Below are 57,671 nucleotides of genomic sequence, written 5' to 3'. Positions count from 1 at the left end.
GCATCATCCTTGCCTGGGTGCTGGTGCGCTACCGTTTCCCCGGCAAGCGCGTCATCGATGCCATGGTCGACCTGCCCTTCGCGCTGCCGACCGCCGTCGCCGGCATCGCATTGGCGGCGCTCTATGCGCCGAATGGCTGGGTCGGCCAGTTTCTGACGCCGCTCGGTATCAAGATCGCCTTTACGCCGGCCGGCATCGTCGTGGCGCTGATCTTCGTCGGCCTGCCCTTCGTGGTGCGCACCGTGCAGCCGGTCATGGAGGAAATCGACAAGGAAGTGGAGGAAGCCGCAGCAACGCTCGGCGCCAACCGCTTCCAGACGATTTTCCGCGTGTTGCTGCCGGGGCTGGCGCCTGCCGTGCTCACCGGCTTCGCGCTCGCCTTTGCCCGCGGCGTCGGCGAATACGGCTCGGTGATCTTCATCGCCGGCAACCTGCCGTTCAAATCGGAGATCGCGCCGCTGCTGATCATCATCAAACTCGAAGAGTATAATTACGCGGCAGCGACCGGCATTGCGGCAATCATGCTGGTGATCTCGTTCGCCATGCTGCTCGTCATCAACCTCATCCAGAGCTGGAGCAGGCGGAGGTACGGCTATGGCGCTTGATGCGACCGTTCAACCCGCGAAGCTGCGTTCGGTGACCACCGAAAACAGGATCGCGCGCTTCACCCTGATCGCCATCTCGCTGATCTTCCTGCTGCTGATCCTGCTTCTGCCGCTTGCAGCCGTCTTCGTCGAGGCCTTCCGCAAGGGGCCTGCCCCCTTCTTCCAGGCGCTCGCCGATACCGAGACCTTCTCGGCGATTCGCCTGACGCTGATCGTTGCCGGCGTCAGCGTGCCGCTCAACCTCATCTTCGGGGTTGCCGCCGCCTGGGCGATCGCCAAGTTCGAGTTCAAGGGCAAGGCCTTCCTGACGACGCTGATCGACCTGCCCTTCTCGGTGTCGCCCGTCATATCGGGTCTGGTCTTCGTTCTGCTGTTCGGGTCCAGCACCTGGCTTGGCCAGTGGTTCAGCGCGCACGACATCAAGATCCTATTTGCGGTGCCGGGATTGATCCTCGCGACGATGTTCGTCACCTTCCCCTTCGTCGCCCGCGAACTGATCCCGTTGATGCAGGAACAGGGAACTGCCGACGAGGAGGCAGCCCTTTCGCTCGGCGCCAGCGGCTGGCAGACCTTCTGGTACGTGACGCTACCGAATATCAAATGGGGCCTGCTCTACGGCGTGCTGCTCTGCAACGCCCGCGCCATGGGCGAATTCGGCGCCGTCTCGGTGGTGTCGGGCCACATCCGCGGCCAGACGAACACCATGCCGCTGCAGGTGGAGATTCTCTACAACGAGTATAATTTCACCGGTGCTTTTGCCGTCGCCACGCTTTTGGCCTTGCTCGCGCTCGTGACTCTTGTTTTGAAGACGCTGCTGGAAATGCGCTATAGCGCTGAAATCGCCGCCAGCCGGCGGCACTGAAGGATTTGGAATGGAAGTACGCGTTCAAAACATTCGCAAGGAATTCGATCGTTTTCCGGCGCTGCACGATGTCTCGCTCGACATCCGCTCCGGCGAGCTGATCGCACTGCTCGGCCCTTCGGGCTCCGGCAAGACGACATTGCTGCGCCTGATCGCCGGCCTGGAAAGCCCGACCGAGGGACTGATCTTCTTCGGCGACGAAGATGCCTCGAAGAAATCGGTGCAGCAGCGCAATATCGGCTTCGTCTTCCAGCATTACGCTCTGTTCCGCTACATGACGGTGCTCGAAAACGTCTCCTTCGGCCTGAAGGTCAGAAGCGGTGCGCGGCGACCGCCGAAGGCCGACATCCGCCGGCGGGCGCTGGAACTGCTCGAACTCGTGCAGCTTTCCGGCCTTGAGAAACGCTATCCGGCCCAGCTTTCCGGCGGCCAGCGCCAGCGCGTGGCGCTGGCCCGCGCCATGGCCGTCGAGCCGAACGTGCTGCTGCTCGACGAACCCTTCGGCGCGCTCGACGCCCAGGTGCGCAAGGACCTGCGCAAGTGGCTGCGCGAGATCCACGACCGCACCGGACACACCACCGTCTTCGTCACCCACGACCAGGACGAGGCGCTGGAGCTTGCCGACCGCGTCGTCGTCATGAGCCAGGGGGCGATCGAACAGGTCGGCACGCCGGACCAGGTCTACGACAATCCGAATTCTCCCTTCGTCTTCGGCTTCATCGGCCAGTCGAACTGCCTGCAGGTCGAGATATCGGACGGCGACATCCGCTTCGACGGCCGCTCGCTCGGCCTCAATGCCGAGGGCGAACCGGATGGCGCGGCGCAGCTCTACTTCCGCCCGCATGACGTCAGGCTCTGCGAATCAGCTGAAAACTGCATCGCCGGCCAGCCGGTCTCCAGCCGCCGCGTGGCCGGCACCCGCCATATCGAACTCGATATCGGCAACGACCGCCCGCATATCGAGATCGAGCTGCCGCCGAGCGAGGCGGAAAGACTCGACCGCAACCGCGTGGCCTTCAAGCCGACCCGCTGGAAGTTGTTCCGCAGTTGATGGAGATTATTCCGCGCGTCTTTTTAGGCCGCGCAAACGGCGCTGTAACCTTTTGAGTTGCTGCATAATTCCTTAATTTTCAGGAATTATGCAGCAGGCGGCATCAGGGCTCATCGCCGAAGTCGCACATGGCGAGAGTCCTTCAGGCTTTTTGTGATCTAAGGTTGTTTGTATTTCAGTCATATGACGAGTAAAAGATTTTGCGCGTTAATCATAAAGGGCTGGACTAATCCCGATAGGAGGCACCTGGCGTTGAGGGCGGAGATTTCCTTTGGAAAATCCCTGATCGGGATTTTGTTCGTAGGGCTGGCAGCCGCGGGCTGCACGACGACATCGAAACCGGCGGCAACGGCGGCGAAGACCACGACGAAGCAGGTTCAAACCGCAAAGGTCACCTTCAATTACACGGCCAAGGATCGCGAGTGCCTGCAGCGCGCCATGTATTTCGAATCGCAGCATTCCGATGAGGACGGCTACATGGCCGTCGGGACCGTTGTCATGAACAGGCTCACCTCAGGCGCCTATCCCACGTCCATCTGCGGTATCGTGGCCCAGAAAAGGCAGTTCGCGCCCGGCGTGATGACTCGCGAAGTCAAGCCGCAAGCGGAAACGGAGCTTGCCAGCGCGGCGGATGCGATCCTTATCAAGGGCGCGCGCCATCCTGCGGTGAAGGATGCGATGTTCTTCCACACCGAAGGGCTGAAATTCCCCTACGACAACATGCATTATGTGACGGTCGCCGGCGGCAACGCCTTCTACGAGAAGCGCGATTCCAACGGCATGCTTGAAACGCCGCCGCCGCTGCCCTCCTACGAGGTGGCAATGAATTATGTGCCTGGCGAAAGCATGCTGCCGCCGCAATTCGAGGCACTGATACCCTCGGCCGTTCCCGTTCCTCTCCCGGCTCCCGACCCCATGGCCACGGCGAGCACGGCATCGATGCAGATCACGGCGCCGGTGACTTCTCCGGCACCGGCGCCGGCACCGTCAATCGAGCCCGAGCCGGGAATGCCGATTGCGATCCCCATTCCCCGCCCGGCCTATGACAGCGTGATGCTGCGCGAAAGCCTGCCGGCGAATGTCGCTAAACCCGCCATTTGAGAACTGCCCATAGCGCCGTGCGTCCTTTCGGACGCACAAAGGACGCACTGACACTTTCACCGCTCGCATCGTGCTTTCAAAAATCGATTCCGATTTTCGCGCCGATGCGCTGGAGGCAAGAAGCTTTAGGCGCGCTCTTCCCAGACCTTCGCCAGTTCCACGATCGTCTTAACGGCCTTTTCCATGTCCTGCCGGCTCACCCATTCGAGCGGCGAGTGAAAAGCATGGCCGCCGGCGAAGATGTTCGGGCACGGCAATCCCATGAAGGAAAGGCGCGAGCCATCCGTGCCGCCGCGGATGCTGCCGCGCACCGGCGTCATGCCCGCCCGGCGCACCGCCTCGACAGCGTTGTCGACGATCTCCGGGTGACGGTCGAGCACCACCTTCATGTTGCGATACTGCTCCTTCACCTCGAACCGATAGGTCGAGCCCGGATAGGCTGACATCACGTCTTTGACGATGGCTTCGAGCATGGTTTCCTTTTCCACCAGCCCCTTGTCGGTGAAGTCGCGGATGATCAGACTGAGCGTCGCCTTCTCCATCGAGCCGGTCACCCCTGTGGGATGAATGAAGCCCTGCTTCCCCTCGGTGGTCTCAGGCGCGACATCCCTAGGCAGCCGGTCGATGATAGCGCCGGCGATCTTGATGGCGTTTTCCATGCGGTCCTTGGCGAAGCCGGGATGGATCGCCACGCCGGATATGCCGATCTCGACGCCATCGGCCGAGAAGGTCTCGTCCTCGATATGGCCTGATGTCTCGCCGTCCATCGTATAGGCGAAGTCGGCACCGAGCTTCTTCAGGTCGACCTTGTTGACGCCGCGCCCGACTTCCTCGTCTGGTGTGAACAGGATCTTGATCGTCCCGTGCCTGATATCGGGATTGTCGACGAGGATCTGGGCGGCGGCCATGATCTCCGCCAGTCCGGCCTTGTCGTCGGCGCCGAGCAATGTCGTGCCATCGGTGGTGACGATGTCGTTGCCGATCTGGTTCTTCAGTTCGGGATGATCGCTGACGCGGATCACCCGGCTGGTGTCGCCGGCAAGCCTGATATCCCCACCCGCATAATTTCTGACGATCTGCGGCTTGACGCCAGTGCCGCTGAAATCGGGCGCCGTATCCATATGCGAGCAGAAACAAATGACCGGAACCGTCTTGTCGCTATTGGCCGGGATGGTCGCATAGACATAGCCGTGTTCGTCGAGATGTGCGTCCGCAAGACCGATCTTCAGCAGCTCCTCGACCAGAACCCGTCCGAGGTCCTTCTGCTTGCCGGTGGTCGGCTGCGTCGACGAGGAAGGATCGGATTGCGTGTCGATGACGACATAGCGGAGAAAGCGGTCGAGAACAGTGTCGGTCATGGCATCCAATCCAGCAAGAGCACGCGAAGGATATAGCCCTCATGGGCGATGCGGCAAAAGATTTTTCCGCGCGGCACGTGAGGAATGACCATGCAATCCTTTCATACGCCCATGTCGGATGCCGGAACCGAGACCACGTGCGAAACCAACCTGCCGTCGCTGACCTCATGCATGAGAAAGGACGGAGCGTCGATCACCGAAAGATCGGGCCGGCCTTCCAGCAGAAGCGGATTGGGCGGGCAGAGGGAGCCGCAGGTCTGGACAGGGATCGATCCCAAAAGACCAAACGCGGGGCGGTGGACATGGCCGCAGAGAATCGCCAGCGGCAGCTTGTGCATCGTCTCGAGGCAGCCGAGAAGCGCACTGCCGTTCCTGCATCCGACCTGGTCCAGCGCCTCGATGCCAATCCTAAATGGCGGCTGATGCATGAACAGAAGGGAGGGCATCGTCACGTCGGCAAACACGCTCATCAGCCACGGCAGATGCGGCAGGACGTCGCCGTAGCTCTGACCGGCGACGGTCAGATCGACCCCGAAGAGAGTCAGGCCATCGACGGCTGTCCGGAAGTGCATCGGGCCCGTCGCGTTGATCCACGTGCCAACGGCAGCAAGTTCGGACCGCATCAATCGCACATCGTCACCGTTGCCCGGCAACAGGTGGACAGGGCAGTCCAGCGACCGCAGGCATTCGGCGACCAGGCGATAGCCTTGCCGCCATCCGTCGTCCACCAGATCTCCGGTGACAACAAGCGCATCCGGGCGGAACATCCTCAGCCAGCCGATTGCTCGCTCCAGCGTCTGGAGCGACGAAAGGTCCGGCCTGGCATGGATATCGGATATCTGCGCGACGAGCATATCGTGCCTCCCATCTCTGCCGGAGACAGCATGCCGAAACCGACAGCATCGGGCTACCGGCCTTAACCTTTCAATCGACGCGTTTTCCCTCGTCGTCGAACACATGCAGATATTGCGCCGGGAAGGCGACGTTGACCTTCGGGCCGGCCTTCAGCGCTTCGCGGTTCAGCGTGAAGATCTTGAACGGCAGGCCATGCAGGGAAAGGTGCAGGATGATGCCGAAGCCTGTGGGTTCGACGAGTTCCACATCCGTGGCAAGGCCCGCGCCGCCGTTGCTCATCACTACATGCTCCGGCCGGATGCCGAGCGTCACCTTTGCCCCGTCGGCAAGCGGCAAAGGCTTTGCAAGCGGCACGATCGTGCCGTCCTTCAGCCTCACGCCGCCGGCATCATAGGTGGCCTCGAGGAAGTTCATCCCCGGCGAACCGATGAAGCCGGCAACGAAGAGATTGGCGGGGCGGTCGTAGAGTTCGAGCGGACTGCCAACCTGCTGGACCACCCCGCCATGCATGGCGACGATCCGGTCCGCCAGGGTCATTGCCTCGATCTGGTCGTGGGTCACGTAGATCGAGGTCGCCTTCAGGTCGCCGTGCAGTTTCTTGATCTCGGCGCGCATCTGTTCGCGCAGGCGGGCATCGAGATTGGACAGCGGTTCGTCGAACAGGAAGGCCTTCGGCTGACGCACGATCGCGCGACCCATGGCGACGCGCTGGCGCTGGCCGCCGGAAAGCGCCTTCGGCCTTCGCTCGAGCAGCGGATCGAGGCCGAGCTTGGCGGCGGCCGCGGCCACGGCGCTGGTGATTTTCTCCTTCGCCACCTTCCGGAGCTTGAGGCTATAGCTCATATTGCCGGCGACGTTCATATGCGGATAAAGCGCATAGGACTGGAACACCATGGCGATGTCGCGATCCTTGGGATGCAGCTCGTTCACCCTGGTGCCGGCGATGCGGATCTCGCCTGATGTGACATCCTCCAGCCCGGCGATCATGCGCAGCAGCGTGGACTTGCCGCAGCCGGACGGGCCGACGAGCACGACGAATTCGCCATCCTGGATTTCGAGCTCGACGCCGTGCAGCACCTGCACGTGGCCATAGGCTTTGCGGATATTCCGGATATCGATCGATGCCATTTTGTTTAACCCTTGACCGCGCCGGCCGTCAGGCCCTGGACGAGATAGCGCTGGATGAGCAGGAAGAAGAGGCCGGCCGGAATGAGCGCCATGATGCCCGCCGCCATCATCTGCCCGAAATCCACCGAGAATTTCGAAACGAAGGTGAGCAGGCCGACGGGGAAGGTCGCCGCGTCATTGCCGTTGATCAGCATCAGCGCGAAGAGCAGTTCGCTCCAGGCGGCGGTGAAGACGAAGCCGAGCGTGGCGGCGATGCCCGGCAGCGTCAGCGGCAGGATGATCTGACGAAACGCCGTGAACTGCGTCGCCCCGTCGATCATCGCCGCCTCTTCGAGATCTCTCGGAATGCCGTCGAAGAAGGACTGCATCAGGAAGGTGGCGAAAGGCACGTTGAAGGCAGTGTAGACGATGACGAGCCCGGTCAGACTGTTGGTCAGATGCAAGGGCGACAGGATCTTGAAGATCGGCGCCACCAGCATGACCAGCGGGAACATCTGGGTCAGCAGCATCAGGGCGACGATCCAGTATTTTGCCCGGAAATTGAAGCGCGACAGCGCGTAGCCGGACAGCGAGGCGCAGATCGTCACGGTCACCGCCGTCGCGGTCGAGACGATCAAGCTGTTCTTGAAGAAGGTCGGAAAGGCGCTGTGCTCCAGCACGAAGGCATAGTGATCCCATGTCGTGCGCGACGGCCACATGCGCACACCTTCGGTATAGAGCAGGTCGTTCGGCGTCACCGAAACCTTGAGCAGCCAGAACAATGGAAAGAGCGCGAAGGCGATGTAGCAGAGGATCGCCAGGCGGTGTGCGATGGTCGGAATGACGGATCGTCTCATCATCTCAATCCTTGTTCAGCAGCGTCTGCCGAAGCAGGATGATCAGCATCGAATAGGCAAGCAGCAGCACGAGCAGCACCAGCGCGATCGCCGAGGCATAACCGAAATCGAGCCGCCGGAAGGCCGTGGTGAAGATGTAGCTGGCGACGATCTGTGTGCGATCCGCCGGCCCGCCATTGGTCATGACGACGATGAGATCGGCGAAATTGGAAATCCAGACGGTGCGCAGCAGTACGGTGATGGCGATCGTCGGCGCCAGAAACGGCAGGGTGATCGAGCGGAAGCGCTGGAACCAGCCGGCGCCGTCGATCGACGCCGCCTCATAGAGATCGCGCGGGATCGCCTGCAGGGCGGCAAGCAGCGTGATGGCGAAGAAGGGAATGCCCCACCAGACATTGGCGGCAATCGGCCCCCACATCGCATAATTGGGATCGGAGAGGATATTGCCCGGCTCATGCATCAGCCCAAGGGCGAAGAGCCAGTGCGGGATCGGCCCGATGACGGGATTGAACAGCCAGGCCCAGTTGAGGCCGGCGAGGAAGGACGGCACGGCCCAGGGCAGGAAGACCAATGCCTGCGCGATTGCCCGGCCCTTAAACGGCTTGTCGAGCAGCAGCGCCAGGATCAGCCCGAAGACGAACTGCAGGACGACGGAGGCGCCGGTCCACCAGAGCGTGTTCCGCAACGCCCCATAGAAGGCGGCATCCCCGGCAAGCTCGCGGAAATGATCGAGCCCGACGAAGCCGCCGGAAAACGGATTGAGCAGCTGGATATCGCGGAAGGCATAGGAAACACCGACCGTCAGCGGCACCAGCATCACCGCGATGATCAGGATCAGCGACGGCGCGCTGTAGAGATAGGGCTCCGAAGCATCGGCAACGCGACGCAGCCATGGCCTGCGGTCGCGACGCATGTTGAGCGTATCGGCGGAAATGGTCATCAGCCAAGGGTTCCCGTTCGCGGCGTTCTTGCGCCGTCTGCGTCATAAAAAGAAGCGGCGGCGGCCTGTTCTGCAGCCGCCGCCGTCGGTCCGTCGCTTACTTCTTAGCGAGGAACTTCTGCTGCGCCTTGGTGAGGTAGTCCGCCCACTGATCGGCCAGATCCTTCGCCGAGATATCGCCGAGCAAGGCCTGCTGCGAAGTCTTGATCGCCAGCGAATCCTTGAAGAAGGCGAACTCCTCGAGGTAGGTCGGCATGACTGTGGGCACCGTGTTCGGGTCCGCCAGTTCCTCGAACCAGCCCTTGAACTGGTCACCGGCATAGAAGGGATCCTTCTCGGCCGCGGTATAGGCCGGCAGGGCGCCGATGCGCTTGTTCCACTCGATATTGCCTTCCGGCCCTTCAAGGGTGGCGATCAGCTTCCAGGAGAGATCCTTGTTGCCGCTGGTTGAAAACATCGACCAGCCGCCATAGCCGATCGTCGGGAAGGACTTGCCGTCGGGACCCTTCGGCAGCGGCATGACGCCGAAATCTTCTTTTTTCATGCGTTCGGCAATGGCGATCAGCGCATCCGGATCCTGATCGAGGAACGCGCAGGTGCCGGAATAGAAACCGGCGACGACTTCGTTGAAGCCCCAGTTGACGCTATCCTTCGGCGCATAGCCCTTCTTGTAGAGATCGACCATCCATTCGATGCCCTTGGCCCAACCGGGGCTGTTCATCGTCGAGGTGCCGTCGTCGTTGAAGTACTTGTTCGAACCGGCCATCGTGGCGGCGAAGATCATCCAGCCGTTGAGACCGCCCGGTCCGCCGCGCATGCAGTAACCGTATTTGCCGGGGAGCTTGGAAACCTTTTCCGAAGCGGCGGTGAATTCTTCCAGCGTCTTCGGTGGCGCGGCCACACCGGCTTCCGAAAGCAGCTTCTTGTTGTAGAACATCGCCCTGAGATAGAAGCCGTAGGGCAGCATATAGGCGGTGTTCTTGACGTCGCGGCCGAGTTCGAGCGCGCGCGGCGTCAGCTCCTTGGTGTGCTCCCACTTTTCGAGGTAGGGCTCCAGGCTCTCGAGCATGCCGTTATTGGCATAGAGCGACAGCCAGGTATCGGGCATTTCCATCACATCGGGCACGTCGCCGGCCGATACCATGGTCGCGAACTTCTGGAACGCTTCGTTCCAGGGCAGCGAGATGATGTCGACCTTCGTGCCGGGATTGGCGGCTTCGAACTTGCCGACGATCGATTTCAGCGTTTCGGTGCGCTCCGGGCTGGTGATGACTTCGACAAGCTTCAGCGTCGTATCGGCAAAGGCCGTGCCCGCCATCATCGAAGCAAAGAGCGTTGAGATTATTAGTTTTTTCATGGCTCAGTTCCCCCTTGTTAGGTTTCTCTCAGGTTTCAGGATAATGAGGCGGCGGCGAGCGCCTCCTCGATGTCCCTCCACAGAGCCTCGGTTCCTTCGAGGCCGACATGGAGGCGTACGGATCGCGCATGGATGCCGAAGGCATGTGCGGAATTCGGCTGTGCCTTCTGCTGAAGCACCACCTCGCCCGGTACGATCAGGCTTTCATGTCCACCCCAGCTCACACCCAGTTTGAAGAGCTTGAGGTGATCGGCGAAGGCGCGGATATCGACGCCTTCGCGGAAGATGAACGAAAACAGGCCCGAGGTGCCGTTGAGGCCGGCGGGCAGACGGTTGGCGAGCCCGGGATGGCAGACCGTCTCCACCACATCGAGCTTCTGCAGGCGCCTGGCGATTTCAAGCGCCGATGCCTCGTGGGCCTTCATGCGCAGCGGCAGCGTGCGCAGGCCGCGGATCAATAGCCAGGCGTCGAACGGCGAAAGCTTGCCGCCGAGATAAGGATAGGCCTCGGCCTTGACGCGCGCAATCATCGCCTTCGAGCCGGCGATGACGCCCGCCACCACATCGCTGTGGCCGCCGAGATATTTGGAAGCCGAATGGATGACCAGATCGACGCCGAGCGTCAGCGGCCGCTGGAAGAACGGGCTCGCCCAGCTGTTATCGATCATCGAGACGACGCCGTGTTGCCTGGCGAGCGCGGCAAGCGCGCCGACATCATGCGCCTCCATCACCCAACTCGTCGGGCTTTCCAGATACAGGACCTTGGCGCCGGGCAGCGCCCTGGCGACGGCTTCCTCGTCGCGGCCGTCGACATAGGTCACCTCGATCTTCATCCGCTTCAGGATGGTGCCGAACAGACGGAAGGCATCGGGATAGACATGCTTGACGGCGACGATGCGGTCGCCCGGCTCGACGAAGCTCAGCACCGCCGACGAGATCGCCGCCATGCCGCTGGCAAAACCCAGCGCATCTTCCGCTCCTTCGAGCTTGGCCAGCATTTCCTCGAAAGCGCGCACCGTCGGATTCAGCCCGCGCGTATAGATCGGCCGCACCTTCTCGCCGCGATAGGAGGCGATCATCTCGTCATAATCGGCAAAGGTGAAAAGCGAGGTCTGGAAAATCGGCGGCACGACGGCTTCGGCGAAATTGCCTTCGTCGTGCGCCGTAATGAGGGAGGCAAGGTCGAACGGTTCTGCGCCGTTGCTCATTTGGACATTTCCTTGATGTCTTCTTCGACGATGTCGAGAATTTTCAATGTTTCCAGACGCGCCGCCTCGGGATCCCCGGCAGCGATCGCGTTGAAAAGCGTGCGGTGAAAGGGAAAGGACCGGCGGGCAAAATCCTGCCGGTCGAACGGATGTTCCCAGAAGCGCTCGAAGGTCTCGCGCATCTGCTCGAGCAGCTGGCGAAACAGCGGATTGTGGGTGGCGTCGTAAACGGCGAGGTGGAAGGCCAGATCCTCCGGCCCGGAGGTGCCTTTCTCCAAATGCACCCGCTCCATTTCATCGAGCTTTTCCTCGATAACGACGAGATCCCTTGCTGTGCGCCGCCGCGCCGCGACCATGCCCGCCTCGCATTCGATGCCGCGGCGGACCTCCAGCGTCTGCAGCAGCGCGTCGCGCAGATGCACCGCGTCGAACGACAGCGGCATATGGATCGTCGCCCGGGAAACCGGCTTCAACAGATAGGTGCCGCTGCCCTTGCGCGTCTCGATGACGCCGAGCGCCTGGAAATGGCGGATCGCCTCGCGAATGGTCGAACGGCCGACGGCAAGGGCTGCCATCAGCTCCCGCTCGGCCGGCAGACGGTCACCCGCCTGCAACCGTGCCTCCTCGACATAATCCGCCAGCGCATCAGTCACCTGACGCGCGCGGTCCATGACCGGAAGCGGCCGGATCACCGGCCTGTCGCTACGATTTGCCTTCATGGTTCCCCATTTTCTTATCAGGCAGTCAGCGCGTGAAATTGGTCTGACATCTTAGCATTTCTCAAAGAGCGAAAGACGTCAAGCAGTGATTTTCGGCAAAGAAGAACTGTCCAACTCTCCCGTGTGATCCCTCTTCAACAACCATCTGACATGGCCCTGACAATCGTCCGCTCTGACCTAGTTAGTCACCGACGGCCGGGGACGGCGGCCGTCGGGCTTTTGAAAAATCGAAATCAACGACAAGAGGAAAAGTTGATGAAAAGCATATTGTTACCTCGTTATGCTGTGCTGTTTGCGCTGTCGGCGATGACAGCTCCCATTGTCGGCGCGCCGGCTCTCGCCGAAGAGTTTGTTGCCTCGCAGAGCAAGACGGTCGTCGAAACCAACAAGGGCAATCTCGTCGGCGCACTCGATGATGGAATCTACAGTTATCTCGGCGTCCCCTATGCACGTGCCGACCGCTTCATGCCGGCCGAAGAGGTGGCGCCCTGGAAAGGCATCCGTCCGGCTGTCACCTACGGCGAGAACTGCTTCATCCCCCGAATGAAGGAAGTGGCGGGCGACGAACTCTTCAATCCGCACCGCTATCTGCCGATGAGCGAAGCCTGCCAGTTCCTGAACATCTGGACGCCAGCGATCAAGGACGGCAAAAAGCGGCCGGTCATGGTCTGGATTCATGGAGGCGGATTCACCAACGGCTCCGGTATCGAGCTGACCTCGTATGACGGCCACAATCTGAGCAAGGACGGCGATGTTGTCGTCGTCACCCTCAACCACCGGCTCAACGCGCTCGGCTTCCTCGATCTTTCCGCCTATGGCGAGAAGTACAAACGGTCGGGCAATGCCAGCATCACCGATCTCGTCGCTGCGCTGAAATGGGTCCACGACAACGCCGAAGCCTTTGGCGGCGATCCCGGCAATGTGACGATTTTCGGCCAGTCCGGCGGCGGCTACAAGGTGCGCGCCCTGATGGGGACGCCTTCGGCGAAGGGCCTCTTTCAGAAGGCGATCGTCCAGAGCGGCTCGCGGACCGATTCGGTCGTCGATCAGGCGTCCTCGCGGAAGGTGGCCGAACTGACGCTCGCCAACCTCGGTCTGAAGGCTGAGGAAATCGACAAGCTTGCCGACGTCGACTACTACGATCTCCTTGCCGCAGCCGACAAGGCCATCAAGGACGCGACCGCCCAGGGCGCGAAGGACGCCCGCTATGCGCCCGTTCAGGACGGCGACTACATTCCAGCGAATCCTGTCGGAACAGAGTGGGTCGATCAGGCCAAGGACATTCCGCTGATGGTCGGCAACACCCTCAATGAATTCGAGACGGTCATCACTCACAAGGCGGGCGAGCTGCTTGCCGACAATAAGAACGGCTGGGACGGTGCGAAGTCTGAGGCCAAGCTGAAGGAGCGCTTCGCCGATAAGGCCGAGGCGGTCGGCAAGGCATTCATGGCCGCCTACCCCGAAAAGAGGATCGCCGACGCCTATTTCCTGGATCTGCGCTTCCGGCCGGGCGCCATCCGTGATCTCGACCTGAAGGCGAAGCAGAACGGGGCTCCGGTCTACTCCTACATGTTCGCCTACGAGTCACCAGTCCTCGATGGGATTGCCATGGCCTGGCATTGTGCGGAACTGCCCTACGTGTTTGCCAACGCCGCCCTGGTCAAGACGTCGACCGGCGGTGGCAGCGACGCCCTCGCGCTGTCCAGGAAGGTGAGCCAGGCCTGGGTGAATTTCGCCCGCAACGGCAAGCCGAGCGCCGATGGTCTGCCCGACTGGCCGGCCTACACAACCGACAAGCCGGCGACCATGGTTCTCGACAACGAGTCCCGCGTGGCAGTCGATCTCGATCGCAAGCTGCTGCAGGCGGCGGGCGCTCTCTAGCGCCAATTGCACGACAGGACATACGGCGCCGGCTGACATCGACCGGCCGGCGCCAGCTCGCAACAAATGCGCCTTCGCCAACATCAGCCGTCTTCAGGCCGCCGATCCGGGACCTGACCCAGCGACCTCCCAGCCGCGGCCGATCGAAAATCGCAGACGCCATCCCTTTCGGTTCTGAATATTTTCAGATACGCGTGCTGACAGACGCTTGCGACGACACAAGCGTCCGTTGTGCCTTCGAGCATGCCGTGAGATGCTCCAGCGCGAGGCATACCCCTGGGACAAAGGCATGCGCGACTACCTGAAAAGCAGAGATTTTCACCGACATATGCGCTCGCTGCTGGCTCCGAGATTTCGGGAGTTCGGCTGGGAATCCCAGAACGCGGGCAGGTGCAGCTTTGCCCGGGACGGAAGGGTTTGCTGGCTGCAGGTATCCCAATATTCGAACAGCATTATGGGTGCCAAATTTACGATCAACATGACAGAGGGCTCCGGCCCAGCCGGTGACACAAGAATACTTGGTCGCCTCGACGAGGCGGATCGAAGAATTGGAAAAGCTCTGGAAGAAAGCATCATCGCGCGTCTTCCCAGGCCCGATCCCGACCCGGAGATCGAAGTCGTCGGAGGCAACGGCCAAATGATATTGGTCAAGCTCGGCGATCTGGCTCGAGCAAATCCACGACAATGGGAGGCCCCCTCCGACGTATGGCTGCCTTATTTCAGCAAAAGCGATCTTGACGATTGGGCTGCGTTTCTCTTGCCTCGCATTGAGCGATTGACCGCACCATCCTCATCGGAAAAGATCGATCCGCAATTGTGGGCTCAGCGGTTTCGCCGTCTCACGCGGCTGTTCCGCCCGAAGTGAGAGCACTCGGCGATCCATCGAGCCGCTCCGATGACGTCTCAGTCGATGGAGTTTTTAACCGCCCACCGGCTCCAGATCGATCAGCGCCTTGATCGGCAGGTGGTCGGAGGCGATGCGCGCCAGCGGCGTATCATGCGCTTCCACCTCTGAAATAATCCCCTTGCGGTTGGCGATGATGCGGTCGAGCGCCAGAAGCGGCAGACCGGCGGGAAAGCTCGGCACGGCCGGCGGCAGCTCTCCGAAGGCGGATTGAAAGGTGTTGAGCGAGGAGCGGTCGCCCAGTCGCCATTCGTTGAGGTCGCCGAGCAGGATGGTCGGCATTTCGTGCCTGTCATTGATAAGCTCGACCAGTGTGCGGGCCTGCTGGGCTCTGTTATGACGCAGCAGGCCGAAATGCGCGGCGATGATGCGCAGCACCCCGCCCTGCTCCAGCTCGATTTCGGCGACGAGGGCGCCGCGCGGCTCCAGCCCCGGCAGTTTGACCTGGTGCACGTCGTGCACCAACCCCTTCTTGAAGAGCACGACGTTGCCGTGCCAGCCATGCGCCTTGGCCATGCCGGCAACCGGCACCGGGATCAGTCCCGTCTCCCGCTCCAGCCGGCCGAGATCGAGAAGGCCGGTGCGCTCGCCGAAGCGCGTATCGGCCTCCTGCAGGGCGATCACGTCGGCGCCGATTTCATGGATCACCCGGCTGGTGCGCTCCGGATCGAAGCGCCGGTCGGTCCCGACGCATTTATGCACGTTGTAGGAGGCGATCAGCGTTCCCGCACTGCGCGGCCTTGCCTCCGTTTGGGCTGCGTCGAGCCGCTTTTTCCTGCTCCTGATCGAGGCGAGAATGCTGGCGGGAAGGCTATCTTTTCTGGCGTGCATCGGCAGGCGCACTTGTTCCGTTGATCAAAAGGCTACTCACTCCGCAGTATAGGCGGCCGAGCGGAACTTGCCATGTCCGATGACAAAAAAGCGCGTTGCGTCGACGATAATTCATGCGACGCGCCAGATTTTGATTTTATGCATGCCGTCCTCCCAAAACCGCCGCACAGTTTTGAGCGACATGCATTAGAGATAGGGCGAACCCAGCCATAGCACCTTTTCGAGCAGCCGCACCGCAAAGGGCCGCGCCTGCAGCCCCTCAAGCGTCACCAGCGTCGCCGATTTCAAGGTTTCCTCGATATGCTCGTCGATCTCGGCAGCGAAACCTTCGTTCAGCACTTCAAGATCGACCTCGAAATTCAGCCGCAGCGAGCGCGGGTCGAGATTGGAAGAGCCGACATAGGCCCAGGTGCCGTCGATCGTCAGCAGCTTCGAATGGCTGAAGCTGCCGGTCGAGCGCCAGATTCGGCAATAATTCTTGAGGATCTGATCGAATTGCGCCGTCATCGCCCGATCGACCAGCACGAGATTGTTGACCGCAGGCACGATGATATCGACTTCGACCCCGCGCCGCGCCGCCGTCACCAGCGCGCTGATGAGTTCGCGGTCCGGCAGGAAATAGGGCGACATGATGCGGATCGACTGGCGCGCCACGGAAAATGCGCCGGTCAGCATCTTGTGGTTGGTCTCGACGCTGCGGTCCGGGCCGGAGGCGACGACACGCATCAGGATGGGATCGCCGGGACTGCGCTCTGGCGGTTCGATGCGCCAGGGTTCGTCGTTCAACAGCTCCTGAGTCGAGAAGCGCCAGTCTTCGGCGGCGAGGTCGAAAAGGTCGGCGACAACAGGGCCGGTGACGCTGAAATGCGTATCGTGGGCGAAGCTCTCTCCCGTCGCCTCCTCGCTGAAACCCGCCCGGATGTTCATCCCGCCTGTCAGCGCAATTTTCCCGTCGACGATGAGGATCTTACGGTGGGTGCGCAGATTGGCATAGGGCAGCCGCAAACCCATGATGACGTTGCCGTTGAAGACGGCGACGGTGACGCCGCCCTCGCGGAGATGGCCGAGAATGCTCGGCACCGAATACCGCGCACCGACCGCGTCGATCAGCACCCGGACCTCCACGCCGCGACTGACCGCTGCAATCAGCGCGTCGGCGATCCGAAGGCCGATCACGTCGCGGTCGAAGATATAGGTTTCGAGCAGGATGCTGCGCGTCGCCTCGTCGATGCTGGTCTTCATCGCCGCATAGGCCTCGTCACCGGTCTCCAGCATGTCGATCGTATTGCCGGAGGTCAGCGGATTGCGCGTCACCCGGTCGCCGAGCCTCTGAAGCGCCGCGAAGCGGCGCCCGAACTGGCTGATCACCGTCTCGGCCTCGGCATCGAATGTCTCCAGCTCATCGAATTCGGCCGCAAGAAGCAGCGCGTCGCGGCGGATGCTCAGCGATTTGCGGCGGATGCGGTTGATGCCGGCAATCGCGTAGAGCAGCGCACCGATGATCGGAGACAGGATGATGACGCCGACCCAACCGATCGCGGCGCGCACTTCCTCCTTGGTCATGGCGGCATGGATCGCCGCCGCGGCCCCCATGGCGATCGAAACGACAAAGAGGATATGCGGCCAGTAGGTCGACAAGAGATAGAACATCGCTGGCAAATATAGCCGCGAAACGGCGACGTTCAATCGCAGGGCGGCTCTCCCATGACGCGAAATTTTTCGCCGTGATCGTTTGCCGGCCGGGAACCGATCGCGAAAGTCCCGGAATGGGTCAGCAGATTTGGAAAGCCCGCTCCCAATTCCCGAACGGGAACAATCCCGGCACAGATCGATTGATCTCGTCGAGATGAGGATCGCCATCATGAACATAGTTGCAAACGTCGGTCCCGCCCTGACACTCGAAGTCGCGGAGGCGACAGGCATTGCCGAACTCCGGCATCAGGCCGAAGGCTGCACCCGTTGTGATCTCTACAGGAATGCCACGCAAATCGTCTTCGGCGAAGGCCCCGGCAAAGCCGAGATCGCCCTGGTCGGCGAGCAGCCGGGCGATCAGGAGGATCTGACCGGCAGGCCCTTTGTCGGTCCCGCCGGCCGGCTGCTCGATCGCTGTCTTGATGAGGCCGGTCTCGACCGCCGGCGCTGCTATGTCACCAATGCCGTCAAGCACTTCAAGTTCACGCCGCGCGGCAAGCGGCGGCTGCATGCAAAACCGAATGCCGGCGAGATCAGGCGTTGCGCATGGTGGCTCGGCGCAGAGATCAACATCCTGCAGCCGAAGCTCGTCGTGACGCTCGGCGCAAGCGCGCTTTATGCGCTGCTCGGGCCGAAGGTGAAGCTGACACCGCAGCGCGGCCATATTCTGCAGCCGACAAATGGTCCGCCCGTTCTGGTCACCATCCACCCTTCCTATCTGTTGCGCATCCGCGACGAGGCGGACCAGCGCCGGCAGCACCTGGATTTCGTGTCAGATCTGCACAAGGCGGTGGAGTTTCAGTCCTCGTGAAGGCCGATTCTCAACCCTAATATGCTGCAACGCGAAATATTCCAGCGTGCAGAGCGATTTCGCTTGAAAGAGTTCCTCTCCTCTGGAACCATCTCAGCAGTATCGCGTTCGAACGACGGCATCATGTGACTGGAGATCAGCGATGGCAGAAACTCGAGACGAGTGGATCAAAAAACGTGCATACGCCCTCTGGGAAGAAGAGGGTTATCCGACAGGGCGAGATTCCATCCATTGGGAACAGGCACGCTACGAGCGCGAAGCGCTCGAGGGTTCTGCGGCGTCTTCCGACGGCAAGGAAGTCAAGCCCAAGGCGAAGCGCACGGTGGCGGGCAGCAAGACGAACGGCGTCGTGACACCGGCACCAAAACGGACTGCGAGCCGCAAGACGGCGTCCTGACCACTGGAATACCGAACATGTCGATTAGAAGAGGGCGTCGTCACGACGCCCTTGGACCCCTTTTGTCATATGCCTGAATTAGTTGTGCTTTATCGAATTTTAGAGGTGGCTTCCACGCGGGGGTGAACAGAGGCCGGATGACGCTGCAAGCTTTGAGGCTTTCAAGAAAATTGAGCGCTGGCCCCGATAATCGGGAACAACAACATAGAATGGCTGTTTATGGCGAAACCGGGGAAGTCGCCATGAATAACGGCCATATCGAAATCCTTTCCGTTCGGCTTTTGGCGGCCACCAGCCGCGCGTTCACCGCGATTGTGTGAGGGATGGAGATGTCGCTCCTCGTCATCGCCGCGCTGCTCTATCTCGGTGTCGCGCTGGGTTTCATCCTCGTCGTCGACAATCTCGTCGGACTGGTTTTCCGTGATCCGCGCGCGCCGGTGCAACTGGTCTCCGTCTATATCGGCCGCGCCTTCGCTGCATCGCAAAAACTCTACCGAAAATAACCGCTTGCAGGCCATGTCCGCAGACCGCTTACACTGTTGAACGCCCTGGCGCATCGCCCTTTGCGCGTCCGAAAGGACGCACGAAGCTCTGGGTTAAGGATATTTCGACCGCGCCCTTTCCCTCCTATCGCAAGCCTCTATGTTGAGGGTTTGGCAGGCTGAACCCCGAGGTGGCCAATCACTCCGGCGCAGCGGATGACAAGGAAACGATTTTGAATGGGAAGCGTCGGGAACGGCTGGCCGAGAGGCGGCGGCGAAATCGGCGAATTGTTGCGGCATCCAACCTTCCACGCCGTCGGTCTCGGTTCGGTCGAAAGCTGGCCTGCTTCTCTCAAACATATCGCCGAAATGGTGCTGAATTCCCGCCAGCCCAAATTCGTCGCCTGGGGTCCGGACCTCGCCTTTCTCTACAATGACGCCTATGTGCCGGTTTTCCCGGAACGGCATCCCGATGCACTCGGGAGACCCTTCCGCGAAGTCTGGGCGGATATCTGGGAACAGTTCGCCCCGATCGTCGCCAGCACGCTGGAAGGCGGTTCACAGCTCTTCAAGGAGCTGCTCATCCCGATGCGCCGGGACGGACGCACCGAGGAAACCTGGTTCACCTTCTCCTACACGCCGCTGCGCGACGATGACGGCACGGTCGCCGGCATCCTCTGTGCGGCGCTTGATGTCACCGACCAGGTGGCGGCCAAGCGCGGCGAAGAGATGGCGCTGGAAGAGCTGCGCGCCAAATCGGAGGCGCTTGCGGTCGTCAACCAGGCGGGTGCAGCGATTACCGCCGAGCCCAGTGTCGAACGCCTCACCCAGATCGTCGTCGATGCCGGCGTGACGCTGACCGGCGCGGAATTCGGCGCCTTCTTCTACAATGTCGACGATGGCGAGGGCGGCAGCTACATGCTCTATGCCCTCTCCGGTGTCGACCGGAAGAACTTCGAGAAATTCCCGATGCCGCGCAATACCAAGGTCTTCGCGCCGACCTTCGAAGGCGAAGGCATCGTGCGCTCCGACGACATCCTGCTCGACCCGCGCTACGGGCAGAATGCGCCGCATGCGGGCATGCCGAAGGGACATCTGCCGGTCAGGAGCTATCTCGCCGTGCCGGTGAAATCACGTGACGGCAGCGTCATCGGCGGCTTGTTCTTCGGCCACGGGCAGCCCGGCCGTTTTTCCCAGGCGGCCGAGGCAAGCCTCGTCAGCCTGGCCGGCCAATCAGCCGTCGCGATCGACAATATCCGGCTCTTCCGCGCCGCCAAAGTCGAAATCGACCAGCGCCGCGACATGGAAGATCAGCTGCGCAAACTCAATGAAATGCTCGAGGTCCGCGTCGCCGCCGAGATCGCCGAGCGCCAGCAGGCCGAAGCCGCACTCCAGCAGTCGCAGAAGATGGAATCGATCGGCAAGCTCACCGGCGGCGTTGCCCATGACTTCAACAATCTGCTGCAGGTGATCTCCGGCAATCTGCAGCTTCTCGGCAAGGACGTGGCCGAGAACGGCCGGGCCAAGGAACGCATTTCCAACGCGCTCGCCGCCGTCGAACGCGGCTCGCGGCTGGCAAGCCAGCTGCTCGCCTTCGGCCGCCGCCAACCGCTGGAACCGAAGGTCGTCAATATCGGCCGGCTCGTCACCGGCATGGACGACATGTTGCGCCGCGCGCTCGGCGAAGAGATCGAAGTCGAGACCATGGTCTCCGGCGGCCTCTGGAACACCTTCGCCGATCCGATCCAGATCGAGAACGCATTGCTCAACCTTGCGATCAACTCCCGGGACGCGATGGACGGCGCCGGTAAGCTGACGATCGAGGTCGGCAACGCCTTCCTCGACGATTCCTACAGCCGCATCCATCCCGAAGTCACCGCCGGCCAATATGTCGTGCTCGCCGTCACCGATACCGGCTCCGGCATGACGCAAGAGATCATGCAGCAGGCCTTCGAGCCCTTCTTCTCGACGAAACCGGAAGGCAAAGGCACCGGTCTCGGCCTGTCGATGGTCTATGGCTTCGCCAAGCAATCCGGCGGCCACGTGAAGATCTACAGCGAGATCGGCGAAGGCACGACCCTCAAGCTCTACCTGCCCCGCTCGCTCCAGAGCGAAGATCGCGTCACCACCACCGACGCCGTGCCGGCAACCGGAGGCACGGAAACCATCCTCGTCGCCGAGGATGACGAGGGCGTTCGCGCCACCGTCATCGAAATGCTGTCGGATCTCGGCTATCACGTGCTGAAGGCCAAGGATGCACAAAGCGCGCTCACCGTTATCGAAAGCGGCGCCCATATCGACCTGCTCTTTACCGATGTCGTCATGCCCGGCCCATTGAGGAGCCCGGAGCTGGCGCGTATGGCGCGCGAGCGTCTGCCTGATATCGCCGTGCTCTATACATCGGGCTACACCGAAAATTCGATCGTCCATGGCGGCAGGCTCGATCCCGGTCTCGAACTGCTCTCCAAGCCCTATACGCGCGAGGAACTCGCCCGCAAGATCCGCCACGTGCTTGCCAACCGGCCGCAACACCGCCAGGGGGCGGCAGATGCCGCGGTGCCTGTTGCCAAACATCCCGAGATCGCAGCTGAAAAGCTGAAGTTGTTGCTCGTGGAAGACGACGCCTTCATCCGCATGGACACGGCCGAGATCCTGCAGGATCTCGGCTATGAGGTCATCGAGGCCGATAGTGGCGAACGGGGCGTGGACATCCTCGGACACACCATTGTCGACATCATCGTCGCCGATATCGGCCTGCCCGGCATGTCGGGCCTGGTCTTCGCCGCCAGGGCGCGCGAGGCCTTTCCGTCGGTCGGCCTAGTCTTTGCCACCGGCAACAGCAGCTTGCCGATTGCAAACCGCTTCTCCGGCTCGGTGCTGCTGGCGAAACCTTTCAGCAGCACCGCGCTCGAGCGGGCGGTCAAGACCGCCGTCCAGCAGCGGCCCGTCGGCTAGCCCACGACGCCCTTTGCTGATTATTTACCCGGTGCCGTTGAACTCGGGATATTTGCGCATCCGATCCACCTCGCTGGTGCAGCTGTCGTCGCGCGCCGTCAGTTCGATCGAGATCGTGTCGGCAAGGTCGAGACGGCCGTTGCCGTGATGATTGCCATTGTCATGACGATTACCATCGTCATGACGGCTGGCGCCATCGTGATAAATGGGAATGCGCGCGCCGCTCTGGCTGACCAGCACGGCATCCCGCTCGAAACCTCGCTGCACCAGCCAGTCACGCGGCGCCATCAAGCGGATGTCGACCTCGTACGAATGCCCCTTCCCTTGCTTGAGACTGACGGTATAGGTGACCGGCGATACCTGGCCGTTCACGTCGATCGCGCCGTTTCCATCGGCTTTGACGATGTGTTTTTCCATGTTCTCGGCTCCTTCTTTGTGCGGGCCTGTGTCCAGGCTTTTCCCATCGGAAACCTGATAAAATCGGCTTTTGTTCCCGAAACCGGCCGTTGCAGACCATGGCGGGCGCCGGAACTTTTGGGCTCCGTACCGGTTCAATTCCTTTGAAAACCAGCAGGGCAAAACCAGAGGAGGTTGAGATGCCGAGAGGTGATAAATCCGACTATACCGACAAGCAGAAGCGCAAGGCCGAGCATATTGAGGAGAGCTACGAGGAGCGCGGCGTCTCCGATAAGGAGGCCGAACGGCGTGCCTGGGCAACCGTCAACAAGGAAAGCGGCGGCGGCAACAAATCCGGTTCCGGCCGCGGCAAGAAGGATACGCATGAATCCTCCGAAAAGGGCGGCCGCATCGGCGGCGCGGCATCCGCCGCACGCTCGAAGGAGGAGCGGTCCGCTTCTGCGAAGAAGGCCGCTGCGACACGCAAGCGCAATGAACATCACAGCCCCCACTAATGAGGGACAGGATGAGCGGTGGCTTGCCGCTGCCTGCATCCTGCACCCGCACCTGGTAAAGGATTTTCGCTATGGCCAAAGCGCAGAAGAAATGGTCGCAGGACGTCACCGAACACAGCGATGCGATGGACCTGAAGGAAGGCGTGTTCAAATCGGACGATCCGAAGAAGATTGCCCGCTCCGTCAAGCGCTCCGCCGAGAAGAGCGATCGCCGCAAGGCTAGCCCCTTCCGCGCGGCCATGTCGATGCTGACCTTCTACATCAACCGTGCCGGCGACCACCTGACGAAAAAGCGGCGCGGCACCCTTGAAAAAGCCAAGGACGAATTGCGAAAAGACTTCGGTCGCCAACCGAAGGATTGAGCAGTCATGGCATACGAGCTTTATTACTGGCACGGCATTCAAGGCCGCGGGGAATTCGTGCGGTTGGCGTTGGAGGAAGCCGGCGCCGACTATATCGACATCACCCGCCAATCCGGCCGCGGGCGCGGGACCGGCGCCATGTTCGAGATCATGGAGAGCCAAAGCGAAGCGCATATTCCCTTCGCGCCGCCCTTCCTGAAGGATGGCGACCTCATCATCCCGCATGTCGCCAACATCCTGTTTTACCTCGGCCCGAAGCTCGGCCTCGCGCCCGAGGACGAAGGCCTTCGCCATGTCGTCAACGGCCTGCAGCTGACCGTCACCGATTTCGTCGCCGAAGTGCACGATACGCATCACCCGATCGACACGTCGCTCTACTACGAGGACCAGAAGCCGGAAGCCAAAGCCCGCTCAGCCGCCTTCATCCGCGAGCGCATTCCGAAATTCCTCGGCTATTTCGAGCGTGTGCTGCGGCAGAACCCAAAAGGCTCGGGCCATATGGTCGGCGATACGCTGACCTATGTCGACCTCTCGCTCTTCCAGGTGATCGAGGGCCTCTCCTATGCCTTCCCGAAAGCCATGGCGAGCCGCAAGACTGATTACCCCGGCCTGCTGGCGCTGCACGACGCGGTGGCGAAGCGTCCGAATATCGCCCGCTATCTCGCCTCTCCCCGTCGCCTCGCCTTCAACGAGGAAGGGATTTTTCGGCACTATCCCGAGCTCGACAGCGCGGGATGAGGCAAGAGCCGTTTAGGCGAGCGGCACGGCCGCAGCGAAGAAATTTTCCCAAGGATCCTTCGGCCGGGTCTCCAGTTGCTGCGGTACGTTGCCGAGCGTGAAAGCGGCCGGACCTCTCACCACGTTCAAATCCGGCCAATCGATCGGCATCGAAACCGGCGCGCCTACTCGTGCTCGCGTCGAATAGGCCGCGACCGCCGTATTGCCGCGGCCGTTGCGGAGATAATCGATGTAGATATGCCCCCCGCGTTTCGCCTTCGTCGCGGTTGCCAGATACTTCTCCGGCGCGTCGGCCGACATGCTTTCGGCAAGCGAATGGGCGAAATCCTTCACCTCGGCCCAGCCGGCCTTCGGCGCAAGCGGCGTCACCACATGCAGCCCCTTGCCACCCGATGTCTTGACGAAGGCGGCTAGGCCACGCGCCTCCAGCCGCGTCTTCAATTCTAGCGCTGCTGTGATGACCGCGCACCAGGCCACGTCCTCGCCGGGGTCGAGGTCCATGGTGATCATGTCGGGTTTTTCCCAATTGTCGGTGGTGACGCCCCAGGGATGAATTTCGAGCACGGCCGATTGCACCAGCGCCACGAGACCGTTGAAATCGCCGATGCGCAGCAGCTTTTCGCCGTCCGGATCCTCCGGGTCGGCGATCTCCTCGATATGCGGATTCATGCCTTTCCAGGCATGTTTCTGGAAAAATCGTTGGTGGCTTTTTATCCCATCCGGCAAACGCAGCAGCGCCAGTGGCCGGTTGACGACATAGGGCGCCATGAACGGCCAGACCGCCGCGTAATAATCCGCGAGCGCCTGCTTCGTCACGCCCTCATCCGGCCAGTAGAGCCGGTCGGGATGGGTCAGCGAGACGTCAGATGCTGGCGGATGTCTGGGGTTCATTCTTCGATCTCGCGTGTGAGGAAATCAAGTAGCCTGTTTTCCTCGGCCCGCAAGCCCCGCAGCGGCTCGTTACCGCTCTCGACCAGAGGATGGTCGTTGCCGGCGAGTGCGATGATCGCCGGATGGATATAACTCGAACGCGAGATCGCCGGCGTGTTGTGCAGTGCCTCGGCCGCGGCTTCCGACATCTGCTTGACCGTCGGCCGGCCGCCTCCGGTAATCGCCTCGCGCGCCGCGCCGAAAGCCGCCAGCGAGCCGGCCCAGGTGCGAAAGGTTTTCGCCGAGATGGGAATGCCCGATATCTCGGCGAGATAGGCGTTCAACCGGCCGGAATCGATCGGCTTCAGCGCCCCGCTTTCATCCTTCCAGACGAAGAGCTGGCGCCCGGGTAGGTCGGCTATTTCCTCCAGGATCTTCTGCAGCCTGGGATGTTTGAGACTGCGCTGGACGCGTTTGCCGCCCTTGGCGCGGAATTTCAATTCGATCCGCCCGTCGACGATCTTCAGGTGGCGCTTCAGCAGCGTCGTTGCGCCATAGGTGCCGTTCTCCCTGACATAGGCCTGGTTGCCGACGCGCAAATGCGCCTCGTCGAGCAGGGTCGTCAAAGCCGCAAGCACACCGTTGACGTCCTCCGCGCCGGTGTCGAGATGGCGCAGCACGGTGCGGCGTATCTTCGGCAGCGCCCGGCCGAATTCGATCAGCTGATGGAATTTTCCCGCACTGCGGAAGGATTGCCATTCCTTGTGGTAACGGTATTGCTTGCGCCCGCGCGCATCGATGCCAGTCGCCTGCAGATGGCCGTTATCATAGAGGCAGATCCACACATTCTCATAGGCCGGCGGCAGACCGAGCGCACCGATGCGTGCCCGCTGTAATTCGTCAGCGAGCGTCGTGCCGTCGGGCATCACATAGCTGAAGCCCTTGCCTTTCCTGCGTCTTCGGATGCCTGGTTCGGTATCGCTGACATAGACGAGACCAAGTTCGGTGATGGCTTCGGCATTCATCTTCGCTGCGACCTGTTACCTGCTCCTGCGGCCGAACTGGAACCACCGCCGACGCTCGGCTTTTGTCGCATCCTTCGGCGGCTCGGTCTGGCCCTTCGGCGCGAAGACCGCCACGCTCTGGGCATAGACGATGACCGGATTCTGCGGCTCGTGCACCTTGAAGGCGTCCGTCTCCGCGCCCGTGTCGAGAACCCTCGACCACTGTTTCAGCCCATTCACGACAGGCAGGTGAACCTCGCAATCGCCACCGGCATTGAAGATGAGGAAGAGGTCGTCCATCGTCTCGGTGTCTGGCGCATTCACGCTCCTCGAGACATAGACCCCGAACACCTGCAATCCGTCGTCGTTCCAAGCCCCATCGTCCATGAAGTTGCCGTCCGGCTTGTACCAGGCGATCTCGATGCGGCCATCCTCGGCGGTCTCGCCGGTCAGGAACCGCTCCTGCCGCAAGACGGGATGGGCCTTGCGGAAGGCGACGGCCTGCCGGCAGAAATCGAGGAAAGGGTCGTCGAGCCCCGCCCAATCCGTCCAGCCGATCTCGTTGTCCTGGCAATAGGCGTTGTTATTGCCGCCCTGGCTGTTGCCCACCTCATCGCCGGCAAGGATCATCGGAACGCCCTGGGAGAGCATCAGCGTCGCCATCATGTTGCGGCGCCGCCGCGTCCGAAGGCTGTTGATGTCGTCGTTATCCGTCACTCCTTCGGCACCCATATTGTCCGAATGATTGTCCGAATGTCCGTCCCTGTTATCCTCGCCGTTCGCGTCATTGTGCTTGTCGTTGAAGGAAACAGTATCCATCAGCGTGAAGCCGTCATGGGCTGACAGCAGATTGATCGATGATGTCGCACCGCGATCCGAGTGGTTGAACTGTACCGCCGAGCCGGTGATGCGCTGCGAGATCTCCGACACCATGCCGCCGTCGCCCTTCCAAAAGCGGCGCACGTCGTCACGAAACTTGTCGTTCCACTCACGGAAGGGGTGCGGGAAGCCGCCGACCTGATAGCCGCCGTCGCCCACGTCCCAGGGCTCGGCGATCAGCTTGACACCGGCGAGGATCGGATCCTGGCGGATGGCTCCGAAAAACAGGCCCTGCCTGTCGAATTCCATATCCTGGCGGCCGAGCGTGCTGGCAAGGTCGAAGCGGAACCCGTCGATATGCATGACGCCGACCCAATAGCGCAGACTGTCGAGCACCATGCGCATCACCATAGGATTGGCGGCATTCAGGGTGTTGCCGGTCCCTGTTGTATCGAAGGTGTGGCGAGGATCGTCGGGTGAGAGGGTATAATAGCTGGCATTATCGAGCCCGCGGAAGGAGAGCGTCGGGCCTTTCTCGCTGCCTTCAGCAGTGTGATTGTAGACGACGTCCATGATGACTTCGATGCCGACGGCATGGAACTTCTTCACCATGGTCTTGATCTCGGTGATCTTGTCGCCGGACATGTAGCGCGATTGCGGCGCGAAGAAGCCGAGCGTCTGGTAGCCCCAATAATTGCGCAGGTTGTTTTCCAGGAGATAACGATCGTCGAGGAAATACTGGATCGGCAAGAGCTCGATCGCCGAGATGCCGAGCTTGACGAGATGGTCGATGATCGGATCGCTGCACATGCCGAGAAAGGTGCCGCGCAGCCTGTCGGGCACCTTCGGATGGGTCATCGTCAGGCCGCGCACATGCGCCTCGTAAATGATCGTATCAGGCCAGGGACGGCGGATCGCCTCTTCACCCGCCCAGTCGAAATCCGGATCCTGCACCACGCCCTTGACCATGAAGGGGGCGCTATCACGTTCGTCGAAGGAAAGATCGTCCTTGCCGATCTGGTAGCCAAACAGCGCGTCGTCCCATTTCAACTCGCCCGTCACCTGCTTCGCATAGGGGTCGAGCAGGAGCTTGTTAGGATTGAAGCGATGACCAGCTTTCGGATCGTATGGACCATGGGCGCGATAACCGTAGACGGTTCCCGGTCCGACGCCGGCGATATAGCCCGACCAGATATCGCCTTCACGCTTGGGCAGCGGCAATCGCGCGACCTCCTTCTTGCCGTCCGGCGAAAAGAGGCAGAGCTCAACCTGTTCTGCATGCGCTGAGAATACCGCGAAATGGGTGCCCGAACCCGTATATTCCGCCCCGAGCTCCGGCTTGAGGAAGTCGAGTTCTGAAAATGAATAGCTCATAATGCCCCGCTCGATAAAAAGACCATGCGGGAAACGTAACGGCGGCTCGAAAGTTCCCTTGGCTTGCAAGGGAAGATCTCTCGAGGAGGCGGAGACTAAGGCATCAACTGTCCGCCGTTGACCTCGATAATCTGTCCGGTGATGTAGCCAGACAGCGTCGGCGATGCGAGGAAGAGATAGGCTCCAACGCAATCCTCGGAGGTGCCGACGAAGCCCATCGGGATCGACTTGCGCTGCAGCTCCATCTGCTCGTCATTGGTATAACGTTCGTGGAAGGGCGTGGCGATGACACCCGGCGCCACCGCATTGACGCGGATCCTGTCGGCGACGAATTCCTTGGCATGGCCGCGGGTGATCGTCGAGACGAAACCTTTGGACGCCGCATAGAGGATCGCACCATTGCCGCCGCCGTTGCGCGCGGCGATCGAGGTGGTGTTGATGATGAAGCCTCCCTGCTTCTTCAGCCAGGGATGCGCTGCACGCGTTGCCGCCAGCACCGAGCGGGCGTTGAGGTCCATGACCGCGGCATAATGCGCGTCGGTATATTCCGAGGTCGGCTTGCGCCCCAGCATGCCGCCGGCATTATTGATGAGCCCATCGAGATGACCGAAGGTCTTCGCCGTCTCCTCGACGACACGCTCGGTCTCGCCCTCCCTCGACACGTCGCCCTGGATCAGATGCACGGTGCCGCCGGCAGCACGGATCTCCTCGGCAAGTTTTTCCGCCGGTTCGCGGCTGGCATTGTAATGCACGCCGACCTTGGCTCCTTGAGCCGCGAAGGCACGGGCGAGTGCCGCGCCGATGCCGGTCGAGGCGCCGGTGATCAGCACGGCTTTGCCGGACAGGTCCGGCAGCTTGATGGATGCGAGCGATTGCGCAAGTTCGACCATGGCGACGAATGCCTCCCGAAAAACCAAGGACATAGGTGATGAAACGAATAGGAGAAGTCTTATCTAGGGGAAATCGACGAAGGGCAATGCACGAAAGGGCGAGATTTGCGTGAGAGGCCGAGGCTGACGAGCGGCGATGTGCTCGGTCGCCGGGAAAATCAGTCGGTCTGATGTCCGCGATTTTTCGTGACCGTCGGCATGCCTGCCGGCCTCAGATGTTTCCTCAGCGCCGCGATCCTGAAGATGGCGTTGGCAGCACCATAACCACGATAACCGCGCCGCTCGACGATCTCGAAGAACAGGCCTTCGCCATAGGTCGGGCTATAGAGCTGGAAATATTCGCCGTGCTCATCGCGATCATAGAGGATGTTGCCCGCCTTGAGGCGCTCGGCAAATTCGGCGTCGAGGCCGAAGCGGGCTTCGAGATCGTCATAATAGTTCGGCGAAATCGCCAGTGAGACGAAACCGTTTGCGGCAAGGGCTGCTGCAGTGGCAAAGATGTCGTGCGTCCTGAAGGCCAGATGCTGGATGCCGGAGCCGAAGGTTTCGGCGATGAAACGGCCGGCCAGCGTGTTGCGGTTCTCGGCGCCGTTCATGGTGATGCGCAGCGAGCCTTCCGCATTCTCGACCACCTGGCTCCTGACGATGCCCGAGGGATCGACGATATCGACCATCGGCGTCTTCTGCACGTCGATCAGCGACGTATAAAACAACAGCCAGGTCAAAAGCTCCTCATATTTCATCGTCTGCGCCATATGGTCGATCGACTGCAGCCCGGCCGGCTGAAGAGGGATATGGTCCTCGATCGCGTCGAATTCGATCTCCCAGATGCGACCGAGTTCGGTCTTGCGGTCGAGGAAATAGAGGATGCCGCCGCCGACGCCACGCACCGCCGGCACCTCGATTTCGCCGGCATCGAGCGATTGCTCGAATCGTTGGGCGCCGAGCGCAACGGCGCGTCGCAACGCTGCCGTTGCATCATCGACCATCAGGCCGGCGGCATAGGCCGAGGTGCCGTGGACGGAATAGGAGGCGCTGGCAAAGCCCTTCTGCTCGGTATTGACGACGAGGTTGATGGCGCCCTGGCGAAAGACGGTCACGCGCTTGCTCTTGTGTCTGGCCGCTCTTCTAAAGCCGAGGCTTGCAAACAGCGCTTCGAGCTCTGGCGCCTCGTCTTCAGCGGCGGTGAACTCGACGAAGGAGATGCCCTCGACGGCTGCGCGGGGCGGCATTGGAGGCACCGGCAGCGCACTCTGCGGCTGCTGCCGCTTGACCTGGTCGCCGAGATAGATCAACGAGCGGCGGCCGTCGACGGCGATTGCGCTCGCAGACCCGCCGCGGAATTGATCGTTGAAGATCTCCAGCGACAGATATCCGTCATACCCCGTTGCGGCGACAGCCTTCATGAAGTCGAGCACCGGCAGATCGCCTTCGCCGGGCATGTTGCGGAAGTGCCGGCTCCAATAGAGCAGATCCATGTCGATCAGCGGCGCGTCGGCAAGCTGGATGATGAAGATCTTCTCCTTCGGGATCGAGCGGATCGAGTTGACGTCGATCTTGCGCGACAGCGTATGAAAGCTGTCGAGGACCAGGCCGATATTTGGATGATCGGCCCGCCGGACGATCTCCCAAGCGTCGCGGTGATCATGGATGTGGCGGCCCCAGGCGAGCGCCTCGTAGCCGACGCGCAGACCGCGCCCGGCGGCCCGCTCGCCGAGTTCATGAAAATCTGCCGCCGCCCGGTCGAGACCGCCGAGCGACGCTGGCGAAACGTTCGAGCAGACGAGCACGAGATCGGTGCCCATTTCCTGCATGACGTCGAACTTGCGCTCTGCCCGGTCGAAGGTGCGGCTGCGCAGCGGTTCCGGCATGCCTTCGAAATCGCGAAACGGCTGAAACAGCGTGATCTCCATGCCGAGATCGCGCACCATCCGGCCGACCTCCTTGGGGCTGGCGTCGTAGATCAAAAAGTCGTTCTCGAAAATCTCCACCCCGTCGAAGCCGGCCCTGGCGATCGCCTCCAGCTTGTCGCGCAGGTCGCCGCCTAATGAAACGGTCGCTATCGATGTCTTCATCGCAGGAGTCCTTTCGCGACAGTGATCGGGATGGGAGCGCCCTATGCCGCCTTTGTCTTGGCGACGAGCCGTGACGCCGCCTCGAGTGCGAACTCATAGCCATCCGGCCCGAGGCCGCAGATCACGCCGGTCGCAGCAAGCGAGATGTAGGAGTGGTGGCGAACGGTTTCGCGGCGATGCACATTGGTGATGTGCAGTTCGATGATCGGGCCTTCGAAGGTCCTCAGCGCATCATGGATGGCGAGCGAGGTATGGGTATAGGCACCGGCATTGATGACGATCGCGTCGGCCGCATGGCGGGCTTCGTGGATCCAGTCGATCAGTTCGCCCTCGTGGTTGGATTGCCGGAAGTCGACACCATGCTTTCGGCCCGCCGGGCTCGCATGGCACATGGTTTCGATGTCAGCGAGTGTCGTGCTGCCGTAGATATGCGGCTCGCGTTGGCCAAGCAGATTGAGGTTGGAACCGTTGAGAACGAAGATCGGCTTCATGTCAGAATGCTTTCCTTGGATTTGTAGCTTGCAATGTCGGTGAGAATTTTCCGGCTGCGAGCGCCTCGTAACGATCGTGGAGATCGATCCGGCTTCCCGATGCGGCAGCCTCCGCCACGGCAAGCGTCGCGATCAGCGTACGGGCGCCATCCTCAACGGTGAGCAGCGACTCCGCCTCGCCGCGGACGACATCGCGGAAATGGTCGAGCTGGGCGTGGTAGGGATCGATGAAGCTTGCAAGCAGCCGCTGGGACCGGATCGGCTCGTTCCAGTTCTGGCTACCCTCTGCCTGCGCCCAATGGACCAGGGTCGGAAATTCCAGAGAACCGCGGCTGCCGACGAAGCGATAGTTGCTCTCTCCGCTGAACGGAAACTCGACTGCTTCGCCGGCCCCCTGCTCCGTCGTCCAGGGGGAAACCGCGCTGTCGCTCGCAAAGAAGGTGCCGATGCAGCCGCTATCGAATTGAAGCAAGGCGCCGGTGGTATCTTCAACCGGGAACTGCCGCTGCCGGTTTGAGGAGATGGCGCTGACACCAAGGATCTCGCCTGCCGTGTAACGCAGGAAATCGATCTCGTGAATGAGGTTGATCAGGATCGGTCCGCCACCCGGCTGCGTGCGCCAGGGGGCGATGCGGAAATACTCATCCGGCTTGTAGGCCGCCCAGATGGCGGAGACGCCGACAAGATTGCCAATCAACCCTTCACGCAGCAAGCGTCTCAGCGTCTTGACCTGGTCATGATGGCGGCGATGATGACCGACGAGCGTCCGGACATTGTTTGCGCGCACTTCCAGGAGCAGATCGGCGGCGCTTTCGAGCGTATCGGTCACCGGCTTTTCGATCAGCATATCGATCCCGAGGCGCGCGCATTCGATACCGATTTCGGCATGGCTCTGGTTGGGCGAGGCAATGATGACGGCCTGCGGCCGTGCTTCATCGAGCAGCGACTTGTAATCCTTGAAGACCGCAATACCCGGATATTGCGCCGAGATGCTGTCGCGGTTGACGTCAGCGATACCGGCAAGGTCGAAATCGGGATGATCGATGATCTTCTTGATGTGTTTGCGGCCGATCAGGCCTGCGCCGATGACGCCGATGGAGATATTTGCCATGCTTTCAACCATTCCGTTCCAGTCACAAGAGGGTTTGCAGGCGGGTGCGAGAAGCAACCGCATCCGCCAATGGATTTTCCGAGATGATTTCGATGACCACGTCGCCGTCGAAGCGAAGATCTTCGATGGTCTTCAGGATCGGCCGGAAGTCGATCTGTCCCGAGCCGATCGGCGCGTGCTGCCATTTGCCGTCGTCGGCATCCGAGAGGTGGATGACGCGAACCCTGTCCTTCAACATTTCCAGGCCGGCGGACGGATCCTCGCCGATCGCCCGGGCATTGGCGACGTCATAGACGACGTCGATATTGTCCCGGCGGCAGCGGTCGAGCATCGATCGGATCGAGGCCGCATCCGGGAAGACACCGATCGGGTGGTTTTCGAAGAGAAGTCGGATTCCGCAGGCGGCGGCGTGGTCCGCCAGCCGGACGAGGCAGTCAGCGACGATATCTTCCAGCACGCCCGGTGTCGCGGCGATGAGCGCGTGTTTACGCCCTGAACTCACCGTGACATAGCGGCTGCCGAGAAAGGCGGCCGCTTCGATTGCTCTGCCATAGGCGCCGACAGCAAACTCCGTCACATCGGGCATAGGGCTGGCGAGATTATAGTCGCCAACCGGCAGGTCGAGCGCGACCAGCTTTCCGCCAGCAGCGGCGATGCCGTTCCTGAGCGCGATCCAGTCCGTCGAACCGTGATCACGGATATTGAAATGCGGATCACTGGCAAGCAGCTGGAATTTCCTAAAACCCTGATCCGCCAGCCTGGCGATGGCCTCGGCCGCCGTCGCGTTCCAGACGAAGCCGAACGTATGAACACCGTAATCGAGTGGCATTATTCTCTTCCCGCTCTCAGTGCCCGAGAATCTGTCCGAGAAAAGCGCGCGTGCGCTCGTTCCGGGGCGCGGTGAAGAATTCCTCGGGCGACGCCTCCTCGATGATCTCGCCATTCGCCATGAAGATCACACGATCGGCCACGGCGCGGGCAAAACCCATCTCATGGGTCACGCAGATCATCGTTCGCCCTTCGCCGGCGAGCGAGACCATTGTGTCGAGCACTTCCTTGACCATCTCGGGATCGAGCGCCGAGGTCGGCTCATCGAAGAGCATCACCTTTGGATCCATGCAGAGCGCGCGGGCAATCGCCACACGCTGCTGCTGACCGCCGGAAAGCTGCGCCGGATATTTGTGCATCTGATCGGAGATGCGCACGCGCTCCAGATAGGCTCGCGCAACCTCTTCCGCCTGTGCTGCCTTCATTCCGCGCACCTTCATCGGTGCAAGCATGCAGTTTCTCAGAACCGTCATATGCGGGAAGAGATTGAACTGCTGGAAGACCATGCCAACCTCACGACGGATGGCGTCGATCGAGGCGCCTGTCTTCAACTCGATACCGTCGACCACGACCCGGCCGCTGGCGAAATTCTCGAGATAGTTGATGCAGCGGATGAGGGTCGATTTCCCCGAGCCGGAAGGCCCGCAGAGAACGACCTTCTCCCCCTGCTTCACCGTCAGGTTGATGCTCTTGAGAGCGTGGAAGGCGCCGTAATATTTGTCCACGGCTTCCATGACGATCATCGGATCGACAGCGGCATTGTCCGCAATTGTCACCATCGCATTCACGGCGTCTTCCTCATCTGCTTTGTTATTGAACGGTGAAGGGGATATTAGGCAGCGAGTCCGGGAAGTCGGGCGCGTCCTGGCCAAGCCATTTCTGGTAGATCTTCTCGAGGCGGCCGTCGGCGCGCGCCTTGTCGATGAAGGCGTTCAGCTCCTCGACAAACTGCTTTTGACCGGGACGCACGGAGATGCCGTTATATTGGCGGTTGAACTGCAGTTTCTTTTCGAATTTGAAGTCCGGCGCGATCTTGGCGATGCTGAGGAAATAGGTGTTGTTGGCGCCGAGCGCGTCGACCTGACCGGAAAGGAAGGCCTGGATGGCGGTAGCATCGTCATCGAAACGCTGGATCGTCGCGCCTTCCGGAGCGTTCTGCGTCACCTGCGTATCCTGTGCCGAGGAGCGCGCAACGGCAATTCGCAGGCCCTTGAGATCGGCCGGCGCCTTGATATTTGTCTCCGGCTTGGCGAGCAGCATGATGTCGATCGCCGAATAGGGCTTGGTAAACTGCACCACCTTGGCGCGGTCGGGATACATGCCCATCACTGCAATCAGTGCATCGACTTTGTTGGTCATCAAGGTCGGGATACGATTGGCGACGGCAACACGGTTGAACTCGACCGGCACGCCGATTTCCTCACCGAGAAGCTTGGCGAAATCGGCATCGAAGCCGGCGCTCTGATTGTTTTCGTCGACGAACCCCCATGGTGGATTCTCGCCCTGGATACCGATCACGATCTTGCCGCTGGCCTTCAGCTCCGCAAAGCTCTGCGCATCAGCCTTGCCGGCGCCGAATGCGACGACAAGGCCAAAACCGATCGCGCCGACTGCCCCCCAGGCCTTCCTCAACATATTGGTATTCTTCATCATTAGGCTTCCTCCTTGCCCTTAGCGTTATTCCCTGCGCGCGCTAGCGGGCGCTCGCAAAGCGTTTTTCCAGTTGGAAACTGAAGTGCGACAGCGGCCAGCAGAGCGCGAAGTAGAGCGCGCCGACGAGGCCGAAGACGATGAGCGGTTGATAGGTCGCGTTGGAGACGATCTGCCCGGCCCGCGTCAGCTCGGTGAAGCCGATAATGGCGGCAAGCGACGTACCCTTGACCAGTTGCACCAGGAAACCGACGGTGCTTGGCAGCGAAATCCGCAGCGCCTGCGGCAGGATGACGTCGACGATACGGGTCCGGTATCCGAGGCCGAGCGCCTTGGCCGCTTCTTCCTGCCCCTTCGGCAGCGCCATGATGGTGCTGCGCCAGATCTCCCCGAGATAGGCGCTCGCATGCAGCGTGAGGCCGGCGGCAACGGCGACCCAGGCGTTGACCGTGATGCCGATCAGCGGCAGGCCGTAATAGATGACGAAGAGCTGCATCAACAGCGGCGTGCCCTGAAAGACGATGATGAATGCGGTCGCCATGGCTCGCAGCGCCTGGAACGGTGCCGTGCGGATCAGGGCGATGCAGAGCCCTCCACCGGCACCGCAGACGAAGGCAATCGCCGCGAGCAGGATCGTCCAGCGGAACGCTTCGAGCAGGATGACGATCTGATTGAGGCCGAGTGTCTGAACCATCGCCGTCACCGCGTCGGATAGGAGAGAAGGCCGCGCTCGATCAGGGAGAAAAGCCCCGTGAGCATGGCGGACATTCCGAGGTAGAGACCGGTCAGGGTCAGGTAGACCTCGAAACTGCGAAAGGTCGTCGATTCCAGCTGCTGGCCAATGCTGGCTAGCTCCATCGCCGATATCGAGGCGACAACGCTGGAGGTCAGCATCAACAGAATGAACTGGCTTGCGAGTGCAGGAAAGCTGACGCGCAGCGCCGGCCGCAGGATGATATAGCGGAACACCTGGAAGCCGCTGAGGCCGAGCGCGCGGCCTGCCTCGACCTGGCCCTTCTGGATCGATTCCACCCCGCCACGGATGATCTCGGCGGCATAGGCGCCGCCGTTGAGACCAAGCGCGACGATGGCGGCGGTATCTGGCGCGAGCCTGATCCCGATCGACGGCAAGCCGAGATAGATGAAGAAGGCCTGAACCGGAAAGGGAGTGTTGCGGATGATCTCGATGAAACACTTCACCAGCCAGACGAACGGCCCGATCCCGGTCCGGCGCAAGCCCACGCAGAGAAGGCCGATGGCAAAGCCCATCGCCATCGCCTTGGTCGAAATCGCAAGCGTCAGCCAGCACCCATAGAGAAGCCGGGGCCAGGCGGCAAAAATAACGCTGAAATCAAATTGATAGCTCACGGTGAGCTCCTCCCGTCGCTGCAAGCGCCTTCTCCGTCCCCGGCCCTCACACGCAAAATGTTCGCTTGCGTACATAAGTAGCCAGATGATGAAATATCTGTCAACTCCCTGGGAGGATTAATGCCAATCTGAAATATTTCTTTTTCTTTCAATTATTTAGTATAACAACCTGATCTACTTTGAAGATTCAATCTGACATTTTTTCTTGAATATTCACCGATGCCAGCCTCAAAAAATTGTTCGAAATGGTTCAAAATTCATTCCTTGCTATGCAAGTAAAAGCCATCTCACGTGGGGATCGGCTCAACTGGCGGTTTTTGGAATGTTCGAGGGCGGCCATGCTTGCAAAGCGAGGCAAAGGCCGCGATAAGGGCGATTGCATTGGCTGGTCAGCGAGGAACCATGGCTGAGAGTGCGGTTAAACCCGGCAAGTCGCAGGCGACGCAAAAATATCAGCGTCAGCAGCGGACGAATGATCCCGATCAGACCCGCGCAGACATCCTCGAAGCGGCCGAGGGTGAGTTCGCCCGGCATGGCTACGCCGGCACGACAATCGACAGCATTGCCCAGAAGACCCGCCGCAGCAAGCGGATGATCTATTACTACTTCAACTCGAAGGCGAAGCTCTACGTCGCCGTGCTCGAAAACGCCTATGCGCGCATCCGCGTCGCGGAAGCGAAGGTCGACCTCGGTGAGGAAGATCCACGCCAGTCGCTGAAGAACCTCGTGGACTTCTGCTTCGACTTTCACTTCGATCATCCGACGTTCGTCAAATTGATCATGAGCGAGAATCTCAACGACGCAAAATACCTGCCGGCCTCATCCCTGATCGGCGAATTGCACCGGCCGATCCTGCAACGCATCGATCAATGCCTGCGTCTCGGATACCAAAAGGAACTATTCCATCAGGCCGTTACGCCAATAGAGATCCATATGACGCTGAGCGGTCTCTGCTTCTTCAATGTTTCAAACCGTGCCACCTTCTCGGCGATCTTCGATGTCGATATGACATCGGCGGCAGCGCGGCGAGCCCGCAAGCAGCAGATCCTGCTGACGATCCTTGGGCGGCTGAACACGACGATGGAAGGCTTCGTTTCGGATTTCTCGTAAAGATCGGTCCTTCGCAACCGCCGCACCACAGAACAGCCCGGCGTCGTCTCATGGAGCCACGCCAAAGGCCGGCTGCGGTTTTTGGCGGGCGAGTGGCGGGAATGCGAGGGCGATCGCGGCCGCCCCCAGACCGACCGTTGCGGAGCCGATGAACAGCCAGGAATAATTGGCGAAGGTGTCGAAGATCCAGCCGCCGACGAGAGGGCCGAAGGCCATGCCGAGGCTGGAGAGCATCGTCGCCGCACCAAAGACCGTGCCGATAATGCGCGGCCCGAAATATTCCCGCGCCAGCACCGCATAAAGCGGCATCACACCGCCATAGGCGCTGCCGAAAATGATGGCGAGCGCATAGAATTCGCCGAGCCGGCTGACCAAGAGATAGGTCGCGAGTGCGGCCGCCTGCACCAGCAGGCCGGCGACCAGCACCGGCTTTACCCCTATCCTATCGGCAAGGCTGCCATAGAGCAGCCGACCACCCAGTCCGGCCAGACCTTCGACGCTGTAGATGCTGACGGCTGCCATCGGTGCGACGCCGCAGATCGTCGCATAACTCACCATATGGAAGATCGGCCCGGAATGTGCCGCGCAGCAGGCAAAGAAGGTCAGGCCGAGCACGATGAATTGCGGGGATCGGAAGACTTTCGACAGCTGGGGCCTGGCGCCGTCGGCTGCGAACTCGGTTCCGGTTTCAGCGGTTTCGGCCGGTGGACGCCTGACCAGCAGAGCGGCCGGCACCAACAGCAGCCAGGCGCCGATACCGATCATCAGCATGGCGGGCCGCCATTCATAGGCCGAGATCAGCCAACGCGCGAAGGGCGAGATCGTCATCGGCGCAACGCCCATGCCGGCGGAGACGAGCGACACTGCAAGGCCGCGGTTTTCGTCGAACCACGCCGTGGTCGCCGCGATCATCGGCGCGAAGAAGGTGCTGGCGGCGAGCCCGACGAGGATGCCGTAGGTCAGCTGGAACTGCAGCAGCGTCTCGGCCCGGCTCGCCAGCACAAGCGCCAGGCCGAGCAGCACCGACCCGATCATCACGACGACGCGCGGGCCGAAGCGGTCGCTTGCCGCGCCCCAGAAGAAGCCGCCGAAGCCCATGACGATGAAATTCAGCGTCATCGCGCTGGCGATGCCGACATGCGACCAGCCGGTCGCCGTTGCGATCGGCCCCTGGAAAATCGCCAGCGAAAACATCGCGCCAAGCGCAACGCAGGTCATCAATGCGCCCGCAGCGACGATGACCCAACGATAGGAAACACTCATGGCTTCATAACCTCCATGCCGACAGAGTGATCGCGACGCATGCGGCAAGCCTACCGCACTCCGCGCCTGCAATCCAAAGACGTTTGAACCGCTGCGATTTCGACAGCGCGCTCACATCTTTTTCGTCGCACTTAGAGAGTACGAAACATCACCAATGCATCGACATAGCCCTGCGTCGGATGAAGAAACACACCGGGAAGACGACCGACGATTTCGAAACCGAGCGATTGCCACAGCGCGACGGCGCGTTCATTGCTGCAGACGACGAAATTGAACTGCATCGCCCGAAAACCCCTGGCGCGGGCATGCTGCAGGGAATGGTCATGCATCCGGCGAGCGACGCCGCGACCGCTCGCGGCGGCGTCGGTCATGTAACCGCAGTTACAGACATGCCGGCCGCCGCCGGCCTGATTGGCCTTGATGTAATAGGTGCCGAGGATGACGCCATCCTCTTCCGCGACGAAAGTCTCGCGGTCCGGTCCCATCCAATAGGCGAGTGCATCGGCTTCGGAGAGATCACGATCGAGCGCATAGGTTTCGCCGGCGCGGATCGTCGGACCGATGATCCTCCAGATCGCGTCTTGATCGTTCTTATCTGCGGGGCGGATCAGCATGCCCGATGTCTACAGAAGCCTGATATGGCTTGCAACGGGTGGGCGGCCTCCGGCAAATGCCGGAAGCGCCTCCCTTTCGAGCGACATCAAACCCTTTCAAGCGCGATCGCGATGCCCTGCCCGACGCCGATGCACATGGTCGACAGCGAATATTTTCCGCCGGTCTCACGAAGCTCCAGCGCCGCCGTGCCGGTGATGCGTGCACCCGACATGCCAAGCGGATGGCCGAGCGCAATCGCGCCGCCATTGCGGTTCACCCGCGCATCATCATCGGCAATGCCGAGCGCGCGCAACACTGCCAGCCCCTGGCTGGCGAAGGCCTCGTTGAGTTCGATCACGTCGAACTGTTCGGCGGTCATGCCGAGCCGCGCCATCAGCTTGCGTGAGGCCGGGATCGGCCCGACACCCATCACCCTTGGCGGAACGGCGGCGGCAGCACCACCGAGAATGCGGGCGATCGGCGTCAGGCCATATTTCCGGGCCGCCGCTTCCGAAGCGACGATCAACGCCGCCGCCCCGTCATTGACGCCGGAGGCATTGCCGGCCGTCACCGTGCCGCCCTCCTTCTTGAAAGGCGTGGCGAGTTTCGCCAGCGTCTCGATCGTCGTCGCCCGCGGATGTTCGTCTTTTTCGACGATGACGGGATCACCCTTACGCTGCGGAATGATCACCGGGGTGATTTCCTTCGCCAGCCGTCCGTTCGCCTGGGCGGCCGCCGCCTTCGCCTGGCTTCGCACCGCGAAGGCATCCTGGTCCTCACGGCTGACATGATAGTCCTCGGCAACGTTCTCACCGGTCTCCGGCATGGAATCGACGCCATATTGCTTCTTCATCAGCGGATTGACGAAGCGCCAGCCGATCGTCGTGTCGTGGATTTCGGCGGCGCGTGAAAAGGCCGTCTCGGCCTTCGGCATGACGAAGGGCGCGCGCGACATGCTTTCGACGCCGCCGGCGACCATCAGCTCGGCCTCGCCGGAGCGGATGGCCCGCGCCGCCGTGATCACCGCGTCCATGCCGGAGCCGCAAAGCCGGTTGATCGTCGTGCCCGGAACTGAGATCGGCAGGCCGGCCAGCAGCGCCGACATGCGCGCGACATTGCGATTATCCTCGCCCGCCTGGTTGGCGCAGCCGAAGATCACATCATCGACGGCTTCCCAATTGACGGCGGCATTTCGTTGCATCAGCGCTTTCAGCGGAATGGCGCCGAGATCGTCGGCGCGCACTTGGGACAGCGAACCGGCGAAGCGGCCGATCGGCGTTCTGACATAGTCGCAGATAAAGGCTTCGGTCATGGCTTTTCCTCAGAGTTGCGGGACGACGAGGTCGCCAACCGGCCCTTCGACGTGCAGCGGCGCGCCGGTCATCGCCTGCAATTCCTCTTGCGACATCGCGGCGAGCTTTTCGCGCAGGACGAAGCGTCCCTTGACGATGTCGATGACGGCGTGGCTCGTATAGACGCGGGTGATGCAGGCAACGCCGGTCAGCGGGAAGGTGCACTTCTCCACCAGCTTCGGCTCGCCCGTCTTGGTGACGTGTTCGGTGATGACACAGACTTGCTTGGCGCCGTGCACCAGGTCCATGGCGCCGCCGACGGCCGGCACGCCTTTGCTGCCCACCCGCCAGTTGGCGAGGTCACCGCTCTGAGCCACCTGATAGGCGCCGAGGATCGCGACGTCGAGGTGGCCGCCGCGCACCATGGCGAAGCTGTCGGCATGATGGAAGAAGGCGGCACCCGGCTTCAGCGTCACCGCCTTCTTGCCGGCATTGATCAGGTCCCAGTCCTCTTCGCCCGCCGCCGGCGGCTCGCCGAAATTCAGGATGCCGTTTTCCGTGTGGAAGATCGCCTGACGGCCGGGCGGCTGATATCGGGCGACCATTTCGGGAAAGCCGATGCCGAGGTTGACATAGGCGCCGTCGGCAATGTCCTGCGCGGCGCGCCAGGCGATCTGCGCGTTGGAAAGCTTGATGTCTTCACGAGTGTCGATGGTCATACGTAGGCCACTCCGGCTCGAATGAGCTCTTCTTCCTGTTGGGGATTGGGAACGGCGACAACGCGGTCGACGAAGATGCCGGGTGTCACCACGTGTTCGGGATCGATGCCGCCGGCCGGCACGATCGACGAGACCTGGACGATCGTCTTTTCCGCCGCCATGCACATCAGCGGATTGAAGTTGCGGCCGGCCTTGTTGTAGGTGAGGTTGCCCTGGATATCGCCGATTTCAGCCTTCACGATCGCAAAGTCGGCCTTCAGCCAGCGCTCCTGCACATAGTGGCGGCCATCGAACTCGGCGATGACCTTGCCGTTGGCCAGTTCGGTGCCGTAAGCCGTCGGCGTATAGAAAGCAGGGATGCCCGCCCCGCCGGCGCGGATGCGCTCGGCAAGCGTTCCCTGCGGCACCAGCTCGAGCTCGATCTCGCCGGCTAGATATTTATCCGTGAAGGCGCGCGGATCCGACGACCGCGGAAAGGAACAGATCATTTTCCGGACCAAGCCGGCATCGATCATCGCGGCGATGCCGATGCGCCCGTTGCCGGCATTGTTGTTGATCACGGTCAGGTTCTTCGAGCCCTTGTCGATCAGGGCATGAATGAGCTCGATCGGCGCGCCCGAGCCACCGAAACCACCGATCATGACGGTCGCGCCGTCACCGATCTCAGAGACGGCTTCCGCCGTGCTCCCGACTGTCTTGTCCATGCGGGATCTCTCCTTGGCTATGCGATCGGGAACTGGTTCCCGTCCTTCGAGCGTCAGGGATAAAGCGCAGCGGGCCGGACGGCAAGAAGTTTGTGCGATATTTGACATTTGTTCGTATATCGCACAATAAGGAGTGGTCGGGCGCAGCCCGAGCAATCGATCCAGCGAATCGATTGCAGCGACGAATGCCCGAAGCGCAAGCGAAGGGCGAAGCACGATAGAACGCGGTCCGACAGGCAACCCCAAGACAGGAGCCCACCATGCGCGAAACGGATTTCGTCAGCGGTTTTGCCCGCGGCCTGAAAGTCATTGAAGCCTTCGGTGAGACGCGGCAGCGGCTTTCCATTGCCGAGGCGTCGAAACTGACGGCGCTCGATCGCGCCGCCGTGCGCCGCTCGCTGCTGACGCTCGCCGAACTCGGTTATGCCGATTACGACGGCAAGTTCTTCACCCTGACACCGAAGATCCTGCGGCTTGGCCATGCCTATCTCGCGGCGACGCCGCTGCCGGCGCTGCTGCAACCGCATCTCGATCTTCTCTCCGAAAAGGCCGGCCAGAGTGCCTCGGCCTCGGTGCTCGACGGCACCGAAATCGTCTATGTCGCCCGCGCCTCGCAGCGCCGCGTCATGTCGATCAATTTGACCCCCGGAAGCCGCCTGCCCGCCTACTGCGCCTCGATGGGCCGGGTGCTGCTTGCGGCCCTTTCCGAGAGCGAGGCGCGCGCCATCCTGGCCCGCAGCGAGCTGAAGAAGAACACTGTGAATACCAGAACCGATCCGGAGGAGCTCATCACAGAATTCCGCCGTGTGCGCGCCGAGGGCTACGCCATCATCGATCAGGAGCTGGAGATCGGTCTCTGCTCCATTGCCGTGCCCATCGACAACGACCGCGGCGAAACCGTCGCGGCGATCAATATCGGGGCGCCGGCCGCTCTCGTGCCGGCCGCGGAGATGAAGGAGCGGTATCTGCCGCTGCTGAAGGAAACGCAGACCGCATTGCGACCATTACTGCGGCGGTGACGGCAAGCAGTTCCAGCAAAAGTCCGCAGCGGTTTTGCGTCCGGAATACGTAAAGAAACAGATGGAGCGGCCCCGAACAGGGGCCGCTCGCAATCGTCAATGCGTCAGGTCGAGCGCGGCTGTGAGGTCGCCCATCGGCGGCCGATCATTGTTGCGCAGCGCCTTGTCGCGGGCGAGGATGCCGGGCAGCACCGGCAAATCATAGCGCGCGGTGATGAAGCGGATGATCGAGGTCGTGTCGTACTGGGTGTGATCGACCATGCCGCTCTTGGCGAAGGGCGAGATGATGAAGGCCGGAATGCGGTTGCCCGGGCCCCAGCGATCGGCCTTCGGCGGCGCGACGTGATCCCAGAAGCCGCCATTCTCGTCATAGGTGACGATGACGAGCATATGGCTCCATTGCGGGCTCTTCTCGAGGTGGGAGACGATATCGGCAAGATGCTGGTCGCCGCTCGACACGTCGGCATAACCGCCATGTTCGTTGAGGTTGCCCTGCGGTTTGTAGAAGGAGACCGCGGGCAGCTTGCCATCGTCGATATCCCTGAGGAAGGCTTCGCCGCCAAGACCGCCATCCCTCAGATGTTCGGCGCGCGCCGGCGTGCCTGGCGCGAAATTGGCGAAATAGTTGAACGGCTGGTGGTGGAACTGGAAGTTCGGCACCGGCGTGGCGTTCTTGCCGTCGAGGGCTGCCTGCCAGGCGCCGCTATACCATGCCCAGCTGACGCCCTTCAGCGACAGCAGGTCGCCGATGGTGATTTCATGCTGCGGAGGCAGCGTCGTTGCGGCGGTGGGATCGGCATAGGCCGGATCGCCGTCCTTGGCCGGCGGATTGGCGCTCGGCTGGTAGGGCGGCTGCATGGTGTTGACGGCGTAGAAGTCGGGGGTCAGCGTGCCGTCGGAGACGAATTTCGGGGCGCCCTCCAGCGCCGACTTCGGGCCGTTTTCCGCCACAACAAGCGACGTGCCGTCCGCATCGACCTTGGCAATGGTCGGCTTTGCCGGGTTCTTGTCGGCGTCGGGATAATAGGGCGTGCAGGCGCAGACCAGCGCGAAATGATTGAGGAAGGAACCGCCGAAGGCGCCCTGGAAGAAGTTGTCGGCAATGACGTATTTCTTGGCGACCTGCCACATCGGCAGGACGGAGCCGTCGTAGTGCCCCATGACGAGGCTGCCGGAATCGGCCCAGGCGACGAATTTGTCGTTCTTGCCGCCGTCGATCTGCATCTGCTCCTGGTAGAAGCGGTGCCAGAGATCGCGGGTGATGACCGAAGGCGACTGCGCAAAACCGTTGGGATCGTCGATCTCAAAGGTGGCGTTGGCAAGATGGGCCGACTGCGCCTCGGTGACGGCAGGCGTCACGCCTTTGGCGGTGAGGCCGCCCCAGGCGGGCGGCAGTTCGGATAGCGGCTGGCCGTCGCGGTCGAGCTGGCGGGCGTGATCGACGGTCGCGTTCGAGAGCCCGTCGACGCCGGGAAAGCTGCCGTAGAGATTATCGAAGCTGCGGTTTTCGGCATAGATGACGACGACATTGTCGATCTTGTCGTAACCGGCGGGCGTCGCATGGGCTGCCGTTGTGATCGCAAACGGCACGATGGCCGATCCGGCGAGACAGATGGAATGGAGGGTCTTCAGTCTTTTCACGTCAGTTCCTCATGGCTAGGGGGCGTTGGCTAGAGGGAGCGGAGAACGCTCGGGGGCGTCCAAACGCTATTCCGGCCGTCTATCAACTTTGTGACATCGGGGGTTGGCGTGATGCCGCAGGCGATAGCCGTCATCAATTTGTTGCAACCAGGTTCGATCATGGAGCAAACCAGTCTTAAGCTATTGGAATCCTTATCATGGCAATCAAGACCATCTGGCTTGTGCGGTCCGGCCTGGCGGTGAGCATGGGTGCTGTGGCGCTCTGTCTTGCCAGTCTTCCGCTGCGGCAAAGCAGCGCGGCGACCACGGCCGGCCTGCATCCCGGCCCGATGTCGCGCGCCGAGGCCTTTGCCCGAGCCGAAACGCTCACCGCGCTCGGCCGCAAGATATTCTCGGATGCCTCGCTGTCGGCCTCGGGGCTCCAGGCCTGCGCGTCCTGCCATGATCCGGCTCACGCCTTCGGTCCGGCATCGGCCACACCGGTCGAAATCGGCGGCCAGCATATGGACCGGCCGGGGCTGCGCGCCGTGCCGACGCTGCGCTACCTCCAGGCGGTACCCACCTTCACCGAGCATTATTACGATTCCGAGGACGAGGGCGACGAAAGCGTCGACAATGGCCCGACCGGCGGCCTGACCTGGGACGGCCGTGTCGACCACGGCGCCGATCAGGCGAAGATCCCGTTGCTTTCGCCCTTCGAGATGGGAAACAAGGATGCGGCCGAAGTGGTGGCAAAGCTGCAGAAGGCAGCCTATGCCGATGACATCGAGGCGGCATTCGGCGAGACGGTGTTCGACAATCCCGACGATGCCTTCGACGCCGCCGCCGAGGCGCTCGCCACCTTCGAACAGAGCGGCCCGGATTTTTATCCCTATTCCAGCCGCTACGACGCCTTTCTCGCCGGCAAGGCGACGCTGACAGCGCAGGAGCTACGGGGGCGGCAGCTGTTCGAGGATCCGGCCAAGGGCAACTGTTCGAGCTGTCATCTGAGCGAGCCTGCCAATGACGGCGAACCGCCGCAATTTTCCGATTTCGGCTTCCTCGGGCTCGCCGCTCCCCGCAATATGGCAATCCCGGCCAATAGCGATCCGAACTATCACGATCTCGGCCTCTGCGGCCCTCAGCGCACCGACTTTGCTGGACGCAGCGACTATTGCGGCCTGTTCCGCACCCCGACGCTGCGCAATGTCGCTCTGAAGAAGAGCTTCTTCCACAACGGCTATTTCCACTCGCTGCGCGACGTCGTCTCCTTCTATGCGACCCGCGACAGCGATCCCGGCCGGTGGTATCCGAAAAATTCAGATGGCACGGTCCGTAGATATGACGACCTGCCGCAAGCCTATTGGGACAATCTCAACCAGGACCCACCCTTCGGCCGGAAGTCCGGCGATGCGCCTGCCCTCACCGACCCCGAGATCGACGACATCGTCGCTTTCTTGGGAAGCCTGACGGATGCCGATCTGCTGCCCAAGTCGGCCGGGCATTAGGAATGACGTCTTTCTCAACAATAACAATCAAACCGTCGAAGCATCCCCACTTGATGTATCATGATTTCCGATATACATCATTTTATCGGAAATCATGGGGGAATGATGGAACGCTCGTTTTTGACGATTGCCGCCGGCGAAAATAACGATGCGATCCGCGCCCTTTCGGCGCCGGCGCGGATTGAGATTCTCAAGCTGCTCTGTGCCAAAGGGCCGATGAATATCAACGACATCGCACGCGCGCTTTCCCTCCCCCAATCCACCGTCGCAACCGGCATCCAGATTTTGGAGGACGCCCGGCTTGTCGATTCCCAGCTGGCGAAAGCCCGCAAGGGAAATCAGAAGATCTGCTCGGCGATCTACAGCGAAATTCTGATCAGCTTCGAGGAAAGTGCTGCCCAAAGGGCCAACAATATCATCGAAGTCGAGATGCCTGTGGGGTTGTACACCAGTTGCGACGTCCATGCGCCTTGCGGTCTTTGCTCGACCGAGAGCGTCATCGGTCCCCTCGATGTGCCCGACTATTTCCTCGATCCGCAGCGCATGCAGGCCGGGCTCGTCTGGTTCGGCCGGGGCTATGTGGAATATAAATTCCCCAACAACGCCAAGGTGTTGAACAAGGATATCCGCGCCATCGAGTTTTCGCTGGAGCTGTCGTCCGAGGTGCCCGGCACCAATCCGGACTGGCCCTCCGATATCACGCTCTGGGTCAACGGCATGGCGATCGGCACCTGGACATCGCCCGGCGATTACGGCGACAAGCGCGGCGCCTTCACGCCGGCATGGTGGAAGCTCGAGGGCTCGCAATATGGGATGATGAAGACCTGGCGCATCTCGACGCGCGGAACCTTCATCGACGGCATCGCCGCATCGAATGTCACGCTCAGCGATCTGGCGCTTGCCCAGCACTCCTCGATCCGGCTTAGGGTCGGCATCGCCGAGAATGCCGGCCATACCGGCGGCGTGAATATTTTCGGCCGCGGCTTCGGAAATCATGGACGCGATATCATCATGCGGCTGCATGTCTAAATTATAAATATCGGAAATCTTGATTTAAATATCACGCTTCTTTCCAGATTTGACAACCAAAAATGCACGACAACATACTGTAATAAAACAATTATTTCCGAAAATTGAATTAGTATGATTAAAACCGCAACTCGGTTGACAGAACGACATTCCTGATATCAAGTTAGAGGCAAGAAAACAAAAATTCTGATATATAAACGGGAGGATCCGTTGAAGACGAATGTCGTTGCCCACCGCGATTTCCGCGTCGCGACCATTGACGCCAGGCTCTACAGTTCATTTCTCGAACATCTCGGCAGAGCGATTTACGGCGGCATCTATGAGCCCGGACATCCCACAGCCGACGAGGACGGATTTCGCCGCGACGTGCTCGATCTTGTGCGTGAGCTCGACACGCCATATTGCCGTTATCCCGGCGGCAATTTCGTCTCGGCCTATAATTGGGAAGACGGCGTCGGCCCGCGTTCGGAGCGCCCGGTTCGCCTCGATCTTGCCTGGCGCACCCGCGAAGCCAACCAGATCGGCGTCAATGAATTCGTCGACTGGTGCAAGAAGGCCAACACCAAGCCGATGCTCGCCGTCAATCTCGGATCACGCGGCCTCGATGCCGCCCGCAATTTCCTGGAATATTGCAATCATCCCGGCGGCACCTACTGGTCGGATCTGCGCCGCAAGCACGGCTGGTCCAATCCGCACGATGTCAAATTGTGGTGCCTCGGCAACGAGATGGATGGGCCCTGGCAGGTCGGTCACAAATCGGCCTATGAATATGGCCGGCTGGCGGATGAGACGGCCAAAGCCATGCGCGGCTTCGACAAATCGCTCGAACTCGTGGTCTGCGGCTCGTCCAATTCCGATATGAAGACCTATCCCGAGTGGGAAGCTCAGGTTCTCGACCAGTGCTATGACAGCGCCGACCATATTTCGCTGCACATGTATTTTGCCAATCGCGAGAAAAATACGCTCAATTATCTCGCCCGCGCGACGAAACTCGACCGCTACATCACCACGATCGGCGGCGTGATCGACTACATCAAGGCGAAAAAACGCTCGAAGAAGACGATCGGCATTTCCTTCGACGAATGGAATGTCTGGTATCATTCCAACCAGCAGGACAAGGAGATCCTGGCGCGCGACGAATGGCCGGATGCGCCGCATCTCCTGGAAGATATCTATAATTTCGAAGACGTGCTGCAGGTCGGCGGCATTTTGAACACCTTCATCCGTCGCTCCGACCGGGTGCGCATCGCCTGCATCGCCCAACTCGTCAACGTCATCGCCCCTATTATGACCGAGGACGGCGGTGCGGCCTGGCGCCAGACGATCTATTATCCCTTCTACTACGCTTCCCGATATGGCCGCGGCTCGGCCCTGCAGCTGGTCGTCGACGGCCCGACCTATGACAGCGACGAAGAGAACGACGTCCCCTATCTCGACGTATCGGCCGTGCATTCCGAAGACGGTAGGCAGCTCACCTTCTTTGCCGTCAACCGTCATCCGAACGCGGCGCTCGATCTCGACGTGCGGCTGGAAGGTTTCGGAGCCGCCCGGGTGGTCGAGCAGGTGGAGATGACCCATGGCGACCTGGAAGCCGTCAATACGGCTGCGCGACCGAAGACGGTCGCTCCGGTCAATGTCGAGACTGCGAAGGTCGAGGATGGACGGGTGCGGGCAGCGCTGAAACCGCTGTCCTACAATGTCATCCGGCTGTCGGTGTGACAGCCGCCGCCGGGTAAGCCCGGCTGGAGATATTCGGCTCACTGCGAGGAGGCAGGCGGGTCGGAGGGATGGTTCACTGAGGCTCTGCCTCTGCGAACCGACAACCGCGACGTACCCATGCGTGCCTTTGCGGCCGCCGTGTCGTCGCTTTCTAGGGAGGAGTTCATGCAACAGTGGAAGAGGCTCGCATTTGGCGTCGCGCTGGCCGCACTCGGCCTGACAGCGGCGGCCAAGGCCGATGACTACACCTCCTTGCCGCGCAAGGAGACGCTCATCGTCGAAAATCCGGAAGGGACGATCAAAAATCCCGGCTGGTTCAACATCTGGGTCAATGGCGGCGGCGGCGTATCGACCGGCCTGCAGCAGCTGACCATGGATACGCTCTGGTATATCGACCCCGAACAAGGGCTTGGCGGCGCGACCTGGGACAATTCGCTGGCTGCCGACAAGCCGCAATATAATGCCGACTTCACCGAGATGACTGTGAAACTGCGCAAGGGGCTCTTCTGGAGCGACGGCGTGGAATTCACGGCAGACGACGTGGTCTATACCGTCAAGACGCAGATGGATCACCCCGGCATGGTCTGGAGTGCTGCCTTCTCGGTGCAGGTGGCAAGCGTCGAGGCGACCGACTCCTCGACTGTGGTGTTCAAGCTGAAGAAGCCCAATTCGCGCTTCCACGCCATCTTCACCGTTCGCTGGAACGGCGCCTGGATCATGCCCAAGCATGTCTTCGAGAAAGTCGAAGATCCGCTTCGCTATGATTTCGCCAATCCCGTCTCGCTCGGCGCCTACAAGCTCAAGTCCTACGATCCCCAGGGCAAGTGGTATACCTGGGAGAAGCGTGACGACTGGCAGCGGACATCGCTTGCCCGCTTCGGCGAGCCGGCCCCGAAATACGTGACCTATACCGATCCCGGCCCGCCGGATAAACGCACCATCGCGCAGCTCGAGCACAATCTCGATATCATTCACGACAACACGCCCGAGGGCATGTTCACGCTGAAGGAAAAATCGAAGTCGATCGAGACCTGGTTCCCGGGCTTCCCCTTCGCCCATCCGGATCCGACACTTCCGGCTGTCATTTTCAACACCCAGAATCCACCCTTCGACAACGCCGATGTACGCTGGGCGCTTGCCCTGCTGATCGACATCAAGGCCGTTGACATGGCGAGCTACCGCGGCGCTGCGACGCTGTCGGCGCTCGGCGTGCCGCCGACGGCGGCCACGATGAAGGACTATCAGGCGCCGATGCAGGATTGGCTGAAGGATTTCGAGATCGATACCGGCAAGAGCAAGATCAAGCCTTATGACCCGACGGTCGGGCAACAGATCGCCGACATCCTGCGCAAGCAGCCGAAGTTCAAGGACCAGATCCCGACCGACCCGCAGGCAATCAGCGGTGCCTTCGGCTATGGCTGGTGGAAACCGGATCCGAAGGCTGCCGGCGAACTGCTGGAGAAGGCAGGTTTCAAGAAATCCGGCGGCAAATGGCTGACCCCGGATGGACAGCCCTTCAAGATCCGGATGACGGTCGAGGGCGACACCCGCTCGGTCTTCACCCGCGCCGGGACGCTGATTGCGCAGCAATGGGCCGCCTTCGGCATCGACGCCAAAGCCGTGCCGGCCGCGAAACTTTGGCAGACGGCGCTACAGCCCGGCGATTTCCAGGTGGCGATCGCCTGGAGCGTCGAAACCTGGGGCGGCGATCCCGATCTGTCGTTCTTCCTCGACAGCTGGCATTCGCAGTTCGTGGCCAAGAAGGGTGACAATCAGCCGCCGCGCAACTGGCAGCGCTGGAGCAATCCGGATCTCGATAAGATCATCGAAAGCATTCGCGGCATCAGCGCCGATGATCCGAAGGGCGTTGAGCTCGGGAAGGATTATCTGAAGCTGGTGGCCAAGGAAATGCCGACGATCCCGCTGATGTCGTATAACGTCTTCACCTCGATGGATACGACCTATTGGACCGGTTATCCAACGATATCAGACCCCTATACCGATCCGGTGCCGAATTGGGCCAACTCCAGGCTGATGATGGTCAAGCTGAAGCCGGCACAACCGAAATAATCCTCCCAACGCCGGCGCGAGTGTTGCGCGCCGGCCCCCTAATCGACGGGCATGTGGCATGTCCGTCGATCCTTTCCACTTGATGAAGGGAACCAGAGAGGAACCACCGCCCTATGACGTCCTATCTGATCTTTGTGCTGAAGCGGTTCGGTCAGTTTCTGCTTGTTGTATTTCTTGGCGTGACGATAACATTCTTCGTCACCCACCTGACCCCGATCGATCCGGTCGAAGAAAGCATAGGCGCCATCACCCAGATGGGGCAGTCCGATCCGAATGCGATCGAACTGATGCGCCAGTCGCTTCGCGAGCTTTACGGCATGGAGGGCTCGATCTGGCAGCAATACCTGCATTTCTGGCTGCGGCTTGCGACCGGTGATCTCGGTCCCTCGCTATCGGCTTTTCCCACCCCCGTTTCCACCATCATAATGCGGTCCCTGCCCTGGACCATCGGGCTGATGACGGTGTCGACCCTGATCACTTTCGTCCTCGGCAATGCGATCGGCGCGCTCGCCGGTTATTATCGGAAGGACATAGTGCTGAAAGCCGTCAGCCTCGTCTTCATCGCCCTGCTTCCCATTCCCTATTACATCCTGGCCTTCGTGCTTCTAATTGTCTTCGGCTATCTCTGGCCGGTGCTGCCGATCAATGGCGGCTACGAGATGAATGCCAATCTCGACCTCTCCTTTGCCCTCGTCCTCGATATCCTGAAACACTCAATCCTGCCGGCCTTGTCACTGATCATGGTCGGCGCCGGCAGCTGGCTGATCGGCATGCGCGCGCTCGTTTCCAACATCATCACCGAGGATTACGTCGTCTTCGCCGAGCTGGGCGGCGTTCCGAAGCGCAAGATTCTGCGCTCCTATATCGCCCGCAATGCCATGGTGCCGCAGTTCACCGGACTTGCCATGTCGCTCGGCGCGATCTTCAACGGCACGGTCATTACCGAAATCGTCTTCGGCTATCCGGGCATCGGAAACCTGCTGATCGAAGCGGTGCATGCCGGCGACTACAGTCTGGTGCTCGGCCTCAGCGCATTGTCGATCGTCGGCGTTGCCGCCGCCGTGTTCATCATCGACATTCTGAGCCCGCTGATCGATCCGCGCATCAAGGTGGAATAGAGCATGTTTACGATCGTCCGCGACCTCGCGCGCCAGAATATGGAATTCCTCAGCGGCCTGCTGCTCTTCGCCGTCATCGTCGGGCTGGTCATCATGTCCTACTTCTCGCCGTACGGCGCGACCGACATCTATCTTCTGCCGCCCGATATGCCGCCCGATGGCGAATATTGGCTCGGCACGACATCGCGTGGCCAGGATGTTTTCTGGCAACTGACGACCGCGCTCCGCAACACCCTGTTTTTCGGCATCGGCGTCGCCTTCATTTCACGCATCATTTCGCTGGTCGTCGGCCTCGTCGCCGGCTATGCCGGCGGCGCGGTCGACCGGGTGCTGATGGCCATCAACGACAGCGTCATGGTCATCCCGCAATTTCCGCTGCTGATCCTGTTCTATTTCGTGCTGAAGGACAGCATGACCTGGACGGTGCTGATCGTCATCATGGCCTCGCTCGGCTGGTCTTACGATGCACGCCTCATCCGTTCGGTGGCGATCAGCCTGAAGACGAGATCCTTCACCACCCAGAGTGTCTATTCCGGCATGAGCATGCGCAAGATCCTCGTCGAGGAGCACCTGCCCTATGTTCTGCCGATCGTCTTCGCCACCACGATGAACAACATGATCTGGTCGATCGGCATGGAGATCACCCTGTCGGTGCTGGGCTTCACCGATATCGAGACGCCGACCATGGGCATGATGATCTATTGGGCCAATGCGCATTCGGCGCTGATATCAGGCATATGGTGGTGGGTGGCCGCCCCCGTCGCCGTCATCGTCGTCCTCTTCCTGGCGCTCTTCCTGCTGTCCATGTCGATGAACGAATACAATGATCCGCGCAGCCGGCTCAACCGGATGGGAAGCTAGTATGGATCCTTTGGTCGAAATTGAGAATCTGAAAGCCTATTACCGTGCCTTCCTCTACGGCGTCGATCGCGAGGTGCGCGCCGTCGACGATATCAGCCTGACGATCGCCCGCGGCGAGGTCTATGGCGTTGCCGGCGAATCGAGCAGCGGCAAGACGACCTTGATCAAGACCATCGCCGGCGCGATCCGGCCGCCGCTGAGGGTCGTCTCGGGAAAGGTGACATTCCATTTCGACGGCGGCACCCAGGATATCTACGCGATGAGGCCGGAGGAGCGCCTGGCGCTGCGCTGGCGGCATCTGTCCTATATCATGCAGGGCTCGATGAATGTGCTCAATCCGGTGCGCCGGATCCGTCATTCCTTCACCGATTTCGCCTTTCGCCACATGAAGGTCGGCAGGAATGAGTTTTTCGAAAGGGTCGCCACCCATCTGCAACGGCTGAAGCTGGATCCGCATCTGCTCGACGCCTATCCCCACGAGCTCTCCGGCGGCATGCGCCAGCGCATGACCATTGCGCTTGCCACGATCCTGACACCGGAATTCATCATCGCCGACGAACCGACGACCGCGCTCGACGTGATCGTTCAGCGCGACGTCCTATCGATGATCCGCGAAATCCAACGCGAGATGGGTTCGTCCTTCCTGTTCGTCACCCATGATATGGGGGTTCATGCGACGGTCTCCGACCGCATCGGCATTGTCTATGCCGGGCGTCTTGTCGAGGAGGCGCCGACCGCCAAACTCTTCAACATGCCGCTCCACCCCTATACGCAGCACCTCGTCGGCAGCCTGCCGCGCATCGGTGATGCGACGGCCCGCCCTTCGCTGGAGGGTCGTCCGCCGAACCTCGCCATGCCGCCGGAAGGCTGCCGGTTTCACCCGCGCTGTCCCAAGCGCATGGAGATCTGCTCGCAGAAGGTTCCGCCGCTGGTCACCGTCGAGCCGCAGCGGCGCGTGGCGTGTTTTGCCGTTACGGGAGATCAGGTTTGAGCGCTCTTCTTCGTCTCTCGCATGTCACGAAAGTCTACCGGCAGGGCGGCATGCTCGGCCGGCGCCTGATCACGGCGGTCAAGGACGTCAGCTTCGAACTTGGAGCGGAGCCGGAGATCCTGTCGATCGTCGGCGAATCCGGCTCGGGAAAATCGACGATCGCGGCAATGATCCTCGGCCAGACCGAACCGACGGAAGGCGAGCTTCAATTCAGCGGCAGGACCGTTGCCATCCATAGCAGGTCCGAACGCAAGGCTTTCATGAAAGAGGTCCAGCCGGTGCTGCAAAACCCCTTCGAAGCCTTCAATCCGCTGAAACGTGTCGACCGTTATCTCTTCGAGACGGCCCTCAATTTTTCATTCTCGGGAAAACGGCCGGACCGGCAGCAGGCGGATCGGATGGCGGATGCCGCGCTCGTCCATGTCGGCCTGACCCTTGAAGAAGTGAAAGGCCGGTTTCCCCACGAATTGTCGGGCGGCCAGCTTCAGCGCGTCGCCATCGCCCGGGCGCTGATCCCGCAACCCCGCCTGCTGGTGGCCGATGAACCGGTCTCCATGGTCGACGCATCACTGCGCATGGCCATCGTCAACCTCTTTGGCCGCCTGAAAAACGAGCTCGGTCTTTCCATCGTCTACATCACCCACGACCTCGCCACCGCCTATTACATCAGCGACAACATCATCATCATGCGCAAAGGCGAAATCGTCGAACGCGGACAGGCCCGCCCCGTCCTGGACAACCCGCAGCATCCCTACTCGCGCGCGCTCAAGGACGCGGTGCTGGCCGCCGATTTCAGTCCGGCGACCTAAGCAGGCGGCTTTCCTTCATAGGGCGCCGGCGAGTTTAGCGTTGCCTTAAAGAAACCGTGCAAGGATGAGTGTCTGTCATCCACGCCGGCAACCTGATGAAGTTTCGAAGAAATCTCGCTCGCTCCGCAATAAGCCATACCAGCGCATTCGCTCCCGCAATATTTGCGGCGATTATTGCAGCAATCGTCGTCTGGGTGGCAACGAACTGGCGGCTGGAGCGATCGCTGGCCGAGGAACGTTCGATCGTCGCCGGCGATCTTGCCACCATATCCTCCCGACTTCAGACGAACCTCAACAGCAATGTGAAGCTGTTGCAGGGGTTGGCGGCCGGCATCGCAGTCAATCCGGAGATGGGCCAGAACGGATTTTCCAAACTCGCCGCGCAGATCCTGCAGCCCGATTCACAATTGCGAAGCTTCGCCGCCGCGCCCGACATGGTGGTCAGGTGGGTCTATCCGGAGAAGGGAAACGAAAAGGCCATCGGGCTCGACTACCGCACCAATGAGAAGCAACGGGCTGCCGCGATGCTGGCGCGCAACACCCACAATATCGTTCTCACAGGCCCGGTGGAGCTTGTCCAAGGTGGAACCGCTTTCGTGGTCCGGTACCCAATTTACATCACTGAGGGAAAAAGCCAGATTTTTTGGGGACTGCTTTCCGGCATCATCGACATACCAAGGCTCTACCAGGAAAGCGGTCTTGGTTCGACCGAGCTTGAACTCGCCATCAGCACCGTGCCGGAGCCGAACAAGCCCAAACAGGTCTTTTTCGGCAGCATGGCAACCTTTTCCAGGAAGCCGGTCCTGGCATCCGTCGATATGACCTATGGCCGTTGGACCCTCGCCGCACTGCCGAAGCGCGGATGGGGCCAAAAGAGCGGGATCGGCATTTTTGAGTTCTACGCGAGCCTGCTGGCACTATGTGTCGTTGCGCCGATCGTCTGGATCGGCTTTCTGACCAAATCGCGCCAAAGAACGATCGAAAAGCTTCGCCTTCACAAGAAAAAGCTCGTTCGGGCCCGGCAGAGGCTGGAGTTCCTGTCCTTGCATGACGCATTGACGGGGCTTCCCAATCGACGATTTGTCGACCGGATGATCGCGAAACCGCCGAGACCCCGTGCACAGGATTGTCTGATCCTCATTCATATCGACCTCGACCGGTTCAAGGAGATCAACGACACGAAAGGCCATGCCGGCGGTGACGCGGTCTTGCTGGGGACGGCTTCGCGCCTTGCCGATTTGGCTGGTCCAGACGACGTTGCGGCTCGGATCGGTGGAGATGAGTTCATCTTCGCCAGCTGGAGCGCCGATCCGGAGCCGAAGGCAAACGCATTGGCCCGGCAGATTGTCGAGACCCTCGAGCAACCTCTCTTCATTGACGGTATGGCGTGCGTTGTCGGGGCAAGCGTCGGCGTCGCCTGGGAGACCGATCTCGGGCGGGACCTCGGCCAATTGCTCCTCGATGCCGATCTGGCCCTGTACGAGGCGAAGAAGGCGGGCCGCGGCCGCGCGGCGGTGTTTACCGAAGAGCTTCGTAGCGCCGCGATCCATTCGAAAGAACTGGCGGACGAATTCAATCACGCGCTCGATCGCGATGAACTCGTTGCATTCTTCCAGCCGCAGTTCGATGCCAGCACATTGGCCATTGCCGGCGTCGAGACGCTTGCCCGTTGGGACCACCCGCAAAAGGGCCTGCTCGCCCCGATCAGATTTCTCGACGTCGCGGAAAAGCTGGGGCGTAGCGGCGACATGGACAGGCTGATCCTGCAAAAGGCCCTGTTCGAGCTGACGAGATGGGACAGCCTGGGAATGCAAATCCCCCGTGTCTCAGTCAATATTTCAGCGCGCCGACTGGCGCAGGCAAATCTGCTTGCCGAGCTGTCCGAGCTTCCCATCGCCAAGGGTCGCCTGTGTTTCGAGCTGCTCGAGACGATCTCCTTCAACGATCTTCAACCTGTTCTCAACGAGATCATTCCGGCGGTTAAAAAGCTCGGCATCGAAATCGAGATCGACGACTTCGGCACCGAACATGCCAGCATCGTCAGTCTGCTTCGATTTGAGCCGCGACGGCTGAAGATCGATCGCGAGATCATCAAGCCGATCATCGCGTCTCCATCGCAGCGCCGTCTGGTCGCCTCGATTATCGAAATCGGCCGATCGCAGAACATCGACATCGTTGCAGAGGGCGTGGAGACGATGGAGCATGCGAAGATCCTGAAAGAGCTCGGTTGCCATATATTGCAAGGTTATGCGCTGGCACGGCCCATGACCTCGGAGCAATTGATTGAATTTTGCCGCGGCTCGCACGCGTTGCAGTCCGGTTGATCAGTTACGGTCGGCCTGCGCGACTATTGCTCTGACGCAGATCCATCAGGTTCCGGAAAGCGTCATCGCGCGGAGATACCGTGGTCGTCGTCGTCCATGAAGGACCATGAGCGTGCCCAACAGAGACATCGTCACCGTCACCGTCGCGCAGCCCGAGACGACGGATGGCGACGCTGACGCAGTGGAACCGGCTGTCTCTTGAGGTGTTTCTCCCGATCAACAGGGAGCTTCCAAATGACCTACGTCGCATCGCCAAGCTACGATCGTAACGACGCCAGCCGCGCGTCCAACCTCCGTCAGTGTCTCGAGACTGCCAGACGCCACCTGAATGAGACTTCACACAATTCGGAAACCGAGAAAATCGAGAGGCTCGTGGCTTCGGCCATCGAGGCGGGTTGGGAAGAGGATGAAGTGCGCCAGGCACTGAGCGGCGGCGAGGAGCAAGGAAACAAGACGC

Annotated in this window: 55 protein-coding genes (2 of these 55 running past the window's edge); 26 read left to right on the top strand and 29 right to left on the bottom strand. The window is 61.1% G+C overall.

The annotated features are described in order from the left end of the window. The 4 genes from cysT to NE851_RS03560 all read left to right on the top strand — a co-directional run. Positions 1-605 carry the 3' portion of a sulfate ABC transporter permease subunit CysT gene (gene cysT / locus NE851_RS03575; protein WP_047612932.1) on the top strand. 253 nt of this gene lie to the left of the window's left edge, so 605 of the gene's 858 nt are visible here — the last part of the coding sequence; the start codon falls outside the window, past its left edge; the stop codon is at positions 603-605. After that, positions 595-1,467, top strand: a complete 873-nt coding sequence (gene cysW / locus NE851_RS03570) for a sulfate ABC transporter permease subunit CysW (protein WP_047612930.1) — start codon at positions 595-597, stop codon at positions 1,465-1,467. Before cysT ends, cysW begins: the two co-directional genes overlap by 11 nt. A gap of 10 nt (positions 1,468-1,477) precedes the next feature. After that, a complete protein-coding gene (locus NE851_RS03565) occupies positions 1,478-2,518 on the top strand; it encodes a sulfate/molybdate ABC transporter ATP-binding protein (RefSeq protein WP_047612928.1) in 1,041 nt (346 codons plus the stop codon). A gap of 252 nt (positions 2,519-2,770) precedes the next feature. Continuing rightward, complete coding sequence (locus tag NE851_RS03560) at positions 2,771-3,619, top strand: cell wall hydrolase (protein WP_047612926.1); 849 nt, start codon at positions 2,771-2,773, stop codon at positions 3,617-3,619. 125 nt (positions 3,620-3,744) lie between these two features. Here the strand turns inward: NE851_RS03560 and pepT are convergent, their stop codons facing one another. From pepT to NE851_RS03520, 8 genes are all read right to left on the bottom strand, one after another. After that, positions 3,745-4,977: a peptidase T gene (gene pepT / locus NE851_RS03555; RefSeq protein ID WP_183844797.1), complete on the bottom strand. Its 1,233-nt coding sequence runs from the start codon at positions 4,975-4,977 to the stop codon at positions 3,745-3,747. Between the two features lie 101 nt (positions 4,978-5,078). Beyond that, positions 5,079-5,831 carry a metallophosphoesterase gene (locus tag NE851_RS03550; RefSeq protein WP_097543461.1) on the bottom strand — a complete coding sequence of 251 codons (753 nt, stop codon included), beginning with the start codon at positions 5,829-5,831 and terminating at the stop codon, positions 5,079-5,081. Between the two features lie 70 nt (positions 5,832-5,901). Then, entirely contained in the window at positions 5,902-6,960 is a 1,059-nt protein-coding gene (locus NE851_RS03545) for an ABC transporter ATP-binding protein (RefSeq protein WP_047612917.1), read from the bottom strand. 5 nt (positions 6,961-6,965) lie between these two features. Then, complete coding sequence (locus tag NE851_RS03540) at positions 6,966-7,796, bottom strand: carbohydrate ABC transporter permease (protein ID WP_047613474.1); 831 nt, start codon at positions 7,794-7,796, stop codon at positions 6,966-6,968. A gap of 4 nt (positions 7,797-7,800) precedes the next feature. Continuing rightward, positions 7,801-8,736 carry a carbohydrate ABC transporter permease gene (locus NE851_RS03535; protein ID WP_183844796.1) on the bottom strand — a complete coding sequence of 312 codons (936 nt, stop codon included), beginning with the start codon at positions 8,734-8,736 and terminating at the stop codon, positions 7,801-7,803. Between the two features lie 97 nt (positions 8,737-8,833). Further along, positions 8,834-10,093 carry an ABC transporter substrate-binding protein gene (locus tag NE851_RS03530; protein ID WP_183844795.1) on the bottom strand — a complete coding sequence of 420 codons (1,260 nt, stop codon included), beginning with the start codon at positions 10,091-10,093 and terminating at the stop codon, positions 8,834-8,836. Between the two features lie 35 nt (positions 10,094-10,128). Further along, a complete protein-coding gene (locus NE851_RS03525) occupies positions 10,129-11,301 on the bottom strand; it encodes a PLP-dependent transferase (protein ID WP_097622717.1) in 1,173 nt (390 codons plus the stop codon). Next, on the bottom strand, positions 11,298-12,020 hold the full coding sequence (locus NE851_RS03520; protein WP_047612905.1) for a FadR/GntR family transcriptional regulator: 723 nt from the start codon (positions 12,018-12,020) through the stop codon (positions 11,298-11,300). Before NE851_RS03520 ends, NE851_RS03525 begins: the two co-directional genes overlap by 4 nt. Before the next feature lie 255 nt (positions 12,021-12,275). Here NE851_RS03520 and NE851_RS03515 point away from each other — a divergent pair, with 255 nt between their 5' ends. Together NE851_RS03515 and NE851_RS03510 are read left to right on the top strand one after the other, a co-directional pair. Then, the gene (locus NE851_RS03515; RefSeq protein WP_047612899.1) at positions 12,276-13,901 is read left to right on the top strand and encodes a carboxylesterase/lipase family protein; all 1,626 of its coding nucleotides are present in this window, start codon (positions 12,276-12,278) and stop codon (positions 13,899-13,901) included. 289 nt (positions 13,902-14,190) lie between these two features. Continuing rightward, positions 14,191-14,766, top strand: coding sequence for a hypothetical protein (locus tag NE851_RS03510; RefSeq protein WP_097622838.1), 576 nt, complete (start codon positions 14,191-14,193; stop codon positions 14,764-14,766). Between the two features lie 54 nt (positions 14,767-14,820). Here the strand turns inward: NE851_RS03510 and NE851_RS03505 are convergent, their stop codons facing one another. Then, complete coding sequence (locus NE851_RS03505) at positions 14,821-15,636, bottom strand: endonuclease/exonuclease/phosphatase family protein (RefSeq protein ID WP_047612893.1); 816 nt, start codon at positions 15,634-15,636, stop codon at positions 14,821-14,823. A gap of 186 nt (positions 15,637-15,822) precedes the next feature. Continuing rightward, a complete protein-coding gene (locus tag NE851_RS03500; protein WP_063476255.1) occupies positions 15,823-17,286 on the bottom strand; it encodes a phospholipase D-like domain-containing protein in 1,464 nt (487 codons plus the stop codon). A gap of 211 nt (positions 17,287-17,497) precedes the next feature. Between NE851_RS03500 and NE851_RS03495 the strand changes: the two genes are divergently transcribed. The 5 genes from NE851_RS03495 (at position 17,498) to NE851_RS03475 (ending at position 21,973) form a co-directional block, all read left to right on the top strand. Further along, positions 17,498-18,139, top strand: a complete 642-nt coding sequence (locus NE851_RS03495) for a UdgX family uracil-DNA binding protein (protein ID WP_063476256.1) — start codon at positions 17,498-17,500, stop codon at positions 18,137-18,139. 142 nt (positions 18,140-18,281) lie between these two features. After that, entirely contained in the window at positions 18,282-18,536 is a 255-nt protein-coding gene (locus NE851_RS03490) for a DUF2934 domain-containing protein (protein WP_047612891.1), read from the top strand. A 137-nt stretch (positions 18,537-18,673) separates the two neighbouring features. Beyond that, positions 18,674-18,856 carry a hypothetical protein gene (locus NE851_RS03485; protein WP_047614894.1) on the top strand — a complete coding sequence of 61 codons (183 nt, stop codon included), beginning with the start codon at positions 18,674-18,676 and terminating at the stop codon, positions 18,854-18,856. 9 nt (positions 18,857-18,865) lie between these two features. Further along, positions 18,866-19,039 (top strand): hypothetical protein, encoded by a 174-nt coding sequence (locus tag NE851_RS03480; protein WP_164735898.1) that lies wholly within the window; start codon positions 18,866-18,868, stop codon positions 19,037-19,039. A 216-nt stretch (positions 19,040-19,255) separates the two neighbouring features. Then, complete coding sequence (locus NE851_RS03475; RefSeq protein WP_063476019.1) at positions 19,256-21,973, top strand: hybrid sensor histidine kinase/response regulator; 2,718 nt, start codon at positions 19,256-19,258, stop codon at positions 21,971-21,973. 24 nt (positions 21,974-21,997) lie between these two features. Here NE851_RS03475 and NE851_RS03470 read toward each other — a convergent pair whose 3' ends face one another. Further along, a complete protein-coding gene (locus tag NE851_RS03470; protein ID WP_063476018.1) occupies positions 21,998-22,390 on the bottom strand; it encodes a hypothetical protein in 393 nt (130 codons plus the stop codon). 179 nt (positions 22,391-22,569) lie between these two features. On the opposite strand from NE851_RS03470, the gene NE851_RS03465 reads away from it, so the two are divergent. The 3 genes from NE851_RS03465 to NE851_RS03455 all read left to right on the top strand — a co-directional run bounded on the left by NE851_RS03465 (position 22,570) and on the right by NE851_RS03455 (position 23,984). Further along, the gene (locus NE851_RS03465; RefSeq protein WP_047612885.1) at positions 22,570-22,884 is read left to right on the top strand and encodes a hypothetical protein; all 315 of its coding nucleotides are present in this window, start codon (positions 22,570-22,572) and stop codon (positions 22,882-22,884) included. 71 nt (positions 22,885-22,955) lie between these two features. After that, complete coding sequence (locus tag NE851_RS03460) at positions 22,956-23,246, top strand: DUF3175 domain-containing protein (RefSeq protein ID WP_063476017.1); 291 nt, start codon at positions 22,956-22,958, stop codon at positions 23,244-23,246. Between the two features lie 6 nt (positions 23,247-23,252). Next, positions 23,253-23,984, top strand: coding sequence for a glutathione S-transferase (locus NE851_RS03455; protein WP_063476016.1), 732 nt, complete (start codon positions 23,253-23,255; stop codon positions 23,982-23,984). Between the two features lie 12 nt (positions 23,985-23,996). Here NE851_RS03455 and ligD read toward each other — a convergent pair whose 3' ends face one another. The 12 genes from ligD to NE851_RS03395 form a co-directional block, all read right to left on the bottom strand. Next, positions 23,997-24,875, bottom strand: coding sequence for a non-homologous end-joining DNA ligase (gene ligD / locus NE851_RS03450; protein WP_047612878.1), 879 nt, complete (start codon positions 24,873-24,875; stop codon positions 23,997-23,999). Next, the gene (locus NE851_RS03445) at positions 24,872-25,879 is read right to left on the bottom strand and encodes a DNA topoisomerase IB (RefSeq protein ID WP_063476015.1); all 1,008 of its coding nucleotides are present in this window, start codon (positions 25,877-25,879) and stop codon (positions 24,872-24,874) included. The genes ligD and NE851_RS03445 overlap by 4 nt, the downstream gene beginning before the upstream one ends. A 15-nt stretch (positions 25,880-25,894) precedes the next feature. Then, complete coding sequence (gene glgX / locus NE851_RS03440; protein ID WP_063476014.1) at positions 25,895-28,051, bottom strand: glycogen debranching protein GlgX; 2,157 nt, start codon at positions 28,049-28,051, stop codon at positions 25,895-25,897. A gap of 95 nt (positions 28,052-28,146) precedes the next feature. Continuing rightward, complete coding sequence (locus tag NE851_RS03435; RefSeq protein ID WP_018448491.1) at positions 28,147-28,941, bottom strand: SDR family NAD(P)-dependent oxidoreductase; 795 nt, start codon at positions 28,939-28,941, stop codon at positions 28,147-28,149. Positions 28,942-29,099: 158 nt separating this feature from the next. Then, complete coding sequence (locus NE851_RS03430; protein ID WP_063476013.1) at positions 29,100-31,016, bottom strand: bifunctional sugar phosphate isomerase/epimerase/4-hydroxyphenylpyruvate dioxygenase family protein; 1,917 nt, start codon at positions 31,014-31,016, stop codon at positions 29,100-29,102. Between the two features lie 41 nt (positions 31,017-31,057). Further along, positions 31,058-31,507, bottom strand: coding sequence for a type II 3-dehydroquinate dehydratase (gene aroQ / locus NE851_RS03425; protein ID WP_028757578.1), 450 nt, complete (start codon positions 31,505-31,507; stop codon positions 31,058-31,060). 1 nt (position 31,508) lies between these two features. Then, positions 31,509-32,618, bottom strand: a complete 1,110-nt coding sequence (locus NE851_RS03420) for a Gfo/Idh/MocA family protein (protein ID WP_063476254.1) — start codon at positions 32,616-32,618, stop codon at positions 31,509-31,511. A 22-nt stretch (positions 32,619-32,640) separates the two neighbouring features. Then, entirely contained in the window at positions 32,641-33,447 is an 807-nt protein-coding gene (locus tag NE851_RS03415) for a sugar phosphate isomerase/epimerase family protein (protein ID WP_047612865.1), read from the bottom strand. Between the two features lie 16 nt (positions 33,448-33,463). Further along, positions 33,464-34,225 carry an amino acid ABC transporter ATP-binding protein gene (locus NE851_RS03410; protein WP_280178056.1) on the bottom strand — a complete coding sequence of 254 codons (762 nt, stop codon included), beginning with the start codon at positions 34,223-34,225 and terminating at the stop codon, positions 33,464-33,466. 31 nt (positions 34,226-34,256) lie between these two features. Continuing rightward, positions 34,257-35,096, bottom strand: a complete 840-nt coding sequence (locus NE851_RS03405; protein WP_164735896.1) for a transporter substrate-binding domain-containing protein — start codon at positions 35,094-35,096, stop codon at positions 34,257-34,259. 43 nt (positions 35,097-35,139) lie between these two features. Then, entirely contained in the window at positions 35,140-35,790 is a 651-nt protein-coding gene (locus tag NE851_RS03400; protein ID WP_063476012.1) for an amino acid ABC transporter permease, read from the bottom strand. 5 nt (positions 35,791-35,795) lie between these two features. Then, positions 35,796-36,464, bottom strand: a complete 669-nt coding sequence (locus NE851_RS03395) for an amino acid ABC transporter permease (RefSeq protein ID WP_063476252.1) — start codon at positions 36,462-36,464, stop codon at positions 35,796-35,798. Between the two features lie 402 nt (positions 36,465-36,866). Between NE851_RS03395 and NE851_RS03390 the strand changes: the two genes are divergently transcribed. Beyond that, the gene (locus tag NE851_RS03390; protein WP_052213310.1) at positions 36,867-37,574 is read left to right on the top strand and encodes a TetR/AcrR family transcriptional regulator; all 708 of its coding nucleotides are present in this window, start codon (positions 36,867-36,869) and stop codon (positions 37,572-37,574) included. Positions 37,575-37,622: 48 nt separating this feature from the next. On the opposite strand, the gene NE851_RS03385 is transcribed toward NE851_RS03390, so the two are convergent. The 5 genes from NE851_RS03385 to NE851_RS03365 form a co-directional block, all read right to left on the bottom strand. Further along, positions 37,623-38,837 carry an MFS transporter gene (locus tag NE851_RS03385; protein ID WP_063476011.1) on the bottom strand — a complete coding sequence of 405 codons (1,215 nt, stop codon included), beginning with the start codon at positions 38,835-38,837 and terminating at the stop codon, positions 37,623-37,625. Between the two features lie 131 nt (positions 38,838-38,968). Then, positions 38,969-39,451, bottom strand: coding sequence for a GNAT family N-acetyltransferase (locus NE851_RS03380; protein WP_063476010.1), 483 nt, complete (start codon positions 39,449-39,451; stop codon positions 38,969-38,971). An 86-nt stretch (positions 39,452-39,537) separates the two neighbouring features. Next, on the bottom strand, positions 39,538-40,743 hold the full coding sequence (gene pcaF, locus NE851_RS03375) for a 3-oxoadipyl-CoA thiolase (RefSeq protein ID WP_063476009.1): 1,206 nt from the start codon (positions 40,741-40,743) through the stop codon (positions 39,538-39,540). A 9-nt stretch (positions 40,744-40,752) separates the two neighbouring features. Continuing rightward, complete coding sequence (locus NE851_RS03370) at positions 40,753-41,442, bottom strand: 3-oxoacid CoA-transferase subunit B (RefSeq protein WP_047612856.1); 690 nt, start codon at positions 41,440-41,442, stop codon at positions 40,753-40,755. Then, entirely contained in the window at positions 41,439-42,146 is a 708-nt protein-coding gene (locus NE851_RS03365; protein ID WP_047612854.1) for a 3-oxoacid CoA-transferase subunit A, read from the bottom strand. The genes NE851_RS03370 and NE851_RS03365 overlap by 4 nt, the downstream gene beginning before the upstream one ends. Positions 42,147-42,406: 260 nt before the next feature. On the opposite strand from NE851_RS03365, the gene NE851_RS03360 reads away from it, so the two are divergent. Beyond that, positions 42,407-43,165, top strand: a complete 759-nt coding sequence (locus tag NE851_RS03360; RefSeq protein ID WP_183844794.1) for an IclR family transcriptional regulator domain-containing protein — start codon at positions 42,407-42,409, stop codon at positions 43,163-43,165. A 96-nt stretch (positions 43,166-43,261) separates the two neighbouring features. Here the strand turns inward: NE851_RS03360 and NE851_RS03355 are convergent, their stop codons facing one another. Then, positions 43,262-44,806 carry an acid phosphatase gene (locus tag NE851_RS03355; RefSeq protein ID WP_183844793.1) on the bottom strand — a complete coding sequence of 515 codons (1,545 nt, stop codon included), beginning with the start codon at positions 44,804-44,806 and terminating at the stop codon, positions 43,262-43,264. A gap of 197 nt (positions 44,807-45,003) precedes the next feature. Here NE851_RS03355 and NE851_RS03350 point away from each other — a divergent pair, with 197 nt between their 5' ends. From NE851_RS03350 to NE851_RS03305, 10 genes are all read left to right on the top strand, one after another. After that, positions 45,004-46,293, top strand: coding sequence for a cytochrome-c peroxidase (locus NE851_RS03350; protein ID WP_183844792.1), 1,290 nt, complete (start codon positions 45,004-45,006; stop codon positions 46,291-46,293). A 102-nt stretch (positions 46,294-46,395) separates the two neighbouring features. Next, positions 46,396-47,322, top strand: coding sequence for an ArsR/SmtB family transcription factor (locus NE851_RS03345; protein WP_174824429.1), 927 nt, complete (start codon positions 46,396-46,398; stop codon positions 47,320-47,322). 210 nt (positions 47,323-47,532) lie between these two features. After that, positions 47,533-49,041 (top strand): arabinosylfuranosidase ArfA, encoded by a 1,509-nt coding sequence (arfA, locus tag NE851_RS03340; protein WP_097622702.1) that lies wholly within the window; start codon positions 47,533-47,535, stop codon positions 49,039-49,041. Positions 49,042-49,206: 165 nt separating this feature from the next. Further along, the gene (locus tag NE851_RS03335) at positions 49,207-51,111 is read left to right on the top strand and encodes an ABC transporter substrate-binding protein (RefSeq protein WP_047612840.1); all 1,905 of its coding nucleotides are present in this window, start codon (positions 49,207-49,209) and stop codon (positions 51,109-51,111) included. 113 nt (positions 51,112-51,224) lie between these two features. Further along, positions 51,225-52,229: an ABC transporter permease gene (locus NE851_RS03330; RefSeq protein ID WP_047614880.1), complete on the top strand. Its 1,005-nt coding sequence runs from the start codon at positions 51,225-51,227 to the stop codon at positions 52,227-52,229. A gap of 3 nt (positions 52,230-52,232) precedes the next feature. Further along, complete coding sequence (locus NE851_RS03325) at positions 52,233-53,090, top strand: ABC transporter permease (protein WP_047612835.1); 858 nt, start codon at positions 52,233-52,235, stop codon at positions 53,088-53,090. Between the two features lies 1 nt (position 53,091). Beyond that, positions 53,092-54,081 (top strand): ABC transporter ATP-binding protein, encoded by a 990-nt coding sequence (locus NE851_RS03320; protein ID WP_063476003.1) that lies wholly within the window; start codon positions 53,092-53,094, stop codon positions 54,079-54,081. Next, entirely contained in the window at positions 54,078-54,890 is an 813-nt protein-coding gene (locus NE851_RS03315) for an ABC transporter ATP-binding protein (protein ID WP_254956262.1), read from the top strand. Before NE851_RS03320 ends, NE851_RS03315 begins: the two co-directional genes overlap by 4 nt. A gap of 95 nt (positions 54,891-54,985) precedes the next feature. Continuing rightward, positions 54,986-57,214, top strand: coding sequence for a bifunctional diguanylate cyclase/phosphodiesterase (locus tag NE851_RS03310; RefSeq protein WP_254956260.1), 2,229 nt, complete (start codon positions 54,986-54,988; stop codon positions 57,212-57,214). A 234-nt stretch (positions 57,215-57,448) separates the two neighbouring features. After that, a protein-coding gene (locus tag NE851_RS03305) for a hypothetical protein (protein WP_047612826.1) crosses the window boundary here: on the top strand, positions 57,449-57,671 show its 5' portion. Its footprint extends 56 nt past the window's final position; only the first 223 of its 279 coding nucleotides appear in the window; the start codon lies at positions 57,449-57,451; the stop codon falls past the right edge of the window.

The organism is Rhizobium anhuiense bv. trifolii (genome assembly GCF_024346605.1).
GTDB classification, from domain to species: Bacteria; Pseudomonadota; Alphaproteobacteria; order Rhizobiales; family Rhizobiaceae; genus Rhizobium; species Rhizobium anhuiense.
This window is presented reverse-complemented; position numbering and strand designations above follow the sequence as displayed.

Bases quoted from the DNA above. Each gene is read 5' to 3' on its own strand.
- NE851_RS03385 (WP_063476011.1), bottom strand. From the start codon at position 38,837: ATGAGTGTTTCCTATCGTTGGGTCATCGTCGCTGCGGGCGCATTGATG.
- NE851_RS03515 (WP_047612899.1), top strand. From the start codon at position 12,276: ATGAAAAGCATATTGTTACCTCGTTATGCTGTGCTGTTTGCGCTGTCG.
- NE851_RS03335 (WP_047612840.1), top strand. From the start codon at position 49,207: ATGCAACAGTGGAAGAGGCTCGCATTTGGCGTCGCGCTGGCCGCACTC.
- NE851_RS03325 (WP_047612835.1), top strand. From the start codon at position 52,233: ATGTTTACGATCGTCCGCGACCTCGCGCGCCAGAATATGGAATTCCTC.
- NE851_RS03480 (WP_164735898.1), top strand. From the start codon at position 18,866: ATGTCGCTCCTCGTCATCGCCGCGCTGCTCTATCTCGGTGTCGCGCTG.
- NE851_RS03415 (WP_047612865.1), bottom strand. From the start codon at position 33,447: ATGCCACTCGATTACGGTGTTCATACGTTCGGCTTCGTCTGGAACGCG.
- pepT (WP_183844797.1), bottom strand. From the start codon at position 4,977: ATGACCGACACTGTTCTCGACCGCTTTCTCCGCTATGTCGTCATCGAC.
- NE851_RS03405 (WP_164735896.1), bottom strand. From the start codon at position 35,096: ATGAAGAATACCAATATGTTGAGGAAGGCCTGGGGGGCAGTCGGCGCG.
- NE851_RS03500 (WP_063476255.1), bottom strand. From the start codon at position 17,286: ATGTTCTATCTCTTGTCGACCTACTGGCCGCATATCCTCTTTGTCGTT.
- pcaF (WP_063476009.1), bottom strand. From the start codon at position 40,743: ATGACCGAAGCCTTTATCTGCGACTATGTCAGAACGCCGATCGGCCGC.
- NE851_RS03495 (WP_063476256.1), top strand. From the start codon at position 17,498: ATGAACATAGTTGCAAACGTCGGTCCCGCCCTGACACTCGAAGTCGCG.
- NE851_RS03330 (WP_047614880.1), top strand. From the start codon at position 51,225: ATGACGTCCTATCTGATCTTTGTGCTGAAGCGGTTCGGTCAGTTTCTG.
- aroQ (WP_028757578.1), bottom strand. From the start codon at position 31,507: ATGAAGCCGATCTTCGTTCTCAACGGTTCCAACCTCAATCTGCTTGGC.
- NE851_RS03310 (WP_254956260.1), top strand. From the start codon at position 54,986: ATGAAGTTTCGAAGAAATCTCGCTCGCTCCGCAATAAGCCATACCAGC.
- NE851_RS03460 (WP_063476017.1), top strand. From the start codon at position 22,956: ATGGCCAAAGCGCAGAAGAAATGGTCGCAGGACGTCACCGAACACAGC.
- NE851_RS03445 (WP_063476015.1), bottom strand. From the start codon at position 25,879: ATGAATGCCGAAGCCATCACCGAACTTGGTCTCGTCTATGTCAGCGAT.
- NE851_RS03505 (WP_047612893.1), bottom strand. From the start codon at position 15,636: ATGCACGCCAGAAAAGATAGCCTTCCCGCCAGCATTCTCGCCTCGATC.
- NE851_RS03475 (WP_063476019.1), top strand. From the start codon at position 19,256: ATGGGAAGCGTCGGGAACGGCTGGCCGAGAGGCGGCGGCGAAATCGGC.
- NE851_RS03465 (WP_047612885.1), top strand. From the start codon at position 22,570: ATGCCGAGAGGTGATAAATCCGACTATACCGACAAGCAGAAGCGCAAG.
- glgX (WP_063476014.1), bottom strand. From the start codon at position 28,051: ATGAGCTATTCATTTTCAGAACTCGACTTCCTCAAGCCGGAGCTCGGG.
- cysW (WP_047612930.1), top strand. From the start codon at position 595: ATGGCGCTTGATGCGACCGTTCAACCCGCGAAGCTGCGTTCGGTGACC.
- NE851_RS03400 (WP_063476012.1), bottom strand. From the start codon at position 35,790: ATGGTTCAGACACTCGGCCTCAATCAGATCGTCATCCTGCTCGAAGCG.
- NE851_RS03470 (WP_063476018.1), bottom strand. From the start codon at position 22,390: ATGGAAAAACACATCGTCAAAGCCGATGGAAACGGCGCGATCGACGTG.
- NE851_RS03360 (WP_183844794.1), top strand. From the start codon at position 42,407: ATGCGCGAAACGGATTTCGTCAGCGGTTTTGCCCGCGGCCTGAAAGTC.
- NE851_RS03550 (WP_097543461.1), bottom strand. From the start codon at position 5,831: ATGCTCGTCGCGCAGATATCCGATATCCATGCCAGGCCGGACCTTTCG.
- NE851_RS03485 (WP_047614894.1), top strand. From the start codon at position 18,674: ATGACGCTGCAAGCTTTGAGGCTTTCAAGAAAATTGAGCGCTGGCCCC.
- NE851_RS03490 (WP_047612891.1), top strand. From the start codon at position 18,282: ATGGCAGAAACTCGAGACGAGTGGATCAAAAAACGTGCATACGCCCTC.
- ligD (WP_047612878.1), bottom strand. From the start codon at position 24,875: ATGAACCCCAGACATCCGCCAGCATCTGACGTCTCGCTGACCCATCCC.
- NE851_RS03320 (WP_063476003.1), top strand. From the start codon at position 53,092: ATGGATCCTTTGGTCGAAATTGAGAATCTGAAAGCCTATTACCGTGCC.
- NE851_RS03540 (WP_047613474.1), bottom strand. From the start codon at position 7,796: ATGAGACGATCCGTCATTCCGACCATCGCACACCGCCTGGCGATCCTC.
- NE851_RS03420 (WP_063476254.1), bottom strand. From the start codon at position 32,618: ATGGCAAATATCTCCATCGGCGTCATCGGCGCAGGCCTGATCGGCCGC.
- NE851_RS03410 (WP_280178056.1), bottom strand. From the start codon at position 34,225: ATGGTGACAATTGCGGACAATGCCGCTGTCGATCCGATGATCGTCATG.
- NE851_RS03455 (WP_063476016.1), top strand. From the start codon at position 23,253: ATGGCATACGAGCTTTATTACTGGCACGGCATTCAAGGCCGCGGGGAA.
- NE851_RS03435 (WP_018448491.1), bottom strand. From the start codon at position 28,941: ATGGTCGAACTTGCGCAATCGCTCGCATCCATCAAGCTGCCGGACCTG.
- NE851_RS03565 (WP_047612928.1), top strand. From the start codon at position 1,478: ATGGAAGTACGCGTTCAAAACATTCGCAAGGAATTCGATCGTTTTCCG.
- NE851_RS03370 (WP_047612856.1), bottom strand. From the start codon at position 41,442: ATGACCATCGACACTCGTGAAGACATCAAGCTTTCCAACGCGCAGATC.
- NE851_RS03535 (WP_183844796.1), bottom strand. From the start codon at position 8,736: ATGACCATTTCCGCCGATACGCTCAACATGCGTCGCGACCGCAGGCCA.
- NE851_RS03545 (WP_047612917.1), bottom strand. From the start codon at position 6,960: ATGGCATCGATCGATATCCGGAATATCCGCAAAGCCTATGGCCACGTG.
- NE851_RS03530 (WP_183844795.1), bottom strand. From the start codon at position 10,093: ATGAAAAAACTAATAATCTCAACGCTCTTTGCTTCGATGATGGCGGGC.
- NE851_RS03525 (WP_097622717.1), bottom strand. From the start codon at position 11,301: ATGAGCAACGGCGCAGAACCGTTCGACCTTGCCTCCCTCATTACGGCG.
- NE851_RS03350 (WP_183844792.1), top strand. From the start codon at position 45,004: ATGGCAATCAAGACCATCTGGCTTGTGCGGTCCGGCCTGGCGGTGAGC.
- NE851_RS03520 (WP_047612905.1), bottom strand. From the start codon at position 12,020: ATGAAGGCAAATCGTAGCGACAGGCCGGTGATCCGGCCGCTTCCGGTC.
- NE851_RS03430 (WP_063476013.1), bottom strand. From the start codon at position 31,016: ATGAAGACATCGATAGCGACCGTTTCATTAGGCGGCGACCTGCGCGAC.
- NE851_RS03365 (WP_047612854.1), bottom strand. From the start codon at position 42,146: ATGGACAAGACAGTCGGGAGCACGGCGGAAGCCGTCTCTGAGATCGGT.
- NE851_RS03390 (WP_052213310.1), top strand. From the start codon at position 36,867: ATGGCTGAGAGTGCGGTTAAACCCGGCAAGTCGCAGGCGACGCAAAAA.
- NE851_RS03345 (WP_174824429.1), top strand. From the start codon at position 46,396: ATGATGGAACGCTCGTTTTTGACGATTGCCGCCGGCGAAAATAACGAT.
- NE851_RS03380 (WP_063476010.1), bottom strand. From the start codon at position 39,451: ATGCTGATCCGCCCCGCAGATAAGAACGATCAAGACGCGATCTGGAGG.
- NE851_RS03510 (WP_097622838.1), top strand. From the start codon at position 14,191: ATGCGCGACTACCTGAAAAGCAGAGATTTTCACCGACATATGCGCTCG.